55 protein-coding genes and 3 pseudogenes are annotated in these 54,793 nt (G+C 64.6%); 31 read left to right on the forward strand and 27 right to left on the reverse strand.

The window, feature by feature from the left end; genetic code table 11:
• Positions 1–339 precede the first annotated feature (339 nt).
• Together AWB94_RS03950 and AWB94_RS03955 are read left to right on the forward strand one after the other, a co-directional pair.
• Complete coding sequence (locus tag AWB94_RS03950) at positions 340–1,098, forward strand: SDR family oxidoreductase (protein ID WP_062655130.1); 759 nt, start codon at positions 340–342, stop codon at positions 1,096–1,098.
• Between the two features lie 42 nt (positions 1,099–1,140).
• Positions 1,141–2,094, forward strand: a complete 954-nt coding sequence (locus AWB94_RS03955) for an AraC family transcriptional regulator (protein WP_234811612.1) — start codon at positions 1,141–1,143, stop codon at positions 2,092–2,094.
• Positions 2,095–2,745: 651 nt separating this feature from the next.
• Here AWB94_RS03955 and AWB94_RS03960 read toward each other — a convergent pair.
• Positions 2,746–3,693 carry an amidohydrolase family protein gene (locus tag AWB94_RS03960; RefSeq protein ID WP_064961229.1) on the reverse strand — a complete coding sequence of 316 codons (948 nt, stop codon included), beginning with the start codon at positions 3,691–3,693 and terminating at the stop codon, positions 2,746–2,748.
• A gap of 62 nt (positions 3,694–3,755) precedes the next feature.
• On the opposite strand from AWB94_RS03960, the gene AWB94_RS03965 reads away from it, so the two are divergent.
• The gene (locus AWB94_RS03965) at positions 3,756–4,187 is read left to right on the forward strand and encodes a MarR family winged helix-turn-helix transcriptional regulator (RefSeq protein ID WP_165605270.1); all 432 of its coding nucleotides are present in this window, start codon (positions 3,756–3,758) and stop codon (positions 4,185–4,187) included.
• Positions 4,188–4,278: 91 nt separating this feature from the next.
• Entirely contained in the window at positions 4,279–4,716 is a 438-nt protein-coding gene (locus tag AWB94_RS03970) for a MarR family winged helix-turn-helix transcriptional regulator (RefSeq protein ID WP_062655132.1), read from the forward strand.
• 55 nt (positions 4,717–4,771) lie between these two features.
• Here AWB94_RS03970 and AWB94_RS03975 read toward each other — a convergent pair whose 3' ends face one another.
• Genes AWB94_RS03975 through AWB94_RS03985 form a run of 3 tightly spaced genes read right to left on the reverse strand, consistent with a single transcriptional unit; the run spans position 4,772 to position 7,432 of the window.
• Complete coding sequence (locus tag AWB94_RS03975) at positions 4,772–5,437, reverse strand: cysteine hydrolase family protein (RefSeq protein WP_165605271.1); 666 nt, start codon at positions 5,435–5,437, stop codon at positions 4,772–4,774.
• A gap of 50 nt (positions 5,438–5,487) precedes the next feature.
• Positions 5,488–6,132: a cysteine hydrolase family protein gene (locus AWB94_RS03980; protein WP_131805206.1), complete on the reverse strand. Its 645-nt coding sequence runs from the start codon at positions 6,130–6,132 to the stop codon at positions 5,488–5,490.
• A gap of 4 nt (positions 6,133–6,136) precedes the next feature.
• On the reverse strand, positions 6,137–7,432 hold the full coding sequence (locus AWB94_RS03985; RefSeq protein ID WP_234811619.1) for an MFS transporter: 1,296 nt from the start codon (positions 7,430–7,432) through the stop codon (positions 6,137–6,139).
• Between AWB94_RS03985 and AWB94_RS35670 the strand changes: the two genes are divergently transcribed.
• The 4 genes from AWB94_RS35670 to AWB94_RS04000 all read left to right on the forward strand — a co-directional run bounded on the left by AWB94_RS35670 (position 7,326) and on the right by AWB94_RS04000 (position 10,638).
• Positions 7,326–7,790 (forward strand): hypothetical protein, encoded by a 465-nt coding sequence (locus AWB94_RS35670; RefSeq protein WP_234811620.1) that lies wholly within the window; start codon positions 7,326–7,328, stop codon positions 7,788–7,790. The genes AWB94_RS03985 and AWB94_RS35670 overlap by 107 nt on opposite strands.
• Positions 7,791–7,880: 90 nt before the next feature.
• Positions 7,881–8,816: an amidohydrolase family protein gene (locus AWB94_RS03990; protein WP_062655135.1), complete on the forward strand. Its 936-nt coding sequence runs from the start codon at positions 7,881–7,883 to the stop codon at positions 8,814–8,816.
• Entirely contained in the window at positions 8,813–9,691 is an 879-nt protein-coding gene (locus AWB94_RS03995; RefSeq protein ID WP_062655136.1) for an LLM class F420-dependent oxidoreductase, read from the forward strand. Before AWB94_RS03990 ends, AWB94_RS03995 begins: the two co-directional genes overlap by 4 nt.
• Before the next feature lie 74 nt (positions 9,692–9,765).
• Positions 9,766–10,638: an LLM class F420-dependent oxidoreductase gene (locus AWB94_RS04000; RefSeq protein WP_062655137.1), complete on the forward strand. Its 873-nt coding sequence runs from the start codon at positions 9,766–9,768 to the stop codon at positions 10,636–10,638.
• Between the two features lie 1,377 nt (positions 10,639–12,015).
• Here AWB94_RS04000 and AWB94_RS04010 read toward each other — a convergent pair.
• Positions 12,016–12,966, reverse strand: a complete 951-nt coding sequence (locus tag AWB94_RS04010; protein WP_062655138.1) for an NADP-dependent oxidoreductase — start codon at positions 12,964–12,966, stop codon at positions 12,016–12,018.
• Entirely contained in the window at positions 12,963–13,586 is a 624-nt protein-coding gene (locus AWB94_RS04015; protein ID WP_064961230.1) for a MarR family winged helix-turn-helix transcriptional regulator, read from the reverse strand. Before AWB94_RS04015 ends, AWB94_RS04010 begins: the two co-directional genes overlap by 4 nt.
• Before the next feature lie 291 nt (positions 13,587–13,877).
• On the opposite strand from AWB94_RS04015, the gene AWB94_RS04020 reads away from it, so the two are divergent.
• Together AWB94_RS04020 and AWB94_RS04025 are read left to right on the forward strand one after the other, a co-directional pair.
• On the forward strand, positions 13,878–14,408 hold the full coding sequence (locus AWB94_RS04020) for a YceI family protein (protein WP_062655139.1): 531 nt from the start codon (positions 13,878–13,880) through the stop codon (positions 14,406–14,408).
• Between the two features lie 29 nt (positions 14,409–14,437).
• A complete protein-coding gene (locus AWB94_RS04025; protein ID WP_062655140.1) occupies positions 14,438–15,091 on the forward strand; it encodes an FMN-dependent NADH-azoreductase in 654 nt (217 codons plus the stop codon).
• Between the two features lie 856 nt (positions 15,092–15,947).
• On the opposite strand, the gene AWB94_RS04030 is transcribed toward AWB94_RS04025, so the two are convergent.
• Positions 15,948–17,357: an amidase gene (locus AWB94_RS04030; protein ID WP_062655141.1), complete on the reverse strand. Its 1,410-nt coding sequence runs from the start codon at positions 17,355–17,357 to the stop codon at positions 15,948–15,950.
• A 153-nt stretch (positions 17,358–17,510) separates the two neighbouring features.
• Between AWB94_RS04030 and AWB94_RS04035 the strand changes: the two genes are divergently transcribed.
• Together AWB94_RS04035 and AWB94_RS04040 are read left to right on the forward strand one after the other, a co-directional pair.
• On the forward strand, positions 17,511–18,074 hold the full coding sequence (locus AWB94_RS04035) for a TetR/AcrR family transcriptional regulator (RefSeq protein ID WP_062655282.1): 564 nt from the start codon (positions 17,511–17,513) through the stop codon (positions 18,072–18,074).
• Between the two features lie 57 nt (positions 18,075–18,131).
• A pseudogene (locus tag AWB94_RS04040) lies at positions 18,132–18,310 on the forward strand (bifunctional 5,10-methylene-tetrahydrofolate dehydrogenase/5,10-methylene-tetrahydrofolate cyclohydrolase); the annotation flags it as partial.
• 327 nt (positions 18,311–18,637) lie between these two features.
• Here AWB94_RS04040 and AWB94_RS04045 read toward each other — a convergent pair.
• The 4 genes from AWB94_RS04045 to AWB94_RS04060 are packed head-to-tail and all read right to left on the reverse strand — an operon-like array spanning position 18,638 to position 25,422.
• On the reverse strand, positions 18,638–21,175 hold the full coding sequence (locus tag AWB94_RS04045) for a CoA transferase (protein WP_062655142.1): 2,538 nt from the start codon (positions 21,173–21,175) through the stop codon (positions 18,638–18,640).
• Positions 21,176–21,217: 42 nt separating this feature from the next.
• Positions 21,218–22,711 (reverse strand): CoA-acylating methylmalonate-semialdehyde dehydrogenase, encoded by a 1,494-nt coding sequence (locus AWB94_RS04050; RefSeq protein ID WP_432443939.1) that lies wholly within the window; start codon positions 22,709–22,711, stop codon positions 21,218–21,220.
• A 48-nt stretch (positions 22,712–22,759) separates the two neighbouring features.
• Positions 22,760–23,920: an iron-containing alcohol dehydrogenase gene (locus AWB94_RS04055; protein WP_109762001.1), complete on the reverse strand. Its 1,161-nt coding sequence runs from the start codon at positions 23,918–23,920 to the stop codon at positions 22,760–22,762.
• 47 nt (positions 23,921–23,967) lie between these two features.
• Positions 23,968–25,422: an amino acid permease gene (locus AWB94_RS04060; RefSeq protein ID WP_062655144.1), complete on the reverse strand. Its 1,455-nt coding sequence runs from the start codon at positions 25,420–25,422 to the stop codon at positions 23,968–23,970.
• Between the two features lie 192 nt (positions 25,423–25,614).
• Here AWB94_RS04060 and AWB94_RS04065 point away from each other — a divergent pair, with 192 nt between their 5' ends.
• Positions 25,615–26,562, forward strand: a complete 948-nt coding sequence (locus AWB94_RS04065) for a LysR family transcriptional regulator (protein WP_234811613.1) — start codon at positions 25,615–25,617, stop codon at positions 26,560–26,562.
• On the forward strand, positions 26,543–26,983 hold the full coding sequence (locus tag AWB94_RS04070) for a pyridoxamine 5'-phosphate oxidase family protein (RefSeq protein WP_062655145.1): 441 nt from the start codon (positions 26,543–26,545) through the stop codon (positions 26,981–26,983). The genes AWB94_RS04065 and AWB94_RS04070 overlap by 20 nt, the downstream gene beginning before the upstream one ends.
• 12 nt (positions 26,984–26,995) lie before the next feature.
• On the opposite strand, the pseudogene AWB94_RS36220 reads toward AWB94_RS04070, so the two are convergent.
• Positions 26,996–27,515 (reverse strand): annotated as a pseudogene (locus AWB94_RS36220) (TetR/AcrR family transcriptional regulator).
• Between the two features lie 81 nt (positions 27,516–27,596).
• On the opposite strand from AWB94_RS36220, the gene AWB94_RS35680 reads away from it, so the two are divergent.
• Positions 27,597–28,097, forward strand: coding sequence for an aldo/keto reductase (locus AWB94_RS35680; protein WP_062655146.1), 501 nt, complete (start codon positions 27,597–27,599; stop codon positions 28,095–28,097).
• Between the two features lie 39 nt (positions 28,098–28,136).
• Here the strand turns inward: AWB94_RS35680 and AWB94_RS04085 are convergent, their stop codons facing one another.
• Together AWB94_RS04085 and AWB94_RS04090 are read right to left on the reverse strand one after the other, a co-directional pair.
• Complete coding sequence (locus AWB94_RS04085; protein WP_062655147.1) at positions 28,137–28,976, reverse strand: SDR family NAD(P)-dependent oxidoreductase; 840 nt, start codon at positions 28,974–28,976, stop codon at positions 28,137–28,139.
• A complete protein-coding gene (locus AWB94_RS04090) occupies positions 28,973–29,266 on the reverse strand; it encodes a nuclear transport factor 2 family protein (protein ID WP_409365957.1) in 294 nt (97 codons plus the stop codon). Before AWB94_RS04090 ends, AWB94_RS04085 begins: the two co-directional genes overlap by 4 nt.
• 185 nt (positions 29,267–29,451) lie before the next feature.
• Here AWB94_RS04090 and AWB94_RS04095 point away from each other — a divergent pair, with 185 nt between their 5' ends.
• Complete coding sequence (locus AWB94_RS04095) at positions 29,452–30,282, forward strand: MerR family transcriptional regulator (protein WP_062655284.1); 831 nt, start codon at positions 29,452–29,454, stop codon at positions 30,280–30,282.
• Positions 30,279–31,145, forward strand: a complete 867-nt coding sequence (locus AWB94_RS04100) for a TIGR03620 family F420-dependent LLM class oxidoreductase (RefSeq protein ID WP_062655149.1) — start codon at positions 30,279–30,281, stop codon at positions 31,143–31,145. The genes AWB94_RS04095 and AWB94_RS04100 overlap by 4 nt, the downstream gene beginning before the upstream one ends.
• A gap of 102 nt (positions 31,146–31,247) precedes the next feature.
• Here AWB94_RS04100 and AWB94_RS04105 read toward each other — a convergent pair whose 3' ends face one another.
• The 4 genes from AWB94_RS04105 to AWB94_RS04120 all read right to left on the reverse strand — a co-directional run bounded on the left by AWB94_RS04105 (position 31,248) and on the right by AWB94_RS04120 (position 34,347).
• Positions 31,248–31,742, reverse strand: a complete 495-nt coding sequence (locus AWB94_RS04105) for a MarR family winged helix-turn-helix transcriptional regulator (RefSeq protein ID WP_062655285.1) — start codon at positions 31,740–31,742, stop codon at positions 31,248–31,250.
• A 70-nt stretch (positions 31,743–31,812) separates the two neighbouring features.
• Positions 31,813–32,655, reverse strand: coding sequence for an MBL fold metallo-hydrolase (locus AWB94_RS04110; protein ID WP_062655150.1), 843 nt, complete (start codon positions 32,653–32,655; stop codon positions 31,813–31,815).
• Between the two features lie 68 nt (positions 32,656–32,723).
• Positions 32,724–33,650: an MBL fold metallo-hydrolase gene (locus AWB94_RS04115; RefSeq protein ID WP_062655151.1), complete on the reverse strand. Its 927-nt coding sequence runs from the start codon at positions 33,648–33,650 to the stop codon at positions 32,724–32,726.
• Between the two features lie 55 nt (positions 33,651–33,705).
• Positions 33,706–34,347 carry a TetR/AcrR family transcriptional regulator gene (locus AWB94_RS04120; RefSeq protein WP_234811615.1) on the reverse strand — a complete coding sequence of 214 codons (642 nt, stop codon included), beginning with the start codon at positions 34,345–34,347 and terminating at the stop codon, positions 33,706–33,708.
• A 231-nt stretch (positions 34,348–34,578) separates the two neighbouring features.
• Between AWB94_RS04120 and AWB94_RS04125 the strand changes: the two genes are divergently transcribed.
• Positions 34,579–35,427, forward strand: a complete 849-nt coding sequence (locus tag AWB94_RS04125) for an MBL fold metallo-hydrolase (RefSeq protein WP_234811616.1) — start codon at positions 34,579–34,581, stop codon at positions 35,425–35,427.
• Positions 35,428–35,720: 293 nt separating this feature from the next.
• On the forward strand, positions 35,721–36,467 hold the full coding sequence (locus AWB94_RS04130) for a MerR family transcriptional regulator (protein ID WP_062655154.1): 747 nt from the start codon (positions 35,721–35,723) through the stop codon (positions 36,465–36,467).
• A gap of 35 nt (positions 36,468–36,502) precedes the next feature.
• Here AWB94_RS04130 and AWB94_RS04135 read toward each other — a convergent pair whose 3' ends face one another.
• Entirely contained in the window at positions 36,503–38,086 is a 1,584-nt protein-coding gene (locus AWB94_RS04135) for an alpha/beta hydrolase (protein WP_062655155.1), read from the reverse strand.
• A gap of 226 nt (positions 38,087–38,312) precedes the next feature.
• Between AWB94_RS04135 and AWB94_RS34510 the strand changes: the two genes are divergently transcribed.
• Genes AWB94_RS34510 through AWB94_RS04150 form a run of 3 tightly spaced genes read left to right on the forward strand, consistent with a single transcriptional unit; the run spans position 38,313 to position 39,990 of the window.
• The gene (locus AWB94_RS34510) at positions 38,313–38,690 is read left to right on the forward strand and encodes a MarR family winged helix-turn-helix transcriptional regulator (protein WP_131805207.1); all 378 of its coding nucleotides are present in this window, start codon (positions 38,313–38,315) and stop codon (positions 38,688–38,690) included.
• Positions 38,690–39,133, forward strand: coding sequence for a VOC family protein (locus AWB94_RS04145; RefSeq protein ID WP_064961232.1), 444 nt, complete (start codon positions 38,690–38,692; stop codon positions 39,131–39,133). The genes AWB94_RS34510 and AWB94_RS04145 overlap by 1 nt, the downstream gene beginning before the upstream one ends.
• Positions 39,130–39,990, forward strand: a complete 861-nt coding sequence (locus AWB94_RS04150; RefSeq protein WP_062655158.1) for an NAD(P)-dependent oxidoreductase — start codon at positions 39,130–39,132, stop codon at positions 39,988–39,990. Before AWB94_RS04145 ends, AWB94_RS04150 begins: the two co-directional genes overlap by 4 nt.
• 67 nt (positions 39,991–40,057) lie before the next feature.
• Here AWB94_RS04150 and AWB94_RS04155 read toward each other — a convergent pair whose 3' ends face one another.
• Together AWB94_RS04155 and AWB94_RS04160 are read right to left on the reverse strand one after the other, a co-directional pair.
• Entirely contained in the window at positions 40,058–40,657 is a 600-nt protein-coding gene (locus AWB94_RS04155; RefSeq protein WP_062655159.1) for a nitroreductase family protein, read from the reverse strand.
• A 101-nt stretch (positions 40,658–40,758) separates the two neighbouring features.
• Positions 40,759–41,595 carry an LLM class F420-dependent oxidoreductase gene (locus AWB94_RS04160; RefSeq protein WP_062655160.1) on the reverse strand — a complete coding sequence of 279 codons (837 nt, stop codon included), beginning with the start codon at positions 41,593–41,595 and terminating at the stop codon, positions 40,759–40,761.
• A gap of 109 nt (positions 41,596–41,704) precedes the next feature.
• Between AWB94_RS04160 and AWB94_RS04165 the strand changes: the two genes are divergently transcribed.
• Positions 41,705–42,259, forward strand: a complete 555-nt coding sequence (locus AWB94_RS04165; protein WP_062655161.1) for a TetR/AcrR family transcriptional regulator — start codon at positions 41,705–41,707, stop codon at positions 42,257–42,259.
• A gap of 176 nt (positions 42,260–42,435) precedes the next feature.
• Here the strand turns inward: AWB94_RS04165 and AWB94_RS04170 are convergent, their stop codons facing one another.
• From AWB94_RS04170 to AWB94_RS04180, 3 genes are all read right to left on the reverse strand, one after another.
• Positions 42,436–43,419, reverse strand: coding sequence for a saccharopine dehydrogenase family protein (locus AWB94_RS04170; RefSeq protein WP_062655162.1), 984 nt, complete (start codon positions 43,417–43,419; stop codon positions 42,436–42,438).
• 3 nt (positions 43,420–43,422) lie between these two features.
• Positions 43,423–43,818: a VOC family protein gene (locus AWB94_RS04175; RefSeq protein ID WP_062655163.1), complete on the reverse strand. Its 396-nt coding sequence runs from the start codon at positions 43,816–43,818 to the stop codon at positions 43,423–43,425.
• Between the two features lie 256 nt (positions 43,819–44,074).
• On the reverse strand, positions 44,075–44,929 hold the full coding sequence (locus AWB94_RS04180; protein ID WP_062655164.1) for a helix-turn-helix transcriptional regulator: 855 nt from the start codon (positions 44,927–44,929) through the stop codon (positions 44,075–44,077).
• A gap of 413 nt (positions 44,930–45,342) precedes the next feature.
• Between AWB94_RS04180 and AWB94_RS04185 the strand changes: the two genes are divergently transcribed.
• Positions 45,343–46,173: an LLM class F420-dependent oxidoreductase gene (locus AWB94_RS04185; RefSeq protein WP_062655165.1), complete on the forward strand. Its 831-nt coding sequence runs from the start codon at positions 45,343–45,345 to the stop codon at positions 46,171–46,173.
• Positions 46,174–46,175: 2 nt separating this feature from the next.
• The gene (locus AWB94_RS04190; RefSeq protein WP_165605272.1) at positions 46,176–46,577 is read left to right on the forward strand and encodes a cupin domain-containing protein; all 402 of its coding nucleotides are present in this window, start codon (positions 46,176–46,178) and stop codon (positions 46,575–46,577) included.
• Between the two features lie 424 nt (positions 46,578–47,001).
• On the opposite strand, the gene AWB94_RS04195 is transcribed toward AWB94_RS04190, so the two are convergent.
• Positions 47,002–47,709, reverse strand: coding sequence for a DJ-1/PfpI family protein (locus tag AWB94_RS04195; protein ID WP_234811617.1), 708 nt, complete (start codon positions 47,707–47,709; stop codon positions 47,002–47,004).
• A gap of 11 nt (positions 47,710–47,720) precedes the next feature.
• Between AWB94_RS04195 and AWB94_RS04200 the strand changes: the two genes are divergently transcribed.
• Entirely contained in the window at positions 47,721–49,058 is a 1,338-nt protein-coding gene (locus AWB94_RS04200) for an aminotransferase-like domain-containing protein (protein WP_062655168.1), read from the forward strand.
• 66 nt (positions 49,059–49,124) lie between these two features.
• On the forward strand, positions 49,125–49,922 hold the full coding sequence (locus AWB94_RS04205; RefSeq protein ID WP_084395003.1) for a class I SAM-dependent DNA methyltransferase: 798 nt from the start codon (positions 49,125–49,127) through the stop codon (positions 49,920–49,922).
• Positions 49,923–50,017: 95 nt separating this feature from the next.
• Here the strand turns inward: AWB94_RS04205 and AWB94_RS04210 are convergent, their stop codons facing one another.
• Positions 50,018–50,677 carry an HAD family hydrolase gene (locus AWB94_RS04210; protein WP_337349820.1) on the reverse strand — a complete coding sequence of 220 codons (660 nt, stop codon included), beginning with the start codon at positions 50,675–50,677 and terminating at the stop codon, positions 50,018–50,020.
• 173 nt (positions 50,678–50,850) lie between these two features.
• Between AWB94_RS04210 and AWB94_RS04215 the strand changes: the two genes are divergently transcribed.
• The 4 genes from AWB94_RS04215 to whiA all read left to right on the forward strand — a co-directional run bounded on the left by AWB94_RS04215 (position 50,851) and on the right by whiA (position 54,407).
• A complete protein-coding gene (locus AWB94_RS04215; RefSeq protein ID WP_062655170.1) occupies positions 50,851–51,426 on the forward strand; it encodes a GNAT family N-acetyltransferase in 576 nt (191 codons plus the stop codon).
• A 480-nt stretch (positions 51,427–51,906) separates the two neighbouring features.
• Positions 51,907–52,548 carry a hypothetical protein gene (locus AWB94_RS04220; protein ID WP_131805208.1) on the forward strand — a complete coding sequence of 214 codons (642 nt, stop codon included), beginning with the start codon at positions 51,907–51,909 and terminating at the stop codon, positions 52,546–52,548.
• A 212-nt stretch (positions 52,549–52,760) separates the two neighbouring features.
• Positions 52,761–53,438 (forward strand): Crp/Fnr family transcriptional regulator, encoded by a 678-nt coding sequence (locus AWB94_RS04225; protein ID WP_062655172.1) that lies wholly within the window; start codon positions 52,761–52,763, stop codon positions 53,436–53,438.
• A gap of 3 nt (positions 53,439–53,441) precedes the next feature.
• Positions 53,442–54,407 carry a DNA-binding protein WhiA gene (gene whiA, locus AWB94_RS04230; RefSeq protein WP_084395004.1) on the forward strand — a complete coding sequence of 322 codons (966 nt, stop codon included), beginning with the start codon at positions 53,442–53,444 and terminating at the stop codon, positions 54,405–54,407.
• A 113-nt stretch (positions 54,408–54,520) separates the two neighbouring features.
• On the opposite strand, the pseudogene AWB94_RS04235 reads toward whiA, so the two are convergent.
• Positions 54,521–54,793, reverse strand: a pseudogene (locus AWB94_RS04235) (hypothetical protein); the annotation flags it as partial.

Below are 54,793 nucleotides of genomic sequence, written 5' to 3' on the forward strand. Positions count from 1 at the left end.
ACTACGCTCAACGACAGAGACCAGCCGCCGGCTGAGTTCTCACATCAGGAAGTCTCCGGACTCGCCGGGGCGACTCAGCAGCGAGATTGAGATAGACGGTGTGAGACGAGATATGAAACCCGATGACTGCCGTGACTTTGGTGGCGGAGTGGCGCCTCGGAGGGTGTCCTGCTTCTCTACAAATGAGAAACAGCACCCCCGACTCGTTCGACCGCAGACTAGGCGACGAGCTGCTCACCTCAGGCCGCGTGGTGACCGGACCGTCGAAAGACGATCTCGAAGGTATTCAAGACGGGACGATGTTGTTCGGGACCGCCTGGGCCCGTTAGCTTTTAAGCCATGACATCAGTGCTCATCACCGGTTGCTCCTCGGGCTACGGCCTCGCCACTGCACGTAAGTTCCTCGATGAGGGATGGAACGTCGTCGCCACCATGCGAACGCCCCGCGAGGACGTGCTACCGAGTTCGGATAGGCTGAAGATCGTCGCACTCGACGTCACCAGCCCAGACAGCATCGCCAACGCAATTCAGGCCGCTGGGCCGATCGACGTCCTGGTCAACAACGCGGGGATCGGTGGTATCGGACCCTTCGAGGCGACCCCCATGGAGACGACCCGAGAGCTGTTCGACACCAACACCTTCGGCGCCATGGCGGTAACGCAGGCCGTGATTCCACAGATGCGGCAGCGCCGCTCCGGAGTGATCGTCAACGTCACCTCCAGCACCACCTTGGCGGCCATGCCGTTGGCCGCCGTCTACACCGCGAGCAAGGCCGCCATCGAGGGCTTCGCCGGGTCACTGGCCTTGGAGTTGGGGTTCTTCGGCGTGCGGGTCAAGCTCGTCGAACCGGGCTACGGTCCATCGACGGCGTTCACCAGCAACGGCGCCGACCGCATGGGTCAAACCCCCGAGGACTACGTCCCGTTCGCCGCACCCATCATGGAGGCGTTCGGTCAGCCCGGTGAGGTCACCACCCCCGGTGACGTGGCCGATGTGGTGTTCACGGCCGCCACCGACACATCGGAGCAGCTGAGGTTTCCCGCGGGCCCCGACGCCGTGGCGTTGGCCCAGGCAACCGGACTCGCCACATCGGGATAGGTATGCCGGAAGTGCAGTGGAGTCCGCGCTAGCGTCTGCGGCATGGGCGACACGCAACCGATAGAGGAATTGATGTCGCTGCTGCGCCCCGAGGCTGTCCTGGCCAAGATCATCACCGGCGCCGGCCAGTGGGGTGTCCAGAAGCCCCGTTACGGCGACCCCGCGTTCTGCCTGATGCTCGACGGGGCATGCCTACTGGAGCCTGAGGGGCTCGACGGCATCGACCTTCGCCGCGGAGACTTCGTGCTCTTCCCGCAGACACCAGGCTTCACCATGCGGAGCCATTCGGGGGCGTCCCCGGTCTACACACCCCTCGATCACTCACGTGAAACGCACCACGGCCGCGGATCCGAGCCGATCACCATGCGCATGCTCGGCGGGTACTTCCGCTTCGACCCGGCCAGCGCGAGCCTGCTGGTTGCACTACTACCGCCGGTGATCCTCGTCAGGGGCGGACAATCTGGTGCGGCCAGATTGACCCGGCTGGTCGAACTCATCGCCGAGGAAGCAGACACCGACGGCCCCAGTCGCGACGTGATCCTCAAACGCCTCGTCGAGGTGCTGGTCATCGAAGCTGCCCGCGTCCCGGCCGGGCCGGAGTTGGGCAGCCGGGGCAGAGGATTGATCGCCGGGCTCGCGGACCCCGTGCTGGCCCCTGCGCTGCGTGCGTTGCACGCCAACGTCGCCCATGGCTGGACCGTCGAGAACCTCGCTGCCGAAGCCGCCGTGTCACGCGCGGTGTTCGCGCAACGATTCGCCAGGACAGTGGGGCTGACGCCCATGCAGTACCTCCTGGAATGGCGGGTCGCCTTGGCCAAAGACCTACTCAGGACCGAGCGGCCAGCCGTGGCCCACGTGGCTCAGGTAGTCGGCTACCAATCCGCGACCGCATTCACGACCGCATTCGGACGGGTGGCGGGATGCACCCCCTCTGAATACGCGCGCCTCGCCCTCAGCACGAAAGACGGCGCGGGCCCGCACCGAACGTCGACCTGAGCCCACCTTGGCTGCACCCCCTTTCGAGGTGCAACCTCCGACTCAATTTCGAAGGTCACCGATACCGTCTAGCTCCGCGATAGCGGTTTCGAGTTGTTTTGCCACGCCAAGCGCCGGTGCGTACACGATGTACTCGAAGGTATGCGTCCGGGCGCAGTCTTCAGTGGCGATGATGCATCCAGTTCGGCTGGCTGCGTCCCAGGCGAGAGCTGTCTATCAACCCTTCACGACTGGCGCCGCACCGGCGTTCGCCACTGCGTACCGACCGTGACCACCGCCGCGCCCATCAGCACCAGCAGCGTCGGCGACCGCGGCTTCAGCAGTCAGCCCGCAACGACGGTGATATCCGGGATGGGCGCGATGTCGAGACCTGCCAACAGTTGCGGCGCGCCCTTTCTACCATGTGGACGGCCATGACCGGGTAATCCGAAGCCAAGCTGATCATCGGATTGCGCGAGATCCCGTCCGAAGACGCTCTGGAAGCCGGGGCTATCTAAGGGGTGGCCGTGAATTCTGAGTTCACTTGCATCAGTTGCGTTTTGGAGGGCCGGTCGTCGCGTGCGGCGGTGGAAGCTGCATCGCATGGCCCGTGTGGCCGAAGGGGTGCACACCTGTTCGCACTGGTGCACCTGTGACTGAGGGTTGCCGGCACTAGGCGATCATGCGCGCAGTTGCGCGGGGAAATAGTCCCGCGGCTGTTTCGTCGAGTGTCTCGACATCGCGCGCGGACAGCGGCCGCCCGCTCAGCAGTGTGGCAAGGTACGCCCCGGCAACATCGTCGCCGCCCGGCGGGAAGTCGGTGCCGAAAACGATGTGGTCAACGCCGGCGAGTTCGATGACCGGCAGTATCGTTGCCGCGGTGGTGGCCAGTGCCGTATCGAAGTAGAGCGACGACAGCTGGTCGTGAAGTTGTGCCGAGGTGAGGCCGAGTGGGTTTGCCACCCACGGCTGCACGCCCAGGTTCACGATGCGGTCCGCGAGCGAGGGCAGCGCACCCCCTGCATGAGCAAGGATCATCCGGATTCCGGGATGACGCAGGAAGAGTCCCGCGAAGACGGCGTCGACCACGGTCCGGGCGGTGTCCATGGGGAACTCGATCAATGGCCCGGGCCGACCGAGGGATAGCTCGGGAAATCCGGGAGGCGCAGCCGGGTGCACGAACACCGAGGCGTTGCGTCGATCCAGCTCGGCGAACACCGGCTCAAAGCGGGGATCGCCGAGATATGCGCCTTGATAGTTCGTGACCAGAACGATTCCGTCGGCGCCGAGTTCGTCGAACGCTCGGTGGACCTCACGTAACGCGGCTTCGGGTTCGGCCATCGGCAGTGAGGCGAGTAGCCCAAAACGCCTGGGATACATGGCGACCACCTTTGTCCCGATGTCATTCATCGCAGTAGCGGCGGGCGCGGTCATCTCGCCCGGTGCAGACAACAGCTGCATCTGGATGTGGCGGCGGTCCATGAAGTCAATGGCAATGGCAGGCGACCACTCCATGGGAGGTGCCACCTTGTTGAATCCTTCGCGCGCGACGATGCGGGCAACGGCCTCCTGACTGGGCGTACCCGGCATGAGATGGGCGTGGACATCAATGGTGGGCATGGAACCCACTCCCCTCATTCATATAACACTTGTTAATTATTAACAGCTGCTATATTCACACCGTGGATCCGGACGCGCAAGCCCTGCACCTGGTCGATCTCCTGCATCGCTTAACTCGATCGATTGCGGACGACGCGCGTCGGGTACAGGAAGTCGCGACGCTCGATCTCGGAGATTTCATCGCGCTCCGAGCAATCGCATCAGGAAAGCTCTCGCCAGGGGACTTGTCCCGAGATCTCCACTCGCATCCGAGCGCAACCAGCAGGACGATCACTGGCCTCGCAAAGGCTGGACTGGTCACGCGCGTCAACGACCCTGTCGATTCCCGCAAGATCATCCTGACGCTCACGCCCAAAGGAGCCGCGGCGGTCGAACGGATCGGTCGTGAGATTCGACCCTCGCTGCAGCGTCGTCTGGACGCCCTTCCTGGCGCCGATGCGGCAAACCTGCTGGCGGCTCTCGAAGCCCTGCTGGGAAGTGATCCGCCGCAATAGACCTGCTACGAATCCTGCCAACCGGAGGAGGTTTCCTCGCGTCTCGTCGGCGTGATTGACGCGTGAAATCAAGCAATCTAGGTTGTCAATCGTGGATAGTGAGCCGAACGTTGACACGATTGCCGCGGTGATCTATCAAGCGGTTTCTCTGATCTCGCGCCGGGCCAAGCATCTGCAAGCCGCCGGCGAGCTGACGTTGCCTGAGCGGGTGGCGCTGGCGAGATTGGACCGTGGTGGGCCGGCCTCGGCGGCGGAGTTGGCACGCGTCGAGCAGATCAGCCCGCAGGCAATGCGGGTGACGCTTGCGTCGCTGGAGTCGCGGGGGCTCGTTCGGCGAGCGTCCGATCCGAACGACGGTAGGCGGCAGGTGATGTCGTTGACGCGGGCCGGTGCAAGGAGGGTGCACGGCGACCGCGATGCCCGTGCCCAGCGCCTCGCCGAGGTCCTCGCCGAGGAGTTCAGTGCCGCGGAGTTGCGGACCTTGCAACGGGCTGCGCCACTCATCGAACGGCTGGGTGCACGCTTCTAGATATGAGAGCCATGCCCGTCGGAGCAAGCGTCTGACGGCGCGCGGCGGTGCGTCCCTATCCGGTCAAGGCCTTCTCGTAGTGAGTGGAGTCCACGACGTCGGCCTCGATGGGTAGGACTTTGTCCAGCAGAACGTGATTGACCTCGGGGTCGGGATCGGCGACGCAGTCGGACAATACGATCACTCGGTAGTCGAGGTCGGCGGCCGCCTCTGCGGTCGCCAACACGACGCCGCTGGTCGCGATGCCGGTCAGCACCAGGGTGTCAATGCCGTTGGCGCGCAATTCCTGCTGGAGCGGGGCTGCGCTGAAGGCGCCGACCTCGTGCTTGACGATGACGGGTTCGGCGGCGAGAGGCGCTATTTGGGAATCCAGCCAGGTTTCGGGGCTGCCTAGGAGCATCGGGTTGCTTTCCCGGATTCGGGCGAAGGCTTTGTTGTTGGGCGAGATGTCGGGGTGGCCGGGGGTGAAAGCGGTCGCCACGAAGATGACGCGAACACCGGCGCGGCGGCTGGAGCGTTCCGCCTGGGCTGTGCGCTTCAAGGGTTCGTCGACGGAGGCGCCGGCCATGTCGGTGATGGCCTTTTGCATGTCCATCACCAGCAGAGCGGTGTGCTTGGGATTGACGGTATACGGGATGTCGGGCGAAGCGGAGGACCTGGCTGGCGCCGTGGCCGGGGCAGCTGGCGGGGTCGGCGCGTGGCCGCACCCGGCGATCGTCATGGCCAGTACGGCGCAGCTGACGCCGCGGCGGACAAGCCGCATTACCGGAGTCATGGTGCGGGGTCTGCCCGACCTCGGGCGGCGGGGCCGCTTCCGCGGTCTGGTGGTGGCATCAGATCGCGTAGGTGGGCGACGTCGATGACGGCGGCGTGTCGGGGGAAGACGACGTCGGTGAGGAAGGAGTGCACGGCCGCGTCGGGATCGGCGCAGCCGTCGCCGAGGACGATGACCCGGTAGTCGAGGTCTATCGCCTCGCGCATCGTGCTCAGGACCACTCCGCTCGTGCTGATGCCCGCCAAGACGAGCGTCGTGATCCCCCGGGCTGTGAGCTGCTGGTGCAGGTCGGTGGTGCTGAACGCTCCCATGCGAATCTTGCGGACAGTGATGTCGGACGAGCGTGGGCTGAGGCCTCCGTGAATCCGGGTGGCCGGCGAGTTGGCGTGTAGCTCGTTGCGGCGCTCGGGCGTCACGATGCTTGCCATGACGCTGGTCGGTGAAATCGCCTCGAATTGCCTGTCGTCCAACCCCATTCGAACCCATGCAACGTGCCCACCCATTATACGAACGTCGTTGACTGCGACCTGGACTCGTTGGAGCGCCAGGACCGCGGCGGGCAGGCGGTTGACAAGGCCGACCTGGTAATCCATGACCACCAAGACCGTTCGGGCCGGGCTGGCGTCCATCGGGTTGGGCACTAGGTCACCCTTCTGATTCGGTGGTATCACTGTTGGCGACTGGTCGGACGCTACGGGAGAGTGAGCGGTCGAGGACGTTGAGCAGAAGGAATGCGGCGCTGGTGCCGACGAGAAGTACTGCGAGACGGTGCATTCCGTCAGTGTCCGCGTGCTCGCCGTAGAAGCCCGCCTGCGCAGCCGAGGCCGCGATGGCCCCGATGTAACCGGCGGTACGTAGCAGGCCGGCCGAGGCGCCGATGTCGTCGGGTGTCGCTTGTCGGTACACCGCGTTCTGAAGGGCGATGCTGTTGAGCCCTTGGGGGAGGCCAAAGATCAACATGACGACGACGAGCATCCACACTGGGCTCTGCGGATTCAGCGTCAGCAGCAGCACACACGCGACGAGCTGTGCTAGTGCCGCAACGGTGAGCTTGCCGCGGATCTGCTCGCGGCGCCCGGTGATGGTCGAGACCACCAGGCCGGTCGCGAAAATAGGCAGCGTGACCATGCCGGCTTGGGTGGCGGTGAGCCCGCGTCCGGCCTGCAGCCATTGCGTGATGCCATAGAGGAAGCTGTAGGACACGATGTAAGCCAGTAGCGCGCGGGCGTAGGTGGCTAACAGTGGCCGGTTTCCGCCCAGCACGCGCAGGTCGATGAAGGGTTCGCGGCAACGAAGCTCCCGCACCACGAATCCGGCCGTGGTGATCGCGAGGGCACCTGCGAGGTACCAGGAAGCGTCCCGCGGGTTCATCATCAGCAGCAGCAACGCCACCAGTGCGCCAGCGAACAGCACCATCCCGATGACGTCGATTCCCACGTTGCCCCGACTACTCACCGACGCGGGTCGCGGATCGTCCTTGGGGAAGCGGCGCCACCCGAAGAAGAAGGCCACTGCGGCCAGAGGGATGTTGATCGCCAAGGTGGTTCGCCATCCGCCCAGCCCAATCAGCAGCCCACCGAGCGCGGGCCCGATCACGGCGATGGTCTGGGTGGCAATGGCCAGGATGGTCAGGACAGCGGCGGGGCTGTCTCTGCCGGTGCGGTCGGCCTCATCGTGGATCAGTCGCATCGCCGCTGGATAGCCTGCGCAGGTTCCGAACCCCAGCAGGGCCCGGGCGATCACCAGGACCGCCAAGTTGGGGGCGACGGTACCGACCACACCCGCGAGCCCAACCAGGGCGGTCGCAGGCAAAAACAGCCGCCGAGGTCCGTACGTGTCGATCAACCGGCCGACGACCGGTTGGCCGACCGCGGTCGCCAGATATAGCCCCGAGATCAGCCACGCCGTCGCCGACGGCGGCTCACCGAAGGCCACCCCGATCGGAACTAACGCCACCGCCACGACGCTGGAGTTGACCGGATTCAATGCCGCGCCGGAAACGAGAGGCGCGATCAGTTTGGGATTGAACCCCCCGTCCAGGCGTAGACGCTGCCGAACCCACCCGGACGCCGACCACCGACACCGCGTGGCCTGCGCCGTCGATTCATTCATCGCCATCTCGGACCTTTGTCACCGCTTCCCTCGACAGAACCCAGCACCGCAAGCGTTGCCGGAAACCCTGAACGTCGTTGCGCCTACGTCGGGCATCTGCATCCAAACATATGAAATGACAGCTGAATCCGGTCTGCCACAGGGGCGAACCACCATGACGGGCACCCTTCGCGGCCTCCACAATTGACAATCTAGATTGCGCAATCTAGATTGTCAATATCGGTCGAGCCAACCCCAGCGCTCCCGGTGCCATCGAGTTGACGAAGGGGTACGAGTAATGGACATCGTCGATGCACAAGTGCACGCCAACCTTCTGGGCACCGAAGTCACGCTCGCGATCATGGATGCCTTGGGGATCACCGGCCTGCTGTTTGACGAGTACGTTGGCGTCGATCACGATGGGGCTTTACACCCTGGTTATCGGCTGCCCAATGGCACGTTCCGCAGCGTCGCGCCGCATGCCGAAGCCGCGGCCTTGGACCATCCCGACCGATTCGCCTTCTTGATGCGCGTGGATCCCCTGGACCCTGGCATTGACTGCTGGGTCGAAACCATCAGTGCAGCACCCGGTTTCAAAGCACTGCGTACGCTTGTCATCACCGCCGCCCAAAAAGCGGCGTTCATAGACGGTGGTTACCAGCGGCTACTAGAGGTTGCCCAGACCCACGGCCTGCCGGTTTTCGTCGGCTGTCCTGGCCTGCTACCGCACCTGGCCCGCTACGCCCGGCGCTTCCCCGACGTCCAGTTCGTCATCGATCACTGTGGAGCGGCGACCGACAAGCCAGCCGGGGACGCCACCATCGACGACGCGCTGACCCTGGCCCACTATGACAACGTCGCCTTGAAATGGGCGCACGCCCCATCGCTTCTGTCTCAGGCGCCCTACCCGTTCTCCGACCTGGATGTCACGCTGCATAGCGCGGTGGATGCCTTCGGTTCGCACCGGGTGATGTGGGCCAGCGACTACACAGCCACCCGCGAGCGAGCGAACTGGGGCGAGAGCCTGTTCTGCATTCGCCATTGCCCATCGCTGTCCGAGGACGACAAGGAGTGGATCCTCGGTCACACCGCCCGAAAGTTATTGAACTGGACACCCCCAAATTCGCGCGGGGATCCCGCGCCCCCAAGAGCGGCGACGAGGTCGGGCCGGGAAGACGCGGTTTGCCAAGCCGACAACCACCAGACACGAAGAAAGGACACCCAAACAGAATGAAAACAGCAATACACTTCGTCGACTTCCTGCCCGGCGCCCCCGAGAAACTGGGCCCGACGCTAGCAGCGGTGGCCAGAACTGCCGAACAAGCCGGCGCGTCTCTCATCACATTGGCTGATCACTTCTTTCAGATGGAGGCCGTGGACGCACCAGCAGAAAACCCATTCCTGGAGGGATACACCTCACTGGGTTTCCTTGCCGCACAGACAGAAGCGATCGAGCTGAGCTTGCTGGTCACCGGGGTCACCTACCGTTACCCAGGCATACTGGCCAAGACAGTCGCCACCCTCGATGTGCTGTCCCAGGGACGTTCCATGCTCGGTATCGGCGCCGCATGGTATGAACGCGAACATCGGGGTCTGGGCATCCCCTACCCCTCCTTGACGCAGCGCTTCGAAATGCTCGAAGAAACACTCCAGATCTGCGCACAGATGTGGAGCCAGGACGACGGACCCTACCGCGGCAAGCACTACCAGCTCGCCGAGACGATCTGTCAACCCCAACCCATACGGCACCCACCGGTCATCATCGGCGGGGACGGGGAAAAGAAGACGCTGCGCCTGGTCGCCGAATACGCCGACGTCTGGAACAGCGTCACCGAGGACGCCGAAATCCTGAAGCACAAGATTGAAGTGCTGCAGCGGCACTGCGATACCGCCGGACGCGACGCAGCTGAGATCCGCAAGACCGTAGGCCTCGGCCATCACACCGAACCCTTCACCGACACAGCGGCATTCATGCGCACCATGGAGAGCTACGCCGCGCTCGGCGTCGAAATGGTCAACATCGGCGTGTTCCCCGATGTCTCGGATCCCGTGGGATACGTTGCCCGCCTTGGCGATCAGATCATCCCCCAGCTGTCGTCACTGAGCTGACGACACCCCCGGTATTTCCCGAATCGTCCGCACGACGCCGCGGCAACCCAAGCCGCAAGAAAGGAAATCCTGCGATGCGCTTCGCCTTCAAGACCTCACCACAGAACACCACGTGGCCCGACCTGCTGGCAGTCTGGGCGGCGGCCGACGACATCGACATCTTCGAGTCCGGCTTCACCTTCGACCACTTCTACCCCGTGACCGGCGGGCCCTCCACCGGCCCGTGCCTGGAAGGCTGGACCACGCTGACGGCGCTGGCTCAGGCCACCAAGCGACTGCGGCTGGGCACGATGGTGACCGGCATCCACCACCGCCACCCCGCAGTGCTGGCCAACATGGCCGCGGCCCTCGACATCATCTCGAACGGACGACTAGAGCTGGGCATCGGAGCGGGATGGAACGAGGAGGAGTCACACGCCTACGGCATCGAGCTGGGCAGCCTCAAGGAACGCTTCGACCGGTTCGAAGAAGCCTGCGAGGTGCTGACCAGTCTGCTCAGCCGGGACACCACGACGTTCGACGGCCACTACTACCATCTCGACACAGCTCGCAACGAACCCAAAGGCCCACAACGCCCGCACCCACCCATCACGATCGCCGGCAAAGGCGAAAAGCGCACCCTGCGCCTGGTTGCCCGCTACGCGCAACGGTGGGACTTCGGCGACGGTACGGACGTGACGGAGTTTGCCCGCAAACGCGACGTGCTGGGCGCGCATTGCGCCGATATTGGACGCAACCCCCACGACATCACCTTGTGTGCCCACCTTCGCCTCGAATCGGACCGCAACTACGGGAACATCGTCGAGCAGGCAGCGGCACTGGAGCCCGAAGGACTGGGTCTGGCAGTCATTTACCTCGATCCCCCTCACGACCCCGCCATGCTGGAACCGCTCGCCACAGCCATCCAAGCTTCGGACCTCCTTCGCCAGAGCACCGCCTGGGATTGATACCGAGGCGCGACCCTAGGACCGTCCTGGTTCACACCGCTGTGCAACGGGAACCGTCCCTGCGCCAACAGGTTCAACTCCGTGAGCGTTCCATTCGACCGAAAATCGTGCATCTATTGGCGAGAACTCCTGGTGGGATGTCCGTCGGAGGCACGGATCTGCCGGCGCGGATCGCTGCCCCCATGCCAAGGCGGACGGGGTCGGGACCTTTCCAGCTCCCGCCATACGGGCAAGGCGGAGACCTCCTGCGGGGCAGGGTTGCCGGGGGAGCGGGGACGCCGTTGTCGCTGATGTCATGGTCGAACCTGCCTGACGCCAATGGGTTGAAGACGCGTCCGACCTAGGATTCGCATCGGAAGCCGTGCCAAGTCCCCGAACCGCTCTGTACGTCGCTACGTGCAACCTTCGACGTGGCCGTCTCCGACGACTCAACGCCGGACAGGGCTCAGATGGCTAGCCGCGTACATGAGGTGGTCTTCGAGACGCCCGGTGGTCTGCGGCCGCTATCTGTGTCGGCTCCGGTCGAATCCTGAGCAGCCTGCTCGGGGTGGGTTCCAGTCAACGTCGCAACACCGACGGACTGTCTGAGGCTAGTAAGGCTGCGAATAGGTGGACGGGGCAACGGTCTTGGAGGACCATTCGGGGGCGCTGGTTAAGTCATTCTCGACAGCCAGCAGGTGCTTCAGCGAATGGTTGGCGAGGGTGACGCCCTCAGGGAAGTAATCGCGCAGCAGGCCGTTCGTGTTCTCGTCGGTGCCCCGTTGCCAGGGCGATCGAGAGTCGCAGAAATAGGCGGGGGCGCCGTAGATCCTGCATGCGGGACACCAGAGCGGCGTGCAATGAGTCAGCGTCAGCGCGGGCCAGATGCACCAAGCGCAGCACCCGCGTTTGGCGGTCGACCAGAGTGCCGATCGCCGAGAGGTGGTAGTCGCCGGTGATGAGAGCGCCCTCCCAATGGCTAGCCCGTGACCGCTCGACAGGCGGGAACGGCCGATCGTGGATAGTCAGCATTGGCTGCTGACACCGCGGTCGCCGGGGCTGCGTGCGCTGATGGGCTCGGCGGTGATCCCGACCGCGGTACGCAGCGGTGAGCGACGGTGCGGCGCCAGCCGCGATGGTCGCATGAAACGTGAATTCCGTTGATAAACAGCGTGATAGATACTTTCGCGGCATAATCACATGGACGGATCCGCAGAGAGCCGTTGCCGGAGGTGGCGGCTGATCTGTTGTGGGCTCCACCGACGGCCAAGCAGTTCGATGACCAGGCCCCTTCTTCATCCGACGCGACGATGCCAACACAACCTCCGGAATCTATGGAACTTGTGCGATGGGGCCGAGTCGGCGCATCGCCAGGCGACCGTTCGATGACTGAAGTCTTCAGAAACGCAGCACAAGGCGGCCACGGATACCACCCCGTTCCAGGAGCTGATGCGCCTCTGCGGCGTCGTCTGCGGGCAGCTCGCGGGCTACGCGCAGCGTGAGCCCTCCTGTGGAAGCCTGGTCGGACAGGTAGTCCAGTCGTGGTTTGCGGGCGATGTCCGGTCCTACCCAGACTGTCTCCACTTTCAGGTCGTATCCGCGATCCACTGCGCCACCTAGTTCGGGTGGACGCACGGCGACGTAGGTGCCGCCTGCCCGAATGGCGGGTGCGACGGTGTTACCCAGTACTGCGCTATCGACCAGGGCGTCGACGCCACCTGGTGCATGACGCCGAATGTGTGCTGCCACGTCCTGGCCGCGGTCGACGACGACGTCAGCGCCGAGGGCCTCCAATAGTGAACGGTCGTGGGGCGCCGCGTCGGCGATGACACGGAACCCCCGCTGTTTGGCCAGTTCGATGACATACCCTCCCAGGACACCTGCACCCCCGGTCACCGCCACGAGTCCGCCGGCGAGGCTGTCGAGCTTGTCCAGCACTTGGAGCGCGGTGAGCCCGTTCATCAAAATCGTTGAGCCAGCTGCAAAATCGTGGCCATGTGGGAGCCGGGTTATCGAATCCGGCGAGACGACGACTTTCTCGGCGTATGTTCCGCCACCGTCGATCACAGGCGCTTTAATGGCCAGAACCTTGTCGCCGGGTACGTAGCCCGTCGCCGGATCGGCGTCATCAACGATTCCCGCGGCGTCCCAGCCGGGAATGAGAGGAGGTTCCACGGCGGCGTACATGGGGTGCAGGGGTCGATGGCTACGTGTGACCGCATCTGTAGGGTTAACCGCCGCCGCAAGGACACGCACGCGCACCTGATTCGGTCCGACAGGCGGCTCCGCGATGTCGAATGCTTGCAACACTTCCGGCCCGCCTGGGACGCTGAATCCGATGACCTTCACGAGTGATCTCCGACGCCGGACACGCTCGTGAGATGACCCTGGTCCACGGGTGTGCACGATGACCCGCTTCTGTCACCTTGGCTCGCGTCCTCCGCCTGCGGGACGAAGCCAGGTGCGTCGCGCCCGTTGGGGTCGAGGATCCCGGCCACTGCGGGATCGATCGCGGCGACGATACGGCGTGCCGCATGACCCAGGCCGGCTAGTTCTGTGTCCGTGAGCGTCTCGACGACGAGGCGACGAGCTTCGGCGACGTGGCCGGGAGCGCTCTGCTCAAGCTTCTCGACTCCGGCCTCGGTCAGCTGGACCTCGGTCCGGCGGCCGGGTCCCCGGCGGGAAAGGCGCTGCAGCCACCCGGCGGTCTCAAGGCGTGAGACCGCGTGGGACAACCGCGACAACGACCCACGCGCGTGAAGGGCCAACTCGCTCATCGCCCGCTTGCGCTCCGGCGCCTCCGACAACTCCACCAACACGTGATATTCGAACAAGTTCAACCCCGCATCCCGGCTCAGTTGTGCGTCCAACCGGGCGGGCAACAGGGTCACCAAGGCCATCAGCGACACCCACTCACGAAGCTGCCCGGCAGACAGCCATTGATCCAGCGGCTCTTGACCAATATCCATCTTGTCAGCGTACCTCGACTTTAATATTCAAGTCTAACCCTGCAGTGGTGCGCCGGTCGCAATGGAAAACGTGGTCCGACTCTCAGGGTTCAGTCGTGTTGAGCACGCTAAAGACCGACCGCCACGTGACTTCGATGCTCGTGTACCGGCATCACCGCCCAACTTTTTGTACGCGACGCCATTCCTGACACATGGTGAACATGAAGGTTCAAGTAGATAATGCAAACAATATGTTGTACGTTCAACATGTAAGCGCGGTTTCGAGACCAGCGCCTCCGATGGAGGGAAGGAGTGATTACCGTGGCTAATGCAGCCATAACGGATCTGCACAGCCTGAGCGGCGTGTGGCGACTCGACCCACACGCCACCACCCTGAGGTGGCGCACTCGGCTGCTGTCCGTCCCGGTCGCCAAGGGAGTCATGCGGGCCAAGGGGGGTCGCGCCGAAGTCTCCAGTGCGGGCAGGGCCTCGGGCACATTTGTGGTCGACCCGGAATCGATTACTTCGCGGATCGCAAAGCGTGACGCACACCTACGATCCTCTGACTACTTCGACGCGGAAAAGTATCCCGCGATCACGTTCACCTCTAGCGAGGTCCGCTCAGTCGGCCCCGGTGAGGTGCAAATCATCGGCGATATCGAGGTCCACGGCCATACGTCAGCGCTGACGGCGACAGGTCACATCGTCGCGCGCGATCGACGTGCCACCCTCACGGCCACCGCACGCATCGGCAACGACGTCCTACACATGAAAGACATGGACCGCTTTACCACCGAAGTCACCGTGGAGGCCCACTACACCTTCTCCGATTCACCGTCGTAAACACCAACCCCACCAAGGAGATTGAAGAAATGACACTGTTCCGTCTCGACGCGAGCATCCGCGTCGAAGGTTCCCACAGCCGCGAGATCGCCGACATTGCGCAACAGGAATGGCTCGCAGCCAACCCCGAAGCTGCCGTCATCCGCCGCAGCGTCGGCACCGAACCCATTCCATCCACTGCCTGGGGCACAGCAGCATTCGCCGGTTACACTCCGGAAGAACACCGCACCCCCGAACAGCGCGAGGCCGTCCGCTTAGCGACAACTCTCGCCGACGAACTCCTGGCCGCCGACGCGTTCCTGTTCGCTGTCCCGCTCTACAACTACGGGGTCTCTCAACACTTCAAGTCGTGGGTGGACATGATCATCACCGATCCACGATTTAATCCGGCCGAACCGCCCGCGATCGCCGGCAAGCCGGCAATCCTGGTCACCGTCCACGGCGGTTACTACGCCGAGGGAACTCCCCGTCACGGCTGGGATCACGCCACGGCGTGGATGCAGCGCATCCTCAATGACGTCTGGGGCCTCGACCTCGACACCGTGGTATCTGAATTCAGCTTGGTTGGCGTCAATCCTGCACTCGACGAGTTCAAAGACCTCGCAGCCACCCTGCGCGCTGACGCCGAAAACCGGGCACGTGAACTCGGACATCGGCTAGCAATCCCGTCAGCTAGCCGATGACGTAGGTTCTCGCGTTATGAGACTTCGCGCGGATGAGCAGAGGCTGTGGCCACGCAGGTGATTGTCGTCGACGGTGTCGATGCGGGCCGGGCTGAACCTCGCAGATCAGGACGGCGACGTGTACGTAGGGCGGTACCGGCGATTGGGATTCGTCGTGGTCGGTGAGACGGATTCGTAGACAGATGCGGGCGCATCGACTTTCAGCCGGTGAATGCGGCAAGCTCGTACGGATACTGCCGAGATTCTCGAGGTCACCTGGATCGGGCGGGCTCTGCATAATCGCGAGATAGCCGCCGAGCAGGCTTCCGAAGCCATCTCCCGTGTCGGCGTCAGCCGCGACGATTTCGACCTCGCCTCCAGCTGACTTCTCACACTAGGCGCTTCGGTCTCGAAAAGTGCTGCTCACCAGTGCAATTGGCCTCTACGGTAAGGTAGGGACACCAGGCGGCCTGGTCAACGTTGGACACGACGTGTCCAAGCGTGATCACGAGATCGGCGACTCCGGCAGACAGCGGTCCAAGGGGTGATGCCGCGAACCTCCAACCTGCTCGGGCCCTATTCCACACCCGCCGACGGGGTTTGCCGGTCCGCACTCGTTGCGGTTGTGGCCCTCCTGCAGCTCGTCCGCGCCAATTCCGGAGTGATCCAACGTAAACAACGCGTTCTCGATAGCGTGCGCAGGTAGTCCAATCAAACTGAGATAGCAGTGCCGGGATCCCGTTTCCTTCAAGAGGACAGTGTGGACGAGATCCTCGAGGGGCAAACCTCTCCGGCCTTCGCCTATCAATGGGCCTGCAGAGCAGACATTCCCGTCACTTGGTTCGCACCAGGAATGCCTGCTGCGCATCGGGAGAAATCAAAGTGTGGGATGCAGCCCACGCGTCGGACTCGCGCTCTCCAACAGGGCCGCTGCATGCAGGATTGTGGACTCGGCGAACCAGCTTCCAACGAGTTGGACGTTGATGGGCAGGCCTTCCTTGCTGGTGCCGAAGCGCATCGAGATGCCCGGCAGGCCAGCGACATTCAGCGGCACGGTCGCACCCTGGAGATACGTCGCGTCCACGGTGTGGCCGTCGATCACGAACTCGCTCACGCCGTGCTTGTGCGCCGGGATGGGGAGAACGTGTGTAATCAGCACGTCATACCGGGAGAAGTATTCGGCGTATCCGTCGCGTATCCGTTCGGCGGCCTGTTCTGCGTCGACGTAGTCCTCCATCGAGGTGTCGGGCAAGGAGAGCATCGTCTTGGCCATCTTGTATAGCTCGTCGTCTCGGCGGCCCTTCGTGGCCTCCCGGAACGCGGGTTTCATCTCCATGACGTGCAGTCGGTTGAACACGTCGAGAGCGAAATCCTTCTCCAGTGCCGGGATTCCGACATGCTCGACGACATGGCCGAGGCCGGCGAGCCCGTCGGCGGCACTCTTGACGACTGCCGCGACCTCGGGGTCGACCGGTCCGAATCCTGGCCCGACCATCCATCCCACGCGCAGTGGGCGGTGCGGTGTGTCACCGACGCCGGCGTCGCCGTGCGCCGCGCTGGAGGCGAATGCGTCATGACCATCTGGACCGGCCAGTTGCGTGTACGCGAGCGCAATGTCGCGAACCGATCGCGCCATCGGTCCGACGTGCCAGAAGCGGCGTGGTGCGCGGGGCCAGATTCCGGTCATCGGCACCCGGCCGTGTGTGGCCTTGATCGAAGTGATGCCGGTTTGTGCGGCGGGTCCGCGCACGGAGATTGCGAGGTCGGTGCCCAGCCCAAGCGGCGACATGCCGGCTGCGATCGCAGCGGATTCACCACCACTTGAGCCGCCTGGTGTGCGGTCGAGGTCCCAGGGATTGTTCGTGCGCCCCGAGAGCAGATTGTCACTCTCGATCCAGTAGGAGAACTCCGGGAGGTTGGTCTTGGCCAACAAGATGCCCCCGGCGCGCTTGAGACGGGCCACACTGACTGCGTCATGGTCGGGAACCCGCCCGGCGAAGATTGGCGATCCGCGCTGGGTCAGGACGTCGGCAGTGTCGATCGAATCTTTCACAGTGAAGGGCACGCCGTGCAGCGGGCCGAGTTCGTCGCCCCTCAACACCGCAGCTTCTGCCGCTTTCGCGGCGCCGAGGGCTCCGGTCGCCACCGTCACGATGGCGTTCACCTGGGGATCAACCGCCTCGATCCGGTCGAGGTGCGTTCTGACAACGTCCACCGGCGAAATCTCTTTCGCGCGGACCAGCGCTGCCAGTGCGGTTGCGTCCTGGAACACGAGGTCTTGATTCACGAGCCATCTCCTGCTGCATCCGATGAGCAGGAGGTCGGTCCCTACCTGCCACTAGGTAGGGATCAATGTATGCCCTTGCTTGGCGCTCGTCAATCCCTACCTGACAGATGGTAGGCTGTGCTGAGGGTCAGCATGGGCGAGCGGACGGACAGCATGAGCACGAATTCGAGAGACGCGATACTTGAGGCGGCCCGCCGCGGCGCCCAGGCACACGGTTACACCGGTATCAGCTTCCGGGACCTGGCGAAGATTGTCGGCATCAAGGCAGCGAGTATCTACCACTACTTTCCGACCAAAGCTGAACTGGGAGTGGCGGTCGCGCGTCGCTACTGGGAACAGACGGCCAGTGACCTCGAGCAGCTTCTGGCCGATGAGGGGAGCCCGACGGCTGCTCTCGTGAAATATCCCAGCATCTTCCGCAGATCGCTCGAAAACGAGAATCGGCTTTGCATGGTCAGTTTCATGGCCGCCGAGTTCGACGACCTTCCAGAGGAGGTCAGGGAAGAGGTCCAGAAGTTCGCGGATGTCAACGTGGCGTGGCTGAGTGACATGCTAGCGGCGGCCGGACTCGCCTCTGCCGACGAAAGTGTGGACCGGGGCCGCGCCATCTACGCAGCGGTTGCCGGTGCTCAACTGCTGGCCAGGAGCCGGTCAGACATCACTCTGTTCGACACTCTTATTTCCAGCTACCGGGCAGCGGGCCTGCTGCCACACTGAGGATCCTCAGTCCCACTTGCGTTACAAGCGATCGCTGCACCAAATCAGCTGAACGATTGGATCAAACCCGGCGCGACTGTCATCGACGCCGGCTACAACCCGGCAACGTGGGCGACGTCGACTACGCGGTAGCCGCGCAGCAGGCCGGGTTCATCACACCGGTCCCGGGCGGGGTGGGATCGACGACGATCGCGGTGTTGCTTCAACAGACCGTCGCTGCCGCCGAGAAAGATTGATCATGCGCGCCGCTCGGGTTGTGTCTGTGACGGTCGAAGGCGACGGTGTCGCACCCAGGGGTCGACTGAGGCGGAGAAAATCACCGTGCGGGCCGCGGAATCCGACATCGCCTCCCAAAAGATCGGCCATGGTCCGTCGTATCAGGCACCGCCGATCGAGCCACCGCTATCGGCCCGCAGAACGTGCCCGGTGATGAAGGCCGCGGCAGGACCGCCTCCGCGGCCGCGATCTGCCTACGGCATTCATGGTCACACCGGTCGCGTCGAGTTCGGCAGCCCACGACCGTGTGCAGAAATTCAGGGCGGCGTTCGCGGAACCGTACGCGGTCAGGACGGCAGATACTCGTCACTCCAGCTGGTCGAGATCGCGCCAGTCGTCAGCATCGTGTCGACGTCATCGTCGCTGAATCCGACGGATCGCAGTACTGCAGCCGTTGACGCCCCGTACTTCTCGGCGGGTTCGGGCGCCACGACGCGGGCCTGCGACAAGCGGACGCCGATCGGGTCGAGTTGAGTCACCGTGTGTCCGCTGGGGTGCGCAGTGAAGCGGGAGAAGGCGTAGCTGCTGCCCGTGTCGGCACCGCTCGATCCGTCCGCCTCACGGGTGTACCGGTTACGCAGGGTGACCATGTCGACACACCGGGCAACACCGACATCGATGCCGCGCAACGCGTTCAACCACCAGTCGGAGTCCGCGCGCAGGAATGCCGCCTCGAGGTAGGCCTGCCTGCCGGCATCGGAAACGTCCGGGAGGTCTCCGAGTCCGTCGATCGTGGACAGTCGCTCTACGTCGCGGTCTGATGCCGCCAGCATGATCGTCTCGCCGTCCCGTGTCGTATAGAGCCGCTCCAGCGCATGGTATCCGCGGGCCGAGGGGCCGCTGGGTTCGTCAAAGGCGCCCCGGCCCGGATACTTGTGAAAGAACGGAATTTGGGCGAGACCGGTAAGTGCCGCAAGCGAGGTGCGCGCTCGATCCGCACGACCGGTGACTTCTCGGTGCAACAGCGCCGCGCCGATACCCAGCGACGCAGCGAACCCGCACATGACATCGATGGTGCCGACGTGCGCATGTTCCTCGGGGCTCGCCATCGACCCGCCGAACCGCAGCATGATGCCCGTTGCGGCTTGGATCAGGTCGTCGTAGCCCAGGTAGTTGGTTCGAGGACCGGGCTGTGTCCCGCTGAAACAGTCAAGCTGGCAGAAGATCGCGCGCGGGTTGAGGCGGTGAAGGCCGTCCCGATCGAGACCGAGCTTCGCGACCTGCCGGTCGGTGGCGTTCCACACGACCACGTCGACGGAAGCGACCAGTTTCTCGAGCACGCGCTTGCCCTCGGCGCTGGTGAGGTCGACGAGCGTGGACTGCTTGCCGCGCATGTGAGTCATCCCGAACACCACGGTGTTCCACGGGTCATAGAGCGGCTGCGCGGGATCGAGTTTGATGACCTCGGCACCGAACCGTGCCAGGAACCCCGCCGAGTGCGGCCCGGCGATAACGTTGCACAGGTCCAGAACTCGAACCCCCTCCAGCCATGGGGAATTCGACTCCGGCAGCGGGGCGGACAGGGCGGGACGCGGCGTGCGCCCCAGTTCGTCCAGTGCCTCGGCCACGGTGCCCCAGCGGCGGGGTCGCGGATTCGCGCTCGCCGTTGCGCTCTCACCCAGCCAGGCCACGGGTCCCGGCTGGACCATGCCGGCGTACTCCGGATCATCGACCTCGACAGCCAGACGCGCCTCCCGAACGTGGGGGTCGTCGATCCACTCCTCGAGCCACTGTTGTGACGCTCCAGGGAACTTTCCCTCGCCGAAGACGCGGTCCCACTCGGCTGCGGTCTTGGTGAGAAAGACCGATTTCATACGTGCCGCGATCGGGTCTGCCCATTCCTTCGGCAGGGGATAGGAACCCAATGAGGCGCCGGCGGCCCACCGCGCGCGGGGCTGATAGACGTCCGGTTCCTCGGGTAGACCCCGCTCGACGAACTCCTGGTAAAGACCGAGCGCCTGCAGACACCGCTTCGCGTGGTAACGGTGACTCGGACACACCACGTAGAACATCCGACCGTCGGCGCATTCGTAGCTTCGATAGAAAGGATCCAGCAGCTCTTGAAGTTCGCCGTAGCTGAGGTCGAAAGGCGTCGCCTCGGCGCGGCGCCGGTCGATCTCCTGCTCGCGCTGCGTCTTGTAACGCTGCGGATAGTCCTCGACGTGGAGGGTGTTGTAGGACAGGCCTTCCATCACGGCGCTGGCCAACGGTACCTCGATGTGGTCGCCGCGGCCCGTCCGCTGCCGGGCATAGAGCGCGATCGACACCGACGCGGCAGCCATGCTCGTCGCATAGGCCGACGCGAGCGGCAGCGGTGAGAACGACGGGTTCACGCCCATGAGAACACGATTGAGCCCCATGTCGGTGAACACGCCCGACGCGGCGGCGATCACCGATTCGAAAGCCCGCCAGTCGCGGCGCAATTCGTCGTCGGTGGAGAAGCCTGGCAGTGACACGGTAATCATGTGCGGCTGAGCCTCGCGGATCGCCGCGAGATCGATGCCGAGCCTCGCCATGACGCCCGGCCGGAAATTCTCGATCACCACATCGCTGGCAGCGATGAGGCGGTGCGCGTCCGCTACGCCCTCCTCGGTCTTGAGATCGATGGGGACGATGAGCTTGTTGCGATTGAGCACGGCATTGGCCGGACTGTCCCACATGGGTCCGTCGGGATGCTCCACCCGTACGATGTGCGCCCCGAGGTCGCCCAGGATCATCGCCACAGCCGGGCCCGCAAGATACTGCCCGAAGTCGACGACGTTGATTCCTGCCAGCGGCAAGCGCGTGCGGGGATCCGAGTCTTCGGGGTGGGGAAATGGACGCATGGTGCTCTACCTCTGGTTGCTGGTGCGGCTGATGACGGGACGTCAGCTGTGTGTGGGCATCGAGAAGTCGGTCTGAACACGAGTCTGATCCGGCCACCGGATGGTCGCGGTCTTGTTGCGGGTGTAGAACCGTACCCCCTCGGGTCCATGGATGTGGTGATCGCCGAACAAGGATCGCTTCCACCCGCCGAATGAGTGGAACGCCATCGGAACGGGAATGGGGACGTTGATCCCGACCATGCCGGCGCGGACCCGCGACAGGTAGGTGCGTGCCGTGTTGCCATCGGCCGTGAAGATCGCCGTGCCGTTGCCGAACTCGTGGTCATTCACCAGCTGCAAGGCCTCATCGAACGAACCCGCACGCACCATCGACAGGACGGGACCGAAGATCTCCTCGCGATAAATCCGCATCTCCGGCGTGACATGGTCGAACAGCGTCCCGCCCAGAAAGAATCCGTCTCCGGCGGGCGCGGTCGTGCGACCGTCCACGACCAACTCTGCTCCTTCGTCCGCGCCGATCTGGATGTAGTCGGCCACCTTGTCGCGGTGCACTCCGCTCACCAGCGGGCCCATATCGACCCCGTCGGTGCTGCCGTCACCGACGTGCAGCTCGGCCAACGCGGCGACAAGGCGCTCGCGGAGTGCGTCGGCCACCTCGTCGCCGACCGGGACAGCCACGGAGATCGCCATGCAGCGCTCACCGGCCGAGCCGTAAGCAGCACCCATCAATGCGGACACGGCCTGATCGAGGTCGGCGTCGGGCATGATGACCATGTGGTTCTTGGCGCCGCCGAGCGCCTGCACCCGCTTGCCGTTCGCGGCCGCTGTGGCGTGGATGTATTCGGCGACCGGGGTGGACCCGACGAAGCTGATGGCCTCGACCTGCGGATGTTGCAGGAGGGCGTCGACGGCGACCTTGTCACCCTGGACGACGTTGAAGACGCCGGGGGGCAACCCGGCCGCGGTGAGGAGTTTGGCCAGTTCGACGCTGAGGGTGGGGTCCTTTTCCGACGGCTTCATGACGAAGGTGTTCCCACAGGCGAGTGCGACGGGGAACATCCACATCGGAACCATTGCCGGGAAGTTGAACGGCGAGATTCCGGCCACCACCCCGAGTGGCTGGCGCAGTGTCACACCGTCCACCTCGCGCCCCACGTTCTCCGAGTACTCGCCCTTGAGCATCTGCGGTATGCCGCAGGAGAATTCGACGACCTCAAGCCCGCGGATGATCTCGCCCTTCGCATCGGAGAGCACCTTGCCGTGTTCGGCGGTGATGATCGCTGCGAGCCGGTCGGCGTGCTGGTCGACGAGATCACGGAATCGGAACAGGATGCGCGCCCGTACATGTGGTGGGGTGGCGGACCACCCTGCAAACGCCGTATGGGCGGCGGTGACCGCTGCGTCGACGTCGTCGGCAGTGGCCATGGCGACCCGACCGGTGACCGCGCCGGTGGCCGGATTGTAGACATCTCTCCTGTGCTGCGCACCGCGGGAATCGACTGTGTCGCCGATGAAGTGGTCGATGTCGGTGATCAGTGTCGGTGTCATGGTCGTGGTCATCTCGTAGTGCTCCTTCGTGAGGTTTCAGGCGTAGATCTGGGCGTAGAGGTCGCGGATCTCGTCCTCGGTCGGGACGAGTGGGTTGTTGCCGGGGGAACCTGACGCGAGGGCCTGACGCGCCATGATCGGTGTGAGTTCGGTCCAGCGAGCGCGATCGATTCCGTACTGTTTGGGTGTCGGAACCGCGACCTCGGCGCACAGTTCGGTCAGTGCTGACACAAGCGCATTTGCGGCACAACTGTCGTCGTCGGTACCGAGCGCGACATCCAGTGCACGCGCGCAATCGGCGTAGCGGGACTCGGCGGCTCGGACTGAGAACGCGGTCACCGCCGGGAACAACATCGCATTGGACAGCCCGTGCGCCACGTGGAAGTGCCCACCGATGGGTCGGCTCATACCGTGCACGAGCGCGACCGAGGAGTTGGAGAAGGCGATACCGGCCTGCGTCGAGGCCAGCATCATCTGTTCGCGGGCGTATACGTCGTTGCCGTCGTCGTACGCGCGCCGTAACACCCGCCCGATCGTGGCGATCGCACTCAGGGCGAGTGCGTCGGAGAAGGGATTGGCTTTCTTGCTGACGTAGGCCTCGACGGCATGGGTGAGGGCATCCACGCCGGTGTCGGCAGTCAGTCGCGGTGGCATGGACATCGTCAGCCGATAGTCGATCACCGCAGCGACCGGGAGGAACGCGGTCCCGGCGCACAGCATCTTCTCGTCGTTGAATGTGTCGGTGATGATGCTGAATTGTGTTGCTTCCGAACCACTGCCAGCAGTCGTCGGTACCGCGATCACGGGCAGCGCCGGCCCGGTGTTGTTCCGCGGGGCCTTGTAGTCGCGCATCGAGCCACCTTGGGCCCCCAGCAGCCCCAGTGCTTTCGCGGTATCCATCGGGCTTCCCCCGCCGAACCCGATGATCGCGTCGGCTCGGTGCGCCGTCACAGCCGCCAGGCCGGCCGTGAGTGAATCGGTGGTGGGGTCGGGGACGGTCCCAGCGAAGAGTTCGGGGTGCAGACCCCCGTCGCGCAGGTCGTCGAGCATGGTCTCTGCGGCGCCGGTACCGACGATGAACGCGTCGGTGACGATCAGGGGGCGAGAGACCCCCAGGCTCCGGGTGACTTCTGCGATCTCACGGACGGCTCCTCCACCGATCCGCATGGTGCGTGGGAGGGCGATCTGAGGGTTCACGATGGTGCTCCTTCTCGGGGTGGTAGGGCGTATGTCGGGCGAAGTGGTCATGCTGAGTTGGACGGATGCGGGACGGAAGGAGCGGCGGAGAGGTCGTCGTCTGCAGCCGCGTCGCTGACGCTGCCGTCGTCGGCGGCCGAGTACCGACGCCGGAGTGTCTTGGCGGCGAAGGCGATGAGCACGATCGCCCACACCACGAGTCCCTGGATGAGGGAAACCCGTGAAGTCGCGTCACGCAGCATGCTCAGCAGAATCAAGACGATCGCTGCGGTCACGGCGATGGATAGATACGGGAAGCACCACATCGCGAACTGGAATCGGGCGCCGTTGTTGGCCTCGTTGCGTCGCCGAAGGACGATCTGCGACACGCAGATCATCAGGTAGACGAAGAGGATCATCGCGCCCGAGGCGTTTATGAGGAACAGGAACACGGTGTCGGGGAAGAAGTAGCCGACGGCGATACATGCGTAACCGATGACGGTGCACGAGAGGACGCCGAGTACCGGGACTCCTCGGTGATTTGTGCGCGACATCCACGCCGGGCAATCACCGTTCGCGGCGAGCGTGAAGAGCATGCGGGAACTCGAGTACAGGCTGACGTTCAAGCACGACAGCACCGCGACGAGGATGACGAGGTTCAGGATGTCGGCCACACCGGGGATGTTGAGGACCTGGAGCACGTTCAGGAAAGGCGACGTACCCGCGGGGATGGAATTCCACGGAACGATGGTCACGATCAGGAACGACGACGCGACAAAGAAGAACAGCACCCGATAGACGACGGCGTTGACAGCACGCTTGATCGCCAGGCCCGGCTCTGCAGATTCCGCCGCGGCCACCGTTACCACCTCGGCGCCGACCATCGAGAAGATGACCACGACGACACCGGAGAACATCGGCAGGACACCATTGGGCGCCAGACCGCCGTGGTCGGTGAGGTTCGAGAAGTCGATGGTCGCGCCGGGCCACAGCCCGAGCACGAAACACGTTGCCAACACCACGAAGAGCGTCACTGCCGCGACCTTGATTCCGGAGAACCAGTACTCGAATCGGCCGAAGTTGCCGACGGAGACGAGGTTCACCACAGTCAAGATCAACAAGAGGATGACGGACATGATCCAGTTGGGCACGCCGTGGATCCATCGCTGCAACAGTTGGGCACCGACGACGGCCTCGAAGCCGACAACGACCATCTGGTAGTACCAGTACAACCAGGCCGACGAGAATCCCGCCCAGTTTCCCAACGCGTCGCGGGCATAGTCGGTGAAGCTGCCTGTGCGTGGATTCGCCACGGCCATTTCGCCCAGCATCCGCATGACCAGCATGATCAAGACCCCCGTGACCGCATAGGTTGCGACCGCAAGGGGACCCGTTTGGGTGATGAGAGCTCCCGAACCGATGAACAGGCCGGCCCCCATGGTGCCGCCGATGGCGAGCATCGTCAGCTGAGGTCTGCGCAGAGATGTGTGTAGCTTTCCCGCATGCACAGCGTTGTCGGACACGGTGGGCCCCTTCCTTGTGGTGGATGCGCGCTTGATATCTGCCGGGGGCGATCTGTCGCGGTCTGCGGAGCCTGCGGATGAGCGGGCCGCGGCCCTAGCGTGTGAGCCAAGTCTCACGCGCCGTAGTTCATGGGGCAATACACAATGTCGCACTCGCCTGTGCATGCATGCACAGGTCGGTATGGTCACTGTGTGGACGCCAACTCGCTTCGCTATTTCCTCGAAGTGGCCCGGACAGGTCGTCTCGTGGCAGCCGGTGAGAACCTCGCGGTCAATCACACGACCGTCGGACGGCAGATCACGGCATTGGAGCGATCGTGTGGTCAGCGCCTTTTCGATCGGCGGCCCACGGGATGGACGTTGACCGAGTCCGGTCAGGAGATGGTGATCCACGCCGAGGCAGTGGAGGCCGCGGTACGCGCGGCAGGTGACATCGGTGGCGCGGGGGGTGGGCGATTGTCGGGGACTGTGCGCATCCGCACGCCCGATGGCTTCGGCGCCTTCGTCCTGGCCCCACACCTGGGCGATCTGCACTCGCGGCATCCCGATCTGAACATCGAGATCGTCACCGCAACCGGCTTCGACGCGTTGTCCATGCGAGAGTTCGACGTCGGGGTCACGTTGGATCCCCCGTCGCCGAGCCGGGTGGCGGTTGACCATCTGATGACCTATCACCTCGGTCTCTATGCCTCAGCCGGCTATCTCGAATCGCGTCCGCCGATCGCGCAGGTGCGAGACCTGTACCAGCACACCCTGATCGGCTACGTCGAATCGTTGCTGGACGTGCCGGCATTGCGGCTTCTCGACGAACTGTTGCCGGACCATCGCACGCGGATTCAGACCAACAATTTGACGGGACAGTGGGAGGCGGCCGCCGCGGGCATCGGTATCGCGGTTCTTCCTGAATACATGGGTGGCCGGGACCACCGGCTCAGACAAATTCTCCCGCAGACGGTTTCGCTTGAAAGATCGTACTGGTTGGTCGTCCCTCGAGAGCTACAGCGGCTGGCGCGGATACGCGTCGTGTCCGACGCGCTGCGATCGATAGCGGCCGCCTCCGGGCCGGATGCGCGTTCTGGGCCTGCCGTGGCTGGCACTGCCTCACGAGTAGCCTCGTCACATGCCGCGCAAACTCACTGACGACGAAATCACGGCGCTTCTCGACAGCCGTCCGGGCTGGGCGATCCTGACCACCATCGACAAGGACGGATTCCCACACACCGTGCCGCTGGGATACTTCCGGCTGGGCGGTGATGTCGTCATGGGCGTGCGAGACGGCACGCGCAAAGTGGCCAACGTAGAGCGCAATCCGGCCGTGAGCGTCATGCTCGAAGACGGCTCAACCATGGCGGATATCCGCGGGGTGATGTTCCAAGGTCACGCACGCATCGTTCGGGAAGCCGCTGAAACGCTTGAACTCGCACGGCATGGTGCCCGGTCGCGCGGCGTGCCAGAATCCGAGTGGCCCACCGCGCCGAGACCGGGTGCCACCTACATCTACGTGACCCCCGTACGCACCCTGTCGTGGTATTACGGCGACTCCACGTCGGACGAGGACTAGCCTCAGCGGGCCTCAGTCGCCCCGAAGCCCGCGCGGGTCGCCCAGCAGCAGGCTGATGAAACCGGTTGCGGGAGCCGGGGTATCACGGACACTCAGTTCGTCGAGTCCGGTAGCGGCCCTCAAAAAAGGGCCGAAGAGCCGCCATCCCAACTGCAAGGCAAGCGCGTCCGCGGTGGCGACGCGTGCTGTGTAATCGTCAATCGTAGTGGTCTCGGGCGGCTGCCAGGAGCTGGTCGATATTGGGGAACCTGTGCTGAAGCCGCGCTACATCGAAGCCGTCGAGCAGCGCGCGGGCGATGACTTTCCAGCTGCGTTCCGCGCGGGCCTCGATGACGGCTCGCGCCGCGCCACCATCTCGCGCCGAAACCAGGTCTTCGGCGAGGTACTCCAGCACGGACGTCACGACCGCTTCCTTCGTGCCGATGTGGCGAAAGATCAATCCTGCGTTCACGCCTGAGCGATCGGCGATATCGCGCATCGGCGTGGCCGCCGGACCTCGCTCGGTGAACAGGTCTGCCGCATGGGGGAGCACGGTGGTACGAACACGTTCGGCCGCGTCGGTCGGCCCGCGACTACACGCCGACCACTCCGTGCATCCAAGAAGGACAAACGCATGTCAGATCAAATCCTCGAGCGCTATCAGCCTGTTGGTGCCGACCGCACCCTGGCGTCCTACTACGCTGTGCGAAGCACAGTTTCGCTCGCCTGGGTCGCCACCGCGCTGATCATCGGCTCCACATCGACGTTCATTGCCGGCGCATTGTTGCTGTTCTATCCGGCATGGGATGCTGTAGCCAACGTGGTCGATGCGGAGCACGGAGGCCTGCGTAACAACCCCACCCAGGCGTTCAACATGGCGGTCAGCGCGTTGACGACCGTGGCCGTGGGCATCGCCCTGACGGCACGTGCGCCGGAGACTCCCGGCGCAGATGTCGCCCGCGCCCACCAGTGCACCGTGGGACAGGTGGCGATCGCCTGGCTGCTGCAGCTCTCACCGGTCATGCTGCCCATTCCCGGCACCTCGCAACGCACGCACCTGGAAGAGAACCTGGCTGCCACTGACGTGCAGTTGACAACAGAGCAGATCGATCACCTCACGGCGGCGTCCACCTGATCGAGTCATGCACGGCAGCACGCGATGACTGCTGGCTGTCTAGGCGGGGAAATCGGAGCTGCGAGAGAGCTTTTCGTTTGCCCGGATGTCTGTCAGGGTCTGCTCCAGCGCATCGATCACGGCGTCGTAGCCGCTGTTGCCCAGGACCAGCCGCCGCGGCGGCTGGTCCTGAGCCATCGCCGCGATCACCGCACGGGCACCACGGTGCGGATCGCCGGGCTGCTCACCGTCCATCCCGACGAAGACGGCGCGGACCTGCTCGAGCATGTCGTGGTACTCCGGAATGGGTTCTTCGATGGGCTCGTTGGCGAAGCCGGCGTAGGCGTTGGTGCGGAAGGCGCCCGGTTCGACGGTCAGCACGGAGATGCCCTGTGGGGCGACCTCGTCGCGCAGGGCGTCGGTGATGGCTTCGATGGCGAACTTCGTCGCACTGTAGTAGCCGAATCCCGGTGCTGATACCAGCCCTGCCACCGAGGACACGTTGACGATCCACCCGCTGCCGCGGGCGCGCATCCCCGGCAGCACCGCACGTGTCACCGACAGCAACGCGAAGAAGTTCAGCTCGAACATCGCCCGCAGCGCAGACTCGTCCATGCCTTCGATCGATCCGTACCAGCCGCGGCCGGCGTTGTTGACCAGCACGTCGATACCGCCGAAGTGCTCCTCGGCCGTATGCACCGCGCGCTGCACCTGCGCGGCATCGGTGAGTTCCAGCGGCACGACGAGAACGCGCTCACCGTACTGCTCGGCCCAGGTCGCCAGCTCTTGCGGGCGCCGGGAGGTGAGTACCACGCGGTCCCCGGTTTCCAGTGCCGCCTCGGCGAACGCCACTCCGAAGTTGCCGGGGGTGCCGCCGGTGATGAACCATCGTTTGCTCATGGCTCGATCACCACCCGGCTGATCAACACGCCGTCGAGGGTGAACCGGTAGTGCAGGTCGGCGACGCCGCCGGGGAAGTCACCCTCCAGGTGCTGCCCGACGTCGACGCCCGCGTCGGTAGTCGTGGCGCCGGTGAATGCGGTGGTGTAGGTGTACTCGGCGGCCGCGTTGGCCACCCAGGTCCCGATCTCGTCACGCCCCTTGTAGTCGTGGCCCTCGTCGGTCACCACGGCGTCAGTGGTGAGTGTGGCCAGCACATGTTCCACCTCACGGGCATCCAGCGCGGTCATGAACGTTTTCACGGTTTCTGGGAGCGTGTCCCATGCTGTATCGGTCATGGCATCACGATGGTGTTTCCCGTTAGGGGAAGGTCAAGCACCGATTCAGATCAGGCCTCCGTGTTGACCTTGCCACAGGGGGAGGGTTCAGGATGACCTTGTTCGACATAGGCGATGCATACGCAGAGGAGGACGCCATGGGCGCACAGGTCTCGATCGGTGACTTCGCGGTGATGACCAGTCTGAGCAGGAAAGCACTACGCCACTATCACGACATCGGCATTCTCGAACCTGCCCACATCGACCCCTACACCGGCTACCGCTTCTATGACACCAGCCAGGTCGATCACGCACACATCATCCGCCGGTTCAGGACCCTGGGCATGTCCATTCCTGACATCAAGGCGCTCCTGAGCACCGACGACGCCGGCGCCCGCACCGACATCATCACAACCCACCTCGAGCAGATGGAGGCACAGTTGCAGCAGACCCGGGACACCGTGGGTGCGCTGCGCGAACTGCTCTCCCCCGTGAAAACTCCCACCGACGTCACAGTGCGCCACGAACCGGCACTGGCCGTGTGGTCCGTCAGCGCCACCATCGACACCTCGGGGATCGACGACTGGTTCGGGGAGTCGCTGACCACACTGCACCAGGCCGTCGCCATGGCAGTAGGCGAGCCGACCGCGGTGGTGCCGGGCGGTCTCTACGACCGCGCACTGTTTCTCGAACAGCGCGGCAGCGCAACCATGTTCGTCGAAGCACCACCATCTGCAGATCCCCCCGAAGGTGTCCACGCCGAGGTCCTACCCAAGGCCGAATTCGCGGTACTCACCCACCCCGGCGGTCACGACGAGGGCATCGACCGCAGCTACGCGGCCCTGGGCATCTACGTGAACGAGCATCTGATCAGCAGCCAGGGACCCATCCGCGAGCACTACCTCGGTGGCACGCCCACAGATCCGGCCCGGTTCACCGCGACCGAAATCTGCTGGCCGATCTTCAGCACCACGGCGCCGGCGCGATGAACGACACACACGAGCGGTTCGGCACATACGGAGCGTGGCTCAACCCCGCACTGGGTGATGCTCCCCGTATCGCCTACGCCTCCGAACTCGAAGAGTTGGGCTATCAGACGATCTGGGTAGGAATCGGCGCAGACCCCGTCGGCGACATGGACCTTCTCGAGAAGATGGTCGCCGCGACCAAGGACGCGATCATCGCGACGGCGATCATCAACATGTGGCAGGACGACGCCCGCGGTATCGCCCATCACTACCGTCGGATCATCGATCGGTACGGACCTCGCCTGCTGTTGGGCATCGGTCTCGGGCATCCCGAGACGCGAGCCACCTACGAACGGCCTTTCGAGCGGATGGTCAGCTACGTCGATACGCTCCTGGGTAATTCGGTGCCGGCCGACGCGATCGTGATCGGCGCCCTGGGAACCAACACACTGTCCCTGGCCGGTGAGAAGACACTCGGGGCGCACCCCTATCTCACCGTGCCCGCGCACACGCGATACGCGCGAGAAACGCTGGGTAGCAGCGCCTTCCTTGCTCCCGAGCTGAAGGTCGTGCTGTCCGAGGACGGTGAGGAGGCGCGCAGGATCGGCCGTCCCGCCATCCAGTATCCCTACCTCGGCCTGCGCAACTACACCAACAACCTGCTGCGGCACGGGTTCACCGAAGCCGATATCGCCGAGGCAGGTAGCGACGCACTCATCGACGCCCTGGTCGCCCACGGTTGCCCGGAGACCATCTACACCAAGATCGACGAGCATCTCTCGGCCGGCGCCGACCATGTCGGCATCCAAGTTCTCGCCGCGGATCCCACCGCCTCACCGGTACAGGCCTTCCGAACCCTGGCCGAACACCGACCCGCCAACTGAGACGGTATCGAAACGCTCCCTGCGACGGGCATGGGTGGACGGGCGGACCTCAGCGGCGAGGCCGTCGACAAACGAGACGAGAACCGTTTGGCCACGTCCCTCCTATAGACATGAACCGGGATCGTCGCTGTCGCCGATCATTTCGATGAGCATGCGACGTAGCAGCTGTACCTCGTCGTGAGTGAAGCTCGGAAGGGCCGCCTCTTCAACACGCTGGCACGCCCGGGCCACCTTCGCGCGCAATTTTTCCCCGGCCTCGGTGATGTGGGGGATCCGTGCGCGACGGTCCCGGGGATCATGGCGACGGATCACCAGACCCATCCGCTCTAGCTTGTCCAGTTGACTCATCAGCGTTGTCTTGTCCAAGCCGAGGGCCTTGCCGAGTTCTGCCTGCGTCAGGTTCGTGGTCAGGTTGAGGGCGCTGAGCACGATGTAGTCGCGTAGTTGCAGGCCGTGCTCTTCGGCGCGCTCGCCGGTGGCAGTGTGCATCCGCTGCGCGGCTCGATGGAGGAGCCAGGTGAGTTCGGAGTCAGCGGATGGTCGCGGACTCATCGCCTGGTGGTCGGCGGCCTCTGGCGAGACGGAGATCGGTGTCATCGGGCGCTGCATAGGACAACATTGTGCTCCTTGCTTACCGGCCCGACCGGTTGCGGTGCACCCATGAATGCTAACCGGTTGGGAAGACGGGGATCCCGTCGTAGGCGTTCACGTCGTGAGAGGGCACGATCTGCATGACGTCGTCGAGCGCGATCGCGCGCAGCAGACCTTGTCGGGTCTGTTCGGGATCGCTGTCGGCAACTTTGCGCATCAGCCAGGGCCGCTGAACACGCTTGCGGATTCCATCGAGCTGCCACGTCAGATCGCCGATGAAGGCATACCGCTTCTGGGACGGCACCGTCACGAACACGATGACAGACCCGGCTGTGTGCCCCCCGGCGAAGGCGACCACTACCGTACCGTCGCCGTATATGTCGTAGCTGCCCGAATAGCCCAGATACGGGCCCGAATCGAAGTTGTAGTGATGAATCTTGCGGCCAGCCGAGACGATCCTGAACACCTCACCATCTGATTCCTCCGCGGCGTAACGTGTTTCGGCTGGATTGATCCAGATCGGCACATCCAGCTGGTCCAGGCCGCTCACATGGTCCCAATGCGCGTGTGTCACCAACGCGCCGAGGAGTCGATGACGGTCATACCCTGCAGAGTCGAATTGCTCGCTCACCGTCGCGGTCGCCTGGTAGGGAGCCCGCGCGATCCGCGGCAGGGTCGCGATGTGCGCCGCGACGTCGGCACCGAACCCCGCATCGATCAGAAGGTCGCCTTTCGGGTGCTGCACAAGGATGGCGGTCGCCGCGAATTGGCGCTTGTCATTGAACGACCCACCGCAGACGGCGAACGCCGCACGCGTTTCGTACGTTCCGGTGGGGAGCTGGTAGATCGCCATATCCGACGGCGGGTGTGCGTCGGGCAAGGGCTGCGACCAGGCGGCCGGCCGGGGAAGTGTCGACATGAGACGATACTATGAGCTCAGATAATCTGACGCAAGACTATCTCGGCTTCTATTCCTTCCTCGGCGGGTCACTTCTCTCGTTCAAACTGCTCGTAGAACGCTAGCGCCGCGTACCGGATGTTGCGAGGGCCGTCCCACCCGGGCCAGATGGTGCGAGCCTGCCGTGCGACAACGGTCGAGATCTCCTGCGCCGGAGTGCCATCAAGCCAGAGCAATCGGGTGAGCTCGCGTACGTAGCGCAGGTAGTCGCGGACAGCGACGAGCTGGTGCACGTCGGTTACTTCACCGTGGCCCGGCACCACAACCTCGGGTTGGTCGGCGATGAGTCGGTCGAGCGCTTCGATCCATCTCCGTCCGTCGAAGTGCTTATCGAATGGTGGGAAGTACGGCAGGATCGGAAACATTCTGGTCTCACACAAATCGCCGGTGAACACGACCCGCTGACCGATGTGCACTGTCTGGTTGTCGCGGGTGTGCGCGGGGCCCCACTGCCGCAGCGTGGCCGTGATGCCACCGAGATCGATGTCCAATCGCCGGCCGAAGGATATGTCGCAGTCGATGAGGTCGAGGCCCTCCAGGCGGGCGGCAACATCAGGGCTCAGGGAGCGAAACGTGGGCACGAAGGAGTCTGCGTCCAGACGTAACCTGTCGCGTTGGGCATCGCTGTAGATCACGGTGGCTGCATCTTTGAACGCTTGGACGCCGAATCCGTGCCCGGGATCAAATTGCGTAACCGTCAGGTAGAGCCGCCGCCGGCCGGCCAGTCGTCGGGCATGGTCGAGCACCACGCGGCCGTTGTCGGACCCGATCCCAGTGTCGATGACAAGTGCGGCATCGGCACCTACCACGATTCCCACATTGGGGACGAATGGGATCCTGTTGTCGCCGATGACGAAGACGCCATCGGACACCTCGACCGGCCTACCGGAGATAGCGGGATCGGTAGTGCCGGCCACATAGGTGTCGGGTTGCCTACTGGTGCTGTCACCGTTCATAACACTCCCGTTGGCGCGGCGTCATGAGTTGTGAACTGCAAAGGGAGAAGGCGTTTCACGGTGACGGCGTCTTGAAGGCACGGCCACGTGCGGCGAGACGTTCCGCGTGAGGGGCGGTCACCGACGACGCATCGCATGGCGGGGTCGTGGGCGCGCTGAGTCCCGACAGTATCGCGCGCACCAGCCGTTCAGCTTCCAGGTCGGTGGTGCGGCGGTTCCGATGGCGGATCATGCCCTCCGCGGACAGCATTGCCAACCCGTGCACCCCGGCCCACACCGCGAACTCCGCACCCGGGCGTGCATCGGAGGCCAGAAATCCCTTGGTGACAAGCGAATTCAATTCCTCGACCAGTATGTCGTGAGGATGGGGCGTGACGATCGTTTCGATCCCCGGGCTGCGGTTGGCGGCGAACGCCAGCGCGGCGAGGCCGGGATTGTCCACTGTCCAACGAACGTAAGCGCGGGCGTAGGCAACCAGACGCGCGACGGGATCGTCGGTGTCGGCACGGGAGACGGCGAGCGCCAAGTATTTCCCGGCACTGGCCTGGATGTGTTCGGCCAATGTGCTGACGAGCGCCCCGCGGCTTTCGAAGTGGTGGTAGGCCGCGCTGGGTGCGACGCCGACCCGCGCCGAGACCTCGCGAAGGGACCAGCCTTCGGCGCCGCGCTCGGTGGCCAGCTCCGCGGCTGCCGCCAAGAGAGCCTCGCGCAGCTGACCGTGGTGGTAGCGACTTCTAGCCACCCAGGAAGCCTAGCACCGAACACATTTGATCTGTACAGTGTTCAGATGCGTGGCAGATTTTGCGGGCCACGTGAACTGCGCTCAGATTGGAGCCAGCCGATGTGCGTTGTCACGCCGTCGTCTTCTGCCGACGTTTTCGGTGACGACCCAGCGGTATCTCACGCCGTGCCGCCGGTCGTTGCAGGTGTGCCCACCGAAATCAGTCCGGGCGTGTACGTCATCCCAGATGGTCGGACGCCACTCGTTCCCAACGTCGGGATTGTGGTGGGGGAGCGAGCGGCCTTGGTGGTCGACACCGGCCTGGGTCCGCGCAGCGGCGCTTACGTGCTGGGGCGAGCGAGGGATCTCGCCGGTGGTCGGCCGTTGTACATGACCACCACCCATTTCCACCCTGAGCATGCCTTTGGCGCCCAGGCGTTCAAGGGTGAGGCGACGATCGTCTGCAACAGGGCTCAGCGCGACGAGTTGCGCCGCAAGGGGCAGGCGTGCCTCGACTTGTTTCGGGCTGCAGGCCCAGTCTGTGCGGAGGAGTTGCAGCATGTCACGTTTGTCGATCCCGATATCGTCTATGTCGGGTCGGCCGCGATCGACCTGGGCGGAGTCCGGGTCCGTTTACGATCGGTTGGCCCCGCCCACAGTGCCGGCGACCAGATCGTCGCGGTCGGGGACCGCGTGCTGTTCACCGGGGACTTGCTGGAACACAAGATGTTCCCGCTCGCACCATTCAGCTCGCCGACCGATGTGGACTGCGACGTCATGCGATGGACGGGGCTACTTGACGAATTAATCAGCGTCAGAACAGAAATCACCGTCCCGGGACACGGTGAGATCGCGCCGCACACGCTCGCCTCCTACCGCGACTACTTCCAGTTCCTTCGAGCCGAAGTCACCCGGTTGTGGGCATCGGGCATCTCGGTAGATCGAGTTGCCGAGACCCTCAACGAGGCGGCTCAGTCCAGATGGCCAGATTGGGACCATCCGGGCCGGATCCCATCAGTCGTTGAAGCGTTCTACCGTGCAGCCGAGAATGCATAGTCGGATATCGAGCCAGCATGAACGCCGGAATAGTCGTTGGCATCGAGGTGAACCGACACGCATGTCGACGCCACGCACAGACCGCCCCAAGGGGGCGGATCCTCGTGTCTGATTGCCCGCGAGGTGGCGCGGTAGTTGCATGCAGTCCCGACACCCCATGAGTCGGCTCGACGGCCGCGGCCTGGTGGCAGTGGGCAGACAGATCTGCGCTCAGTGTTCGCACACGCGAGTACCATCGCCTGCGCTGTCGGACGTTGCGGCGCCGTCGACGCCTCCTGGCCCAGAATGGTGGAATGGCGTGGAGTACTCGTGAGGTAGCAGAACTGGCCGGTACCAGCCTGCGGGCGGTCCGCCATTATCACCAGGTCGGGTTGCTCGCCGAACCTGAACGCCTCGCCAATGGTTACAAGCAGTACGGCGTCGCTCACCTCGTTCGGCTGGTGCGGATCAAACGACTCGTCGACCTCGGGTTCTCCCTTCCTCAGATAGCCGACATGGGCGACACCGACGTCCATCCCGAAGAAGCTCTGCGGGCATTGGACACCGAACTGGCCGCGACAATCGATCGACTCCAACGGGCGCGTGTCGAACTGGGGCTGTTGTTGGAGCGCTCTGCACCGACCGACCTACCACCAGATCTCGTTCCACCGGAGGCGGTGGTGCGACTGTCCGACGCCGACCGTTCCCTGGTCGTCGTCCTGACCCGCGTGCTGGGGCCCCGAGGCATTCGTGCCTACTCCGAACTTCTGCGGAACGCACCTGTCGAGCCCGCCGTCGCTGAGTTTGACAACTTGCCCGACGATGCCGATGAACGGACGCGGCAAGACGTCGCAGAGCGCCTCGTCCCCTATATGCAGGCAACCTATGCGGCCCACCCAGAGGTTCTCCAGGCCCGTGCCGACGCCCCGGGCGGGGAGCGCTTCGCCGCAGATACGATCGCCGAAGCGATGTCAGATCTTTACAACACGGCGCAACTCGACGTGTTTCGACGCGCCCGACGACTGCTGGCTGCCTCGGACGTGGCGGAGTCATCGACGTAGCGCGCGCATTGAGGGTGCGCGTCGGGCTCACCAAGCTATCTGGTGCAATGGGCGCCAGCGGGTGGGGTTCGCAGGTCAATCAGGTAGCCGGCGACGATGTCGTCGACACACTGGTTCTGCCCGAGCAGGGCGATGCCGTGCTGGGCGCCGTCCACGGTGAGCAAGCTTCCCTTGAGGGCGCGCGCGAGGTTGACACCGCCTTGATGGGGGGTGGCCGGGTCGCCGGTGACCGAGATCGTCAGCGTGGGTGGGACATTGACGTTGCCGGTGACCCACCGCTCGGGGCGGCTGGGTTGTTGCGGCCATGCCTCGCACTCGTAGTGCATGTGCGCCGCTGGCCGGCCCGAGTCGACGAAGGGCGCGGCGTCGAAGATCTGTTGGGTCAGGTCGGCTTGCTCCGCAGGTGTGCGCTGCGGGTTGTCCATGCATCGGATCGCGACGTTGCTGTCCGGATCGGTGCCGTAGCGACCCGAGGAGTCTCGGCCCACGAAGTTGTCGCGCAACTTCAGCAGGCCATCCCCGCGCCCATCGGCCAACTCGCGCAGGCCGTCGATGACCTTGGGCCACACGGCGTCACTGTACAAGCCGGCCATGACACCGGCGACGGCGTCGTCGTAGGTCAGGCCGCGCGGATCTGCGGTGGGTGCTGGGTGGTCCAGCAAGGGACGCACGATGACTTGAAATGCCTCGCTCGCCCGGGCCGGATCGGTGCCCAGCGGACAGTCGGGCATTGACGCGCACGCGCTGGCCATCGCGGTGAAGGCTTTCTGGAAGCCGACGTACTGCGACAGGCGAAACTGCGCTGCGGTCATGTCGGGGTCGACAGCGCCGTCCAGCGCGACGGCGCGCACACGCTGCGGGAAGGTCTCGGCGTACATCGCGCCCAGCTCAGTCCCGTAGCTGTACCCGAGGTAGGACAGCTTTTCGTCACCGAGTGCGGCACGCAGCACATCCATGTCCCGCACGGTGTCTCGACTGCCGAAGTTGACCAGCGCCTGCTCACCGCCGGAGCGCTCTGCGCAACGCCGTGCCACCTCTCGGGCCTGCTGTGCATCTGTGACGTTGGGAACGGGGTTGCTCAGGAATCCCTGACCGCGATCGGTCTCGGCGTCGGTGTAACAATCCGCCCGGGGAGTGGAGGCGCCCACACCTCGGGGGTCGAAGCCGATCACGTCGAACCGGTCGCCCACCGGGCCCTTGGTCAACACCTGCCCCACCAAGTCGTTAGCCTCAAGGGCGACGAAACCCATCCCGGCGACGCCGGGACCGCCAGGGTTGACCAGCAGCGAGCCGATCCGATCACCACGCGCCTTGACTCTCAGCAGCGCGATCTCTGCACGCGCCCCGCCGGGATCCTGGTAATCCACGGGGACCTGTACGCGGGCGCAGTCGTAGCGGGCATCGGCGAAGAGCTTCTCGTCCAGCGTCGTTCTCGCATAGGACGCGCAGGGCTCGAACCGGACCTGCTGGTCATAGAACGCCGCCAGCTCAGCTGGCCGCGCGGTGCCGGAATTTCCCGTCGTCGCCTCGATCGCGACCGGTCCGGTTGCCCCGCAGGCGCCGACGAGTATCAACGATGCCCCGCCCAATGCGGCGAGGGCCAAGCGCGCATAAACCACTCTGTCTCCTCAGAAGCAGAAATCTGTCGCCTCCACGGTGATCCATGCCGCTGCGGCACACTCAAGTTCGGTGACGCGGCGCATGCCGTACCCATGGCCTCGTGAGCCTTGACTTGACACGTCAAGTCAAGGCTGGCAGCCTACGAGGATGCCCTCGACAGGTGGTCGGCCGCTTGCCCCGGACGAGTCCGTCACGTGGCGATGCTTCCTGCGCTGGAGCGAAGCGGTGACGTCCAAAGTCGCCCGCCAACTCACCGAGAATGTCGGTGTCTCGCAAGCCGATTACTCCATCCTGGTGCGATTGTCAGAAGCCGGCGGAGCGATCCCGCGCCAAGCGCTCGAGACGAGGCTGTCGTGGTCTGCATCGCGTCTTTCGCACCAACTGACCCGTATGGAGGCCAGAGGGTTGCTGCGACGTGCGGACGCCGGCTTCGGTCGAAACGTCGACGTCACGCTCACCGATGCCGGGAGCGCTTTGTTCAAAGCCGCGGAGGCGGTACATGGTGATGCGGTCCGAACGGACTTCCTCGGCACTCTTCCCGATGCAGTAGTTGATTTCCTTCACCGCGTCGGCGCCGCAGATCAGCTGCACACGGAGACATGATGACCACGACGCCTGCGGTTTCGGCCCGCGCGCACCATACCGGCATCGTCGTCGACAATCTCGATGCTCAAACACGCTGGTATAAAAAGGCATTTGGGATGACAGAGGAAAGCCGGCACCAACCCGACCGGGGTGTTCGCACAGTCCTGCTCGCCACCGAGTCAGGACTGCGGATCGAATTGGTCGAATGCCTGGGCTCGCACCGTCTCCAGCAGTACGACGGTCCACGCGCAGCCGCTGCGGCACAGGGCTACCACCACTGGGCCGTCGAAGTCGACGACGCGGCAACAGCCTTCGCCGCTCTGGTGCACGCCGGCGCGGGCATCGGCGCGCCGCCCTCGGCAGGGCCTCGCGGCTCTGCCTTCGCGTACGTTCTCGATCCGGAAGGCAATCCGATCGAACTGGTCCAGGTTTCGTCCAGGTCTGCGGCCTCTCTGCAATGAGCACTGTCGCCGTTCTGGGAACCGGCAACCTGGGTGCAGCGATCTGCCGGCGATTACTGGAGACCGGTTTCGATGTCCGAGCGTGGAACCGTACGCCGTCGACCGCAACGCCATTGGCCGAGGCCGGCGCCACGGTCGCGAGTAGCGTGGCCGACGCCGTGGCAGGAGCCCCGGTGGTGATCATCGCCGTGTTCGACGCCGCTGCCGTTTTGGACGTCCTGCAACAAATGCGTGACGAACTCGCCGACGGAGCGGTTGTGGCTCAGACCGCCACCGTAGGCCTGGAAATCGCCACGGTGGCACGCACCGCACAGCAGCTCGGGATCGAGCTCATCGACGTCGCCGTATTGGGCAATCAGGACGCGGCGCGCGCTGGGAAGCTGACCGTGTTGGCGGCTGCAGCGGCCGCCGTTCGCGGCAGGGTCTCAACGACTCTTGCTGCCTTGGCGAGTTCGGTCATGTGGGTGGGCGATGCTCCCGGTCCTGCCAGCGCGCTCAAATTGGCGTGTAATTCCTGGGTTGCAGGATTGAATGCGATTCTGGCACAGGCAATGTCGCTGACCCGTAGTTTCGGTATCGATCCCAGCCTGTTCCTCGAAGCAATCACAGGTACCGCGGCTGACAGCCCGTACTTGCAGGCCAAGGCCGCGATCATGCTCGGTGACGGTGGCCAGACGGTGACAACCGTCGACTCGATGCGCAAAGATCTGCAGCTCATCGTTGATGCAGCACGCGCCCATGGCGTTTCCGATGTACTACTGGACGCACAGGCCAACCTCTACCGAACCGCATCGGATCGAGGGTACGGCGGCAGCGACATCGCTTTGGTCGAGCGGGTGTTCGGTGAGGTGTGGTGACCGGCGATCCTCACGTGCTGGCCAACCATTCCAGACGCAGCTCGCCAGAAGTGCCGCGCGGGCGCGATTACCAAGAGTCGAAATGCGTGACCTCGGGGACGGGTCTGCGGTGGACGGCTCGAAACGGTTTCGTCGGCCATCCCACTGCCATGGTGACACCGATGATCTTGTGGTCGGGGATCCTGAGGATCCGTCGGACGCCCTTGGTGTTGAAATTGTGCAGTCCGGTCGGAGCGACCCCTAGTCCCAGTGCCCGGCCGGCGACGAGCATGTTCTGGGTGGCGCCGTAGATCGCGGCGAACTGGTAGCGGTCCTCCTTGGGGTCGCCGGGAACCAGCGAGGACGCGCACACGAAGATGAGCGCTGGCGCGTCGCGCAGCGTGCCCAGGAGGTGCGCGCCGCCCTCGACCATCCTCTGCGCGACGGCGTCCATGTCACCTGACGTCGCACCGTCGCCGGGGACGGAGATGTGGGGGACGATAGCGTCGTGCAGGCGTGATCGCTGCTGTGGCGAGGTGACCACGACGAAGTCCCACAGCTGAGAATTGGCCGGAGACGAGGCCCGGGTGGCCGCCCAGATGAGACGCTCGATCAGCTCGCCGGAAACGGGCTCGTCGGCGAGCCACCGCATGGTCATGGCTGACTCCATGGCGTCGAATACGTCCACGTCAGTTCCTTCCTACCGCCGGCGCTTCGACGTCGGCATTTCGTATGACTGTGGTAATCAACGTCTTCGGCTCCCGCGCGACCGATCCTCGATCCGAGGGGTCATCGGCGGAGGTCGTCGAGAAGGTCAGCCAACGGCTCCAAGACGGCCGGATCGAACGGGGGCCGCAGCACGATGATGGCGAGGTCTGCCCCCTGCTCGCCGAAGGCCGCGGCCGAGGCGGCCGTGGCCGCCGGATCACCGTCGAAGACAATCGGGCTGGACAACAGGATGTCGCCCGGTTCGCGACCCACGTCGTGACAATGGGCGTGCAGGACGTCGCGCTTGCGGGCGAAGTCCTGCGGTGTCCCACCGAAGAAACTCCAGTGCTGGGCGAAACGGGCTGCGGTTCGCAAGGTGCGTCTCTCCCCATTGCCCCCGATGCAGATGGGCGGGTGGGGCTTCTGAACGCCCTTTGGTTCGTTACGTGCCTGGCACAGTTGGTAATAGTTGCCCCGAAAGGTGGTGACTTCTTGGCTCATCAGACCGACGAGCACAGCGCACGCCTCCTCGAGCCGGTCACTGCGCTCAGTGCGGGTGCCAAGGTCAAATCCGTATGCGGCGGCCTCCTTCTCGTCCCATCCGGCTCCGACACCTACTTCCAAACGACCCCCGGAGATGATGTCGAGCGCAGTGGCCATATTGGCCAGGACCGCGGGATGGCGGTGATGAATCCCGGTCACCAGGGTTCCCAGCCGAAGCCGGGTGGTCGCCTGGGCCAGCGCGGTCATAACGGTCCAGCCTTCGAGACAGGGACCGGAACGGTCGGAGAAAATCGGGTAGAAGTGGTCGAACACCCAGCCCGATTCGAACACCTCGATGTCATCGGCGACCTGCCACAGCGCGAGTAACTCGGACCATGTCGTGTTTTGCGGGGCGGTTCGGAAGGCGAATTTCACCAGCCGTTCTTCCTTTCGCAAGGCCGAGGTTGCACGGCTTGTGCGCTAAAGTGGAGTGCCTGTCCGATAATATGGACAGGCTCTCCACTTACGCAAGGGGTCGAGTCCTATGGCGGATCTGGGCCACGCTCGTCGGGCTGATGCGGCGCGCAACCGCGAGCGCATCCTCGCCGCCGCCCGTGCCGCATTCGCCGAATCCGAGGCTGACACGTCGATGGCCGAGATCGCGCGACGGTCCGGAGTCGGTCAGGCGACTCTCTACCGCAACTTCGCCACGCGCCGCGACCTTCTTGAGGCTGTCTTCACCGAAGAGGTCGACCACGTATGCGCCGCGGCTGCCATCCCCGAAGGGGACACTTCCGTCGGCCAATTCACCAACTGGCTGCGGTGCTTCTATCAGTACGTCGCGAACAAGCGGCCTATCGTCATGGGCTTACTCGAACACACCGACACCGCCGACCCGATCTTCAGGACGCGAGCGAGGATGCTGGCCGCCGGCCAGCCCCTGCTGGCTGCGGCCCAAACGGCAGGCGAAGTAAACCCCCGACTCGAGTTGGACCAGATCCTCGACATGGTGATGGCCATCGCGAAGATCAACGGCACCGCCCAGTACCGGCAGCCGATACTCGACGCTGCGCTCGCTGGCCTTCGCTCCCCGAAGTGACCGTTACAGGCCGGCGGCTGCGCCGGTCGCTCCTGCGGGCAATCATCGCTCAGAATCTGAAAGCCACGCATCGCGGCCCACGGGTGCGCTCGGTTCGTCCGCGTCAGTCCGTCGATCATTCATGGCGTGGGCCTACGTCGTCAGGATGCTGAGCTGTATCTACATACTGGCGCGGGTTAGAGGTCGCGGAGGGTGGTATCGGCGATGGTCTCGGCGAAGCGACTCCCGAACAGCTCTGCGGGAGTTTGAAATCCGGGCCTGTGTTCGCCCGCAAGGACGCGCCGCGCCGCCTCTACCGCAGCCGTCGGGGTGAAGGTGTAACCGTTCACAGTGTCGAGCACCGACCGCACAGTGGACCCATTGGCTCCGGTGATCTCGACGCTTGCCTGGTACCTATTGGCCTCGCGTTGTTCGCGGCTCGGACCCTCGGGCAGATCCGACAGCACACCGGTGGGGAAGGCGTTCCCCGACACGTAGACGTAGGTCTCGATATGAGGGATGGCCGTGGCGTGCCAGATGGTCACGAGGTCGGGCAAGGTGACCGGGGTACACGCGACCGGACCCATGCCGAAGTCGAATTCCCGTGATGCGTGGGGATCACGGCTGACCAACACGCCGCCGACGCGCTCCAGGCATTCGGCACTCAGGCTGTTGGCGGCGCTGATGGCCGATCCGCGTGACATGGACCCGGCGACGTGCAGTGCGACGCGCACGTGCTGTGGGTCGGTGATCCGTCGGGCCGCGTGGGCGGTGAGACAACCGAGCATGGCGACGCTGCCGCCGCTGCCGGGGAGCAGCATCACGCCAGCCGCTTCGGCCTTCTGGTCGAGGGTTTCGGCCAGGTGGTAGCTGTCCAATTCGGCTGCGGTATCCAGATAGTGGACACCCGAGCGGATGGAGGCGGCCATCAGGGGCCGGGCTGTCCGGATGAAGGGGCCGGCGCAGTTGAGTACCACGGATACCTCGCGTAGCGCGTCGTCCACGGTGGCAGCGTTGTCGAGGGCGAACGAACGATGCTCAAGGCCCAGTTCGGCGGCCAGGACCGTGAGTCGTGGCGCGTCGCGTCCGGCGAGCACGGTTTTCAATCCGGCCGCTGCGGCGTGCTGGGCGGCCATCCGGCCGGTGTAGCCAGTGGCGCCGTAGATCATCAGTGTGCTCATGGGTCAGTGCTGCCAGCTCTTGTAGGTGAATTCGAGACTGTAGCCGTCGGGATCGAAGACGCTGGCGGCGTAGTAGCGGGGGTCGTAGTAGTGCCGTACCGAAGGTGCACCGTTGTCGGTCGCACCGGCGGCGATCGCGGCGGCGTAGGCGGCATCCACCTCGGCTCTGCTGTCGGCCACGAATCCCACGTGTGCCGCACGACTATCGGCCACACCGGTGCGGAGCCAGAAGAAGACGTGGCCGTCGGCCCCGAAGCCCTTCAGGTCCGGATGTCCTGGAGGCCCGTCTGTGCCGTCGTAGTCGACGCGGGTGGTGATGCCGAGAGGTTCGAGCGCAGCGGTATAGAACGCGACCGAGCGGTCAAGGTCGGGTACGGAAAGAAAAACATGGTCGATCATGGTGTCTCGCTTCCTGCAAGTCAGGAGCCGGGGCGGCTCAGGAATGACGTGGATTTCGATTGCGTCGTCACGACTTGGCCGGCAGCTGAGCGTCGCGCGCCTTCGAGGATGGTGGCGCCTATACCGTGGCTGCCTCCGGTGCTGATGGCGATGCCCATGTGTCTCGCCTCTCACGTTCGTGTGAAGGCGAGTCAACCCTTGTCCACGGTGTTGTGGAATGGCGAGACTTCCTAGGTGCGCTGCACCCACCCGGCCACTACTGGATTTGCTCTTGGCGCCGGGTTGCGTCGAGCGATCCGAGCAGTGTCAGGGCGTCGGCGCTGGCGGTCCCCGGCGCCGCGGTGGCCACCGTCAGCTGTTGGCCGGGGGCGCTGCGTACGTCGAAGGTCTGGTAGCTCAGCTGCATGAGTCCGACGTCGGGGTGGCGGATCGTCTTGTGCGTCACGGTCAGACCTTCGACGTTTCGGTCGTCCCACAGGGTGCGGAATATCGGGCTGTCCCGGTGCAGTCGGGCGATCAGGTCCGCGACTTCCTGGTGGGGTGGGGAGAATCCTTCGGAGAGCCGCAGCGCGCTGACTGATGCTTTGGCCACCTCGTCCCAGTTGACGTAGAAATCCTGGGTTGTCGGGTCCAGGAACAGTGCGGCCAGGACGTTGGTTTCGTGCCGCTGTAGCGGGGTGATCAGCGCCGAGGCCGCTGGGTTGGCGATCAGGACGCGAAACGCCGGGTTGGTGACATAGGCAGCCGCCTGTGGGAAGGCGGCCATCGTTTGCAGTAGTTCGGGGCTGACGCTCTCGGCCGCGCCGGCGCAACTGGGGGACAGCTTGGCGAGGCGGAAGGCGTGCACGCGGGCGTCCGGGTTGAGCCGCAACGCTCGACAGATGGCATCGACGACCGGGGCGGACGGGGTGCGCTCGCGGCCCTGCTCCAGGCGTGCGTAGTAGTCCGCGCTGACACCCGACAAGACAGCGACCTCTTCGCGTCGCAAGCCGGCCACGCGCCGGCTCGACGCCACGGGTAGCCCGACCTGCTCGGGTGAGACTCGTGCGCGTTGGGCGCGCAGGAATTCGCCCAGACTGTTGGTCGGTGGCTGCGACGCGTCAACTGGCACGATGGACCTCTTCGATGTGGGTCGACCTCTGCGAGGGGCGTCAGCGATCGTCGTCGCCAGCGAGCGGGTGACCCGGAGTACACGGCCACGCGCATCACCCGAATACCGGCGGGGGTCATGCCGCGTCGCGGACCCTTCGACTGTAACCGAATCCCCGCCGGTGTCAGGGACAGGGGACTTCGCCGGCCAGACTCCTGAAACAGGGCGTGGCACTCCTAGGCAGTTGCGTCCTTCTACGGCCGTCGGCGCCGGCGTTGACTCGTCTCGGATGGGTAGAGGAGACGGCAATGAGCCGCCGAAGGGAGCGCTGACCGCAGTGGCCGTCTCGTCCACACCATCACGACAGATGGCGACTCGTACCAATTCGCCGCCAGCGCGGCGACCCGTCGCAACCGCAAACACCAGGAAAGCCAATGAAATTCGGAGTAACCACCTTCCTCACCGACCAGGGAATCGGGCCGGTAGCGCTTGCTCGCGCACTGGAAGCTCGTGGATTTGATTCCCTGTTCGTCACCGAGCACACCCACGTCCCGGCCTCACGGCGCAGTCCGTATCCCGGCGGTGGCGACCTGCCAGCGAAGTACTACCGACTCCTGGATCCGTTCCTGGCGCTCACTGCTGCCGCCGCGGTGACCAGCAAGCTGATCCTGGGCACGGGTGTGGCCCTGGTCGTCCAACGCGATCCGATCATCACCGCCAAAGAGGCCGCAACTCTCGACCTGTTCTCGGATGGGCGGCTCCTCTTCGGCATGGGCATCGGCTGGAACCGCGAGGAGATGCAGAGCCACGGCATTGATCCGCAAACCCGCGGTAAGCGCATCGACGAGATCGTCGAAACGATGCAGGCGCTCTGGACGCGCGAGATTGCCGAGTACCAGGGCGATTTCGTCACCCTTGAGCCATCCATGGCTTGGCCCAAGCCGGTGCAACGTCCGCACGTACCCCTCTACTTCGGTGGCGGACCGGCGACCTTTGGGCGTATCGCGCGCTTCGGAGCCGGCTGGTACGCCATCAGTGCGAGCAGCGCTGAATCGACCGCGGCGATTGCCGAACTGCGCGAGGTGACCGGCACCGAAACCCATGTCACCGTCGCCCATGTCGGACCGATCACCGAGGCCGCGCTGCAGGGTTACCCCAGCAGCGGCGCCGAACGTGTCGTGTTCGACCTCGAGACGCTCAACCACGACGACACCTGTACACAGCTCGACGCCTATCTGTCCGTGACCGAATCCTTGGGATGGTGACCATGACTGACCACAACACAACGCCGCTCGGACGTCCGCAGCACCGCATCTGGGCCGATATCAGCCCGACGCCGCTAGGGGAGTTCGGTGAGCGGGTCACCATCAAGGCCCTGACCGCTGACGTAGCGCAAGTCTTGCTCGTCGAGATCGCCGAGGGCACGGCAATCCCGAATCAGGCCGACTCCAGCGAGCAGGAGGTGCACGCGATGGAGCAGATCGACGTCATACTGACCGGCCGGGTGAAGTATCTGGTGGACGGCCAGGAACGTATCCTGGGCCCAGGTGAGGCGCTCGGAATCCCCGGCGGTGTCCCACATTCCGCAGTAGCCCTCGAACACACCACCATGATCGAGGTCTTCACGCCGATCCCGGACTTCCCCACCAACGAGACTCGGACACCATGACCGAGTCATCTCGGCTCGCCACCAGTCTGCGCATAGGAATTGAAGCGCTTCCTGAGACGAACTGCGGTGCAGCCGAGGCCCGCGCCGCTGGGTGGTTTGACCCCCGTCCACGAGGCGTGGTGGGCCGCAGCCCGCAAGACCCACGGCGATGCCGCCGGCACCCCCAAGCTAATCGGTATCCCGATGGCCCACCGGCCACCTACCTCACGGCGTGCTGGTCCTCGGCGTGGCCCGTGCTTTGGTTGCCGGAGCGCTAAACCGCTGATGCCGGGGTGGTGGAGGCACGAAAATCCAGGAAGGACAATGCCACCCCATAAGCACCACCACCTCAGCGAGCACCCCCTGTCGAACAAGCCGCCGACGCCGCGGTCGACCGAGCCTGCCGAATGCTGCGCCTGCCTGCGATGCGCGCCGGCTTCGGCAGCTAGCCGACGTCGAGAAGGGTGTGCCGCTCTGCCGGTAGATATGAACCGATGTTGCGCCAGGCCCGATCGATGTAGTCCTGCTTCTCGCCGACCGGGGCGACGTAATGCAACGCGGCGGCGGCCTCGTCCTTGCCGCACAGCCGCGCGATCACCCAGGCAGCCAGATACTGCGACGCCAAACATCCACCGGCGGTGGCGATATTGCCCTTGGCGAAGAACGGCTGATTCAACACGTCGACACCAGCGGCAATCACCCAGGGTTTCGTGGTCAGATCGGTGCAGGCAGGCACATCGCGTAGCAGGCCCAGCTTGGCCAGGACCAACGCACCGGAACACTGCGCGGCAATGAGTTGACGCTGCGGGTCCAGTCCACGCAGAACCCCCATGATCGCCGGGTTCTGCACAACCTCGCGGGTGGCAATGCCGCTGCCGACGATGACCGCGTCGGCGCTGACCGCTTCCTCCAAGCTGGACATTTGCCCGATAGTGACGCCGTTCATCGACGTCACCTGCGCGGCAGGGGTGGCAATCGTGACCCGCCAGTCATCGCGTTTGATGCGGTTCAGCACGCCGAGCGCGATCAGGGAATCGAGTTCGTTGTAGCCCTCAAACGTCAAAATGGCGATGTGCATGTGTCGGCGTCCTCTCCGTGCGGTTGAGCCACCATAGAAACCCGCATGCATGACAGGCAAAGAATTGTCATGCATACAATGCGGGCGTGCCCGCCGCCCGGTATCAGCGCATCGTCGATGCCTTCACCACCGAAATTCGGGCCGGTCGGCTCAGCTCGGGCACTCAGTTGCCCACCCATCGCCAGCTCGCCGCACAGGAGGGCATCGCCGTGGTCACCGCCTCGCGTGTCTACGCCGAACTCGAAGCGATCGGTCTGGTCAGCAGCGAACAAGGACGCGGCACCTTCGTGCGTGAGCTCGCCCTTCCTCCGGGCCACGGTATCGACCAGCAAGTCCTCGCCGCCGACACGATCGACCTGAACTTCAATTACCCCACCCTTCCCGGCCAGGCCGACCTCCTGCGCCGGGCGTTACGCGAACTGGCCGGCTCCGGTGACCTGGACCCACTTCTGCGCTACCAACCGCACGGCGGACGAGAACGTGACCGGGCCGCGGTGGCCACGCACCTGCTCAACCGCGGACTCGACGTCACCCCCGACCGCATCGCAGTCGTCAACGGAGCCCAACACGGGCTCACCGTTGCCGCACTGGCCGCATTGCACCCAGGCGATGTGGTCGCCGTCGACGCCGTGACCTACCCTGGGTTCAAAGTTCTCGCAGCGGCTCTACGCCTCGAATTAGCCCCCATCCCAACACGTTTGGCCGGCCCCGACTTGGATGCACTGCAAAGCCTATGCAGGCGCCGACCAGTACGCGCGGTGTACACCATGCCCACACTGCACAACCCGCTGGGCTGGGTGATGAACAACGACGACCGTCGATCGTTGATAGCCATCGCCCGCCGACACGGACTGCTGCTCATCGAAGACGGCTCCTACGCCTATCTCGTCGACCACCCCCCGCCACCACTGGCCGCCACCGCACCCGACATCACGGTCTATGCCTCCGGGCTGTCCAAGAGTGTCGCCACCGGTCTACGCGTCGGATTCCTCGTCGCCCCACCAACACACCTGTCCGCCATCGAACGCGCAATACGCGCGACCACCTGGAACACGCCTGCGATCACCGCTGCGATCGCCACCCGCTGGCTCGAGGACGGCACGGTTGCCCACCTTGAAGCCGAGAAGCGCGCCGACGCCACACTCAGGCAGACCATCGCGCGCGACACGTTGAAACCCCTTAGCCAACTGACGCATCCCGCGTCGTACTTCACCTGGCTACCACTACCAGAGAGCGCCCGCGCCGACCGGATCGCTGCCACCCTTGCAACACAACGGATCTCAGTGTCGACAGCCGAGCCTTTCGCCATCACCACCAACCCACCCCAGGCGCTCCGACTCGCCCTCGGCTCCGCCAACCTCAACGTACTTGCCGACGCGCTCACCACTGTCCGAAACACCGTCGAACACGACGCGCACCAGTAGACGACCCGCCCCGAGCCAGGGGCGTGGACGCCGACTCTTTACCCAAGCCGTTATATCCCTGTCTAGATGGGCATCCGACGACGTGGGGCTCCAGCGAATTGGTTGATTTGCCGCTACAAACTGATCCTCATCGACGAAGTGGGCTACATTTCGTTCGACCACGCCTACCGCACGCGCGCCCGCCGCCAGCTACTCGCAAGGACCGCACCGCCGGCTGAGCCATCGGCCACCGCCGCGGCCATACTGAAGAGTGTGGTTGACGAGCATCCCGATGCCGTTCGGGTCATCCAGTTATATGACCGTCACGCTGGAGAATGGTCACGCGACCGCGGTGGAAAGCTGGTCGAACGCACGTGGCTGGATCGGTTCATGGCGTCCTTGCCCGATCAGCGCACGGTCCTGGACGTGGGCTGTGGAACGGCGGTGCCAATCGGTCAGTACTTGATCGACCAGGGATGTCAGCTTCACGGGGTCGATTCATCGAGCGCGATGATCGCGATGACCAGGACGCGTTTCCCAGATCACCGGTGGGATGTCGCCGACATGCGGACGCTGGCTCTGAATGGCCGATTCGGTGGAATCATCGCCTGGGGCAGCCTATTTCACCTATCGCCGCATCATCAGAGACGTATGTTTCCGATCTTCGCGCAACACGCGGCACCCGGCGCGGTGCTGATGTTCAACAGCGGCCCATCAGCCGGCGAGCAAATCGGCACCTACCAGGGCGAGCCGCTCTACCACGCCAGCCTCGACCCCTCTGAGTACCGCACGCTACTCGCCGACAACGGCTTCGCAGTCATCGCACACACCGTCACAGACCCCATGTGCGGGCACCGCACCGTCTGGCTGGCACGGACTGTGTAGACCACACGGCGCGCCAACCCGACATCACCAACAGTTGGGCCCTGCCAACGACCTCTCCGGGGAGATCTCGTTCGACAGGGGCCAATCGCACTTCGTCACAAGCTGTCGTTCAGAATGGCGGCGAGTTCGTGAAGCGACTGGATCTGTACGTCGGCTGAGTCAGCTTCCGGGTCCTGAGCATGCAGGAAGCCCCACGGGCCGCGACGAATGTGTGCAGTCTTCATGCCCGCCCGGTGTGCGGGCAGGACGTCGTTGTCCAACCGGTCACCGACGTAGAGGATTGTGTGTGCCGGTGCGTGGGCGGCGTCGATGATTTTGGTGAAGAACTCCGGATCGGGTTTGCGCACCCCCCACCCCGCCGACGATCCGATGAAATCCGCGCTCACCCCGGCTGCCACTAGTGAATCATCCAATCCTGCAGGCTGATTTCCGGCTATCCCCACCGCGATACCAAGGCGACGTGCAACCCCGATGCAGGCCAAAGCATCGGGGTACAGATCGCGATGTTCGATGCGGAATCGCGGGTCGGCGCGCTCAACTCCAAGCACGTCCCAGAGCCGATGATGACTCTCGCCGCGTTCGATGAGTGCGCCGAGCACCCCGCAGACGGTGGCCACCGATACACCGCACTGCTCGGCGATCGCCTCCCACAGTCGGCTCTCGTCGATCAACGTCTCACCGACGTCGAAGACGACCCACCGAACACCTCGCAGCACGTGTCCCACCACATCACCAGATTGACAGGATCTGCACACTCACACCGGGAGCGGCGTCGATTCCACGGGCGCGGGCGATGATGGTTTGGTGATCGTCTCCGTGGAGGGGCCCAGCGCCGTGGCCCGCCTGCTCGGTTCGTCTTGCCGCCATCACCAAGCATCGGGGCTTCGGCCCAGGCGCCGAAGCTCGCTGCGATGGGAAACTATCAATCATGCCCAAGACCGTCTCTCCGGTAATCCCCGCAGGATCAATCGGAAACGGGCCTCAGCCCCGACTGAACGGCTCGGCGGGCATGGTGCTTCGGCCGTGGGTCGCCGCCGACAGCCAAGGCTTGATGGATGCGTTCGAAGACCCGGCCATTCAGTTCTGGCACACCCGCACGATCTGCTCGATTGAGGAGGCGAAGACGCTCATCGCCGACTACGCCCGCGATTGGCGAGCCGAGAAACGCGCGAACTGGGCAATCGTGTCAAGCGCGGGGCACCTCTTGGGTCGGATATCGCTCAATCCCATGAACGTGGAGGACGGGGAAGCCGAAATTGGGTACTGGGTGCATCCAGGAGCCCGGGGGCGTGGCGTTGCGGTCGCCGCGGTGGGCGTGCTGACGCAGTGGGTCTACAGCGTGGGCTTTCACCGCTTGGTCATCCACCATTCCACAGCCAACCCAGCATCGTGCTCGGTAGCGCTCAAAGCGGGCTTCGAACTGGAAGGCACCAAGAAGAGCGCGCTGCTGCATGCCGATGGCTGGCACGACATGCATCTGCACGCACGCATCAACGAGCAATGAGCCGCCGGCGTGCAGTCGGCCGAGTTGCGCCTCCGGCGTCGGTCGATCCGCGTGTTCAGCAAACGTGATCTGGGCAGTGTCGCTGCCCCGTTGCGGGGTGGACGTGCAACGAAGGGCATTCCCGATCACGGCAACCTGGCCGCGCTTCAGCTACCTGGCGGTTCCCGTTAGGGCGCTGGAATTGCCTGGCGTCAGGTCAAATGGGTGCGGACTCGTAGCTACCTCGGTGCGCGCTGTTGGCTGCCTGCGGACGTGCCGACTTGGTCGCCGGACGGCTCGATCATGGTAGGCCTAAGCAAAGATCGATCGGCGTGGGGTTGACGCGTCAGTCAGCATATGCGATGGTTCCTACAGACTGTGCGTCAGCGTGAAACACCGGGGGTGTTCGGCCGCGGGATGGCGGAACGCAGGGGTTGGGGGCTATCCATGATGACGAATACGGTGCTCTGCGATACGCAGGTGACACCCGATGGTGCAGTCATGGTGATCGAGGATGTCGGCGCTCGTGGCGTGCCGGGGATCTTCGCACACGAGGCCATGGGCTGTGTCGTCAGTCCGCCACGGCCCCTGCATGCAATCTGGGTGCACACGATGAGCATGTTCGACGGCGAGCTTCTCGGTCATCAGGTCCGCGTTCGGGTTCTGGTCGGCACGGATACCAGAGGCCTCGGACAACCGGTGTACCGCGGTGAGTTCACTGTTGCCAGTGGAGTTTTGGCGATCGGTGAGGCCCGCAACCCGGATCGCCAGCTGTTGTTCGGAACGCCCGCGATACTGCAGGTCACTGTGCTGGTGGAGACGACCGACGAGGTGATCCACTTCAGCGATCCGCCGGCGGACTACCCGGTGTCGGGTCCCACCGATGTGACAGTGCTCATCGCGGACAATCCTGGCTTCACCCACGCGGTGAGCAACACCGTCCTGCGCCGGCGGTGGTGGCTTCGATGGCCGGCAATTCGCCGTAGGCTGCACAACAGCTCCCAGCCGCTGGTGTCCCTCCGGCGAGAGGACCGCTGTGCGCCTTCAGGTTTCACCGCTGTGCGCACGCCAGGGGACCCGGGGTGCAGGGGCCGGGTGCCGGACGCCGGGATGCAGAGGGGCCCCGCTGCGGAGGCACGGTGAGCGCCACTACCTGGCGCGTTGTCGTTGTTCTCGTGTGGGCGGCAGCGCTGATAGCGTTCGCCGCCGCGGTGTTACGAGCTCACGAGGGCGAGGCGGCCCACGGTGGACCGTCGGTGCAACCGGCGGCGAGCCCGAACAACGTTGTTAGACCGATAAGTTCAGCAGTCTTGGAGCACATGGATTGGGGATGAGGACGCTGCTCGGGGGTAACGGTGGATAGCGTGGTGCGGCGTGCACCCATTTTCCATGGCGTGGGCACCGAAGGCGTCGACGCACTCGCTGATCAGCTCGTGCCGATCGACTTTGACCAGGGCACAGTGATTTTCGCCAAGGGCGACGGCGGGGACCGGCTCTACATCATTGCCTCGGGCAAAGTGAAGATCAGTGACGCCACCGCAGGTGATCGCGGAAGCATCCTCGCGGTCATGGGGCCCTCGGACATGTTCGGCGAACTCGCGTTGTTCGATCCGGGGCCACGCACCTCCACGGCCACTGCGATCACTGACGTCCGTACCGTATCGATGGATCATGCGGTCTTCCACAACTGGATCAGCGGCCGGCCGGAAATCGCCGAGCAACTCCTGCGCGTCCTGGCCCGACGGCTACGCCGAACCAACAACGCCATCATGGACCAGATTTTCACCGATGTCCCCGCTCGTGTCGCCAAACAACTTCTGCACCTGGCTCGACAGTTCGGCACACAGCAGGGCTCCACGCTGCGGGTCCATCACGGCCTGCGGCAAACCGAGCTGGCGCAGCTGGTCGGCGCGTCCAGGGAAACGGTCAACAAGACTTTGGCCGACTTCGTGTCCCGCGGCTGGATCCTGTTCGACTCCGGAAGCCTGACCATCCTCGACACCCAGCGGCTCGTAGCACGAGCCGCGAAGTAGCCCATGCCATCAACGCGACCGGCGAACCTGGTTAAAGACGAGCTCAGCTCCGTGGCGGTAGGAACGGCGCATGCCCGTAAGGCTGAGGTCGCGGCGATGCTCCGGCTCGCCGGTGGGCTCGCAATCATCGGCAACAAGGTCGTTATCGACGCCGAACTCGATCACCTCCCCACCGCACAACGCCTGGTCAGCGCCGTCTATCACCTGTGCGGCGCCGTACCAGCCCTGCACGCCATGCGAAACGGCAAGCGCAACCGCGACCACTACCTGCTGCGCGTGACCCATGCCGAGAACCTCGCCCGACAGACCGGGCTGATCGACCACCGCGGCCGACCCACCACGGGGATGCCACCGTGGATCATCCGTGGTGCCCGCGACGAGGTCGAAGCTGCTTGGCGTGGTGCAATTCTCGCCACTGGCCACCTGTCGTTGACCGGTCAGCGCCAAGGGCTCACTGTGTACAGCCCAGGCCCCGAAGCGGCCCTGGCACTGGTCGGCTTGGCGCGCCGCCTCGGCGTCAGTGCACGGCGACGCGACGATCGCGGCCGCGACTGTATCGTCGTGCGCCACGACCAAGCCGTGTCCACGCTGCTGGCGCAAATCGGAGCACCAGAGACAAGCACCCACTGGACGAATCGGCGCCACCATCGACCCGCATCCCAGACCCGAACCGGGCGAAGCCCCACCTTCGAATCGGCAAACAGCAGGCGCGCGGCCGCGGCGGCGGCCGAGTCCACAGCACGTGTGCAGCGAGCGATACAAATCCTGGGTGATGCTGTCCCGGACCACCTCAAAGCCGCAGCAGAGCTGCGCCAGTCATATCCCGACCTGACGTTGACCGAATTGGGTGGCCGCGCCGATCCACCAATGACCAAAGATGCTGTTGCAGGACGTATCCGACGACTATTGGCCCTTGCCGATCGAACTGCCACAAGAGCCGGCATCCCGGACACCAGCGCCTCGACGTAAGCGGTGGGACTCGTGGGGTCGTCGTGCGCCAAGTGCGCGCCGGCGAAGTCGGATTCCACCGCGGCCACAGCTCGCCCGGTGCTGCGGTCGGTGACCAGTCCGCCCGCAGGGAGCTATCCCTGCATCCCGTTCTGGCCGGGCTCAGGCGGCGCGTCATCGGGCGGCGGCTGCATTTCTCGCTGTCCGGGTTCGGGCGGTGCGCCATCGGTGCCCGGTCCTTGCATTTCGGTCTGTCCGGGCTCGGGCGGCGCATCGCCGTCGGGGTTGTCGCCGCCGCCGTGATTGGGGTTGGTGCAGATGGTGCCCTCGCACGGGACCATTGATCCGTCACCGTTGGGGTTGGGCATCATCGGCACGCTGGTCGTCGGGGCGGGAAGGCCGGCCCG

This window comes from Mycolicibacterium canariasense, assembly GCF_002101555.1.
Classification (GTDB): Bacteria; Actinomycetota; Actinomycetes; order Mycobacteriales; family Mycobacteriaceae; genus Mycobacterium; species Mycobacterium canariasense.

Excerpts from the sequence above, each read along its gene's own strand:
- AWB94_RS04145 (WP_064961232.1), top strand. The coding sequence starts at position 38,690 with ATGACCACGACGCCTGCGGTTTCGGCCCGCGCGCACCATACCGGCATC.
- AWB94_RS04190 (WP_165605272.1), top strand. The coding sequence starts at position 46,176 with ATGACTGACCACAACACAACGCCGCTCGGACGTCCGCAGCACCGCATC.
- AWB94_RS03960 (WP_064961229.1), bottom strand. The coding sequence starts at position 3,693 with ATGCCCACCATTGATGTCCACGCCCATCTCATGCCGGGTACGCCCAGT.
- AWB94_RS04115 (WP_062655151.1), bottom strand. The coding sequence starts at position 33,650 with ATGAACGGTGACAGCACCAGTAGGCAACCCGACACCTATGTGGCCGGC.
- AWB94_RS04100 (WP_062655149.1), top strand. The coding sequence starts at position 30,279 with ATGAACGACACACACGAGCGGTTCGGCACATACGGAGCGTGGCTCAAC.
- AWB94_RS03995 (WP_062655136.1), top strand. The coding sequence starts at position 8,813 with ATGAAAACAGCAATACACTTCGTCGACTTCCTGCCCGGCGCCCCCGAG.
- whiA (WP_084395004.1), top strand. The coding sequence starts at position 53,442 with ATGCCATCAACGCGACCGGCGAACCTGGTTAAAGACGAGCTCAGCTCC.
- AWB94_RS04130 (WP_062655154.1), top strand. The coding sequence starts at position 35,721 with ATGGCGTGGAGTACTCGTGAGGTAGCAGAACTGGCCGGTACCAGCCTG.
- AWB94_RS04090 (WP_409365957.1), bottom strand. The coding sequence starts at position 29,266 with ATGACCGCGCTGGATGCCCGTGAGGTGGAACATGTGCTGGCCACACTC.
- AWB94_RS04185 (WP_062655165.1), top strand. The coding sequence starts at position 45,343 with ATGAAATTCGGAGTAACCACCTTCCTCACCGACCAGGGAATCGGGCCG.
- AWB94_RS04205 (WP_084395003.1), top strand. The coding sequence starts at position 49,125 with ATGGGCATCCGACGACGTGGGGCTCCAGCGAATTGGTTGATTTGCCGC.
- AWB94_RS04165 (WP_062655161.1), top strand. The coding sequence starts at position 41,705 with ATGGCGGATCTGGGCCACGCTCGTCGGGCTGATGCGGCGCGCAACCGC.
- AWB94_RS04025 (WP_062655140.1), top strand. The coding sequence starts at position 14,438 with ATGACACTGTTCCGTCTCGACGCGAGCATCCGCGTCGAAGGTTCCCAC.
- AWB94_RS04150 (WP_062655158.1), top strand. The coding sequence starts at position 39,130 with ATGAGCACTGTCGCCGTTCTGGGAACCGGCAACCTGGGTGCAGCGATC.
- AWB94_RS03950 (WP_062655130.1), top strand. The coding sequence starts at position 340 with ATGACATCAGTGCTCATCACCGGTTGCTCCTCGGGCTACGGCCTCGCC.
- AWB94_RS04170 (WP_062655162.1), bottom strand. The coding sequence starts at position 43,419 with ATGAGCACACTGATGATCTACGGCGCCACTGGCTACACCGGCCGGATG.
- AWB94_RS04215 (WP_062655170.1), top strand. The coding sequence starts at position 50,851 with ATGCCCAAGACCGTCTCTCCGGTAATCCCCGCAGGATCAATCGGAAAC.
- AWB94_RS04045 (WP_062655142.1), bottom strand. The coding sequence starts at position 21,175 with ATGCGTCCATTTCCCCACCCCGAAGACTCGGATCCCCGCACGCGCTTG.
- AWB94_RS03975 (WP_165605271.1), bottom strand. The coding sequence starts at position 5,437 with ATGACGATCGCCGGGTGCGGCCACGCGCCGACCCCGCCAGCTGCCCCG.
- AWB94_RS04195 (WP_234811617.1), bottom strand. The coding sequence starts at position 47,709 with ATGCATGACAATTCTTTGCCTGTCATGCATGCGGGTTTCTATGGTGGC.
- AWB94_RS04175 (WP_062655163.1), bottom strand. The coding sequence starts at position 43,818 with ATGATCGACCATGTTTTTCTTTCCGTACCCGACCTTGACCGCTCGGTC.
- AWB94_RS04085 (WP_062655147.1), bottom strand. The coding sequence starts at position 28,976 with ATGAGCAAACGATGGTTCATCACCGGCGGCACCCCCGGCAACTTCGGA.
- AWB94_RS04000 (WP_062655137.1), top strand. The coding sequence starts at position 9,766 with ATGCGCTTCGCCTTCAAGACCTCACCACAGAACACCACGTGGCCCGAC.
- AWB94_RS35680 (WP_062655146.1), top strand. The coding sequence starts at position 27,597 with ATGTCAGATCAAATCCTCGAGCGCTATCAGCCTGTTGGTGCCGACCGC.
- AWB94_RS04095 (WP_062655284.1), top strand. The coding sequence starts at position 29,452 with ATGGGCGCACAGGTCTCGATCGGTGACTTCGCGGTGATGACCAGTCTG.
- AWB94_RS04220 (WP_131805208.1), top strand. The coding sequence starts at position 51,907 with ATGGTGATCGAGGATGTCGGCGCTCGTGGCGTGCCGGGGATCTTCGCA.
- AWB94_RS04105 (WP_062655285.1), bottom strand. The coding sequence starts at position 31,742 with ATGACACCGATCTCCGTCTCGCCAGAGGCCGCCGACCACCAGGCGATG.
- AWB94_RS04035 (WP_062655282.1), top strand. The coding sequence starts at position 17,511 with ATGAGCACGAATTCGAGAGACGCGATACTTGAGGCGGCCCGCCGCGGC.
- AWB94_RS04110 (WP_062655150.1), bottom strand. The coding sequence starts at position 32,655 with ATGTCGACACTTCCCCGGCCGGCCGCCTGGTCGCAGCCCTTGCCCGAC.
- AWB94_RS03955 (WP_234811612.1), top strand. The coding sequence starts at position 1,141 with ATGGGCGACACGCAACCGATAGAGGAATTGATGTCGCTGCTGCGCCCC.
- AWB94_RS04070 (WP_062655145.1), top strand. The coding sequence starts at position 26,543 with ATGCCGCGCAAACTCACTGACGACGAAATCACGGCGCTTCTCGACAGC.
- AWB94_RS04015 (WP_064961230.1), bottom strand. The coding sequence starts at position 13,586 with ATGGATATTGGTCAAGAGCCGCTGGATCAATGGCTGTCTGCCGGGCAG.
- AWB94_RS03990 (WP_062655135.1), top strand. The coding sequence starts at position 7,881 with ATGGACATCGTCGATGCACAAGTGCACGCCAACCTTCTGGGCACCGAA.